Below are 56,180 nucleotides of genomic sequence, written 5' to 3'. Positions count from 1 at the left end.
GATTATAATATACTGAAAGACGGCGAGTTATTTCGCAGAGAAAAAAACCGTAAATCATCGTTTTTTCTCTAAATATCTTTGCACTACATCTGCTTGTATTGTAAGTTTCGCTCGCTGTTTTACTGGTGGAGGTTAATGAATGGAAAAACACGAAGAAGTCCTGGTCGCGCTGCGGCAAATCATCCGAGCGATTGACCTGCACTCACGCAAACTCAACAAAGTCTCTGGTATTACTGGCCCTCAGCTGGTTTTAATGCGTGCTATCAAAGAATTAGGTCAGGTGACCATTCGAAAACTATCCACGCACACCAACATGAGCCAAGCCACTGCAACTACGATCCTTGATCGCTTAGAAAAGCGCGGATTGATTGTACGCGTGCGCAGTGAACTGGATAAGCGTAAAGTCCACGCGCATTTAACCGAGCAAGGTGAAGCGGCACTCGAGCAAGCCCCGAAACCTTTGCAAGAAAGCTTTATTTCTCGCTTCCAAAACTTGGAAGAATGGGAACAGTCGTTATTGCTCTCATCGGTCCAGCGTGTGTCATCAATGATGAATGCTGACGATATTGACGCCGCCCCACTGCTTGAGGTATCTGCGCTCACGTCACACAACGCGCAACTTCAAGCTAAAAAATAGTCACGACCCGGCAGGTAACAGGACGTCTCCACCGGGCAACCTGCCAGTTATGGCGTTACGAAAGCAAAGGATCATCGCTCTCGTCGCCATTCATGCATTCCACACCATCGCTGGTTTCATTCATTACAGTGATAAAAAAAGATGGCATCATGGCCGCCTTATTTTACTGTTCTATTAGGTTATTGCCCGCTGCGCCTAAGGCACATTATGCCCTTTTGAGGCAACCCAAATGCGATACCATTGTTCACGACTCAGAGTTAATGAGCGCGCATTAATCGCTGACTTCACGCGTTCAATATTCCCCGAACCAATAATCGGCAACGGCTCTGATGGTAAACGCATAACCCACGCGTAAATCACTTGGTCGATGGTCGCATCCAGCTCATCCGCAATCGCTTGTAAGGTTTCTCTTACTCGCTTAGCCTGCGCACTGTCACCATTAAAAAGCTCCCCGCCCGCGAGACAAGACCACGCCATCGGCTTAATCCGCAAACGTTGCAACTGATCGAGCGTACCGTCATGAATCACGTCAAAACGCAGTGGGTTGATTTCGACTTGGTTGGTCACTAACGATTCATCGAGTCGCGATTGCAGCAAGTCAAATTGCGATGGGGAAAAGTTCGACACCCCTAAGTGCTTCACTTTGCCGTGATGACGCAGTGTGGTGAAGGCTTCTGCCACTTCATCTGCATCCATCAACGCATCCGGGCGATGCAGTAAGAGTACATCTAAACGCTCAACGCCTAAACGCGATAATGAGTTATCAACAGACTGAATAATATGACGATAGCTGGTGTCATAGTGGTTAATTTTGCGGGTTGGCGCCGCTTCACTGACCAGCTTAATATCACACTTCGAGACCACTTGAATTTTCTGACGAACGCTCGGTTCAAGCTTGATCGCCTGCCCAAACAAGGATTCACAGCGATAGTCACCGTAAATATCCGCGTGATCCACCGTAGTAATGCCAAGGTCAATATGCGCTTTAAGAAAGCTAAGGCGTTGTTGTGGCGTCATTTGCCAGTCATCAAGGCGCCAATAGCCCTGAACCAAAGGCGAAAAATATGGACCGACGGGAGAAATAGAAGTTGCAGTTAACTCAGACAAAACACGTCCTTAATGTCGAGGAGTGAGAATTTCATGCTAATCCGAACCGGACAAATCTACAATCTTTTCTCGTCTTAATCCCCGACGTAGTCACTTAAGTGGTCGAGAGTGTTCATTCCTCACCCCAAAATTGATCAAACTATCACCAACCCTTGGCAAGCGGAAAGAAGGTCGGTATCTTGTTTGACGCAAAAAAGCAAAAAGGAAGAGAAAATGCTTATTCGACGCCTGGAATTGCGGGATTGTGACGCGATCAACACCATTTATAACTATTACATTTCGCAAACCGCGATTACCTTTGATCTGGTGCCTTGGCAGACGGACGAGCGTGAGCGCTGGTTTGCTCAGTTTGACACGTCATCTCGCTATCAGGCATGGGTTGCGGAGCAAGACGACAAACTTGTCGGTTTTGCATACAACACCGCCTTTAATCCCAAACAAGCCTATCTTATTTCCTCAGAAATCACGATTTATGTCGCTCACGATGCAGGTGGCCAAGGCATTGGTTCGCAACTGATGCAAACGCTGCTTAATAGTATGCGTCAACAAGGCTTGCGCCGCGCCTACTCTCTGATCACTTTGCCTAACCCTGCCTCATTGGCACTACATCGCCGCTATGGCTTTCAACAAGTGGGTCAGCTCAGTGATGTGGGTGAAAAGTTTGGAAAACTGCACAGTGTCGCCATGCTGGAATGTGACCTCACGATGTAATTATACGCGTCATCAAAAAGCTGTTTGATAGCACTTGGGGCCGACAATAAAGTGGTACTACTGATCAAACGTTGTCTTTATTAATTTTCCTTTTGTCTATTTAACAAGACATCCTTTTTTATTTACTTATCGAAAACGATAATTTTTACGCAGAGTGGCTAACTAGAACCTATCTTTTTTTAGAGAAAGGTTGGGAGCGTCACCATGAAAGTCAGTAAGAAAATAACCCTCGCCATTGTAGGTGCCTCATTAAGTTGTGTCATTATTGTTGCTGCCATTCTTGCGACAAGAACTATGTCACTCTCTTCTCAGTCACTTAACCAGAAAGTCAGTGATCAACTCACTGCCATTACCCAAGCAAAGAAGTCGGAGATAAATAACTATTTCCAGTTTATTGGAAATCAAATAAAAACACTGGCCAACTCCACGATGACAGAAGATGCATTAGCAAAGTTTTCATCTGCATTTCAACGTATTAATGATGAGGTTTCAACATCCCCTCAAAAAGACGCCGCACTGAAGCGATATTATACAGAACAGTTTGCTAATCAATATCAGAGCATTAACGACGAAACAACCAGTGCATTAGACAAATACAATCAGTTGACTGAAACCGCAAAACGTCTTCAGCAAAGTTATATTAGTGAGAATACGCATCCACTGGGGAGTAAAGATACATTAGCTAATGCGAATGATGGTTCAGTATACAGCGAAATTCATGCCGAATTTCATCCTAACTTTCAGCACTATTTAAAAACCTTTGGTTATTACGATATATTTCTGATTGATAATCAGGGAAATATTGTTTACAGCGTTTATAAAGAACTTGATTACGCCACTAACTTGCTCAATGGCCCTTACGCATCGAGCGGCATCGCGCAAGCTTATAAAAAAGTCCGTCAAGCGCCAAAAGGTGAATTGGGATTTGTCGACTTTGCCGCTTACTACCCATCTTATGACAGCCCTGCTTCGTTTATCGCCAGCCCTGTGTACAAAAATGATAAACAAATCGGTGCCTTAATTTTCCAGATGCCGATTGAGCGCATCAGCCAAATTATCAGCAACAATGATAAATGGGCTGAATCAGGCATGGGTAGAACAGGCGAGCTATTTCTTGTCGGTCCAGATAAGCGTCTGCGCTCTGAACCACGTCTATTAACTGATGACAAAGACGCCTACCTTAGCCGGCTTCAAGCGATGGGCGTAAATGAAGCAACAATCCACAAAATCGCCTATCAGAATAGTGCGGCCGGTAAGCAACCCATCGACAGCGCTGCTGCATCAAAGGCATTGGCGGGTCAGCAAGGGCTCATGACCCAGATGGGCTATCGCGGCAATGAGGTTATCGCCATCTATTCACCACTCGAGGTGTACGGCATTACATGGGCCGTCGTGAGCCAGCAGGATACATCCGAAGCATTGAGCGCTATCGCGCAGATTAGCGATGATATCCTCTACTCGACATTACTGACCGCACTGGGTTTGGCTGTGGTTGCATCGATTGCTGCGTTCTATCTTGGCCGCAGTATCGGCGCCCCCATTCTTGCCCTTGCCGATAAAATTCAACACATTGCAGCAACCAAAGATTTGACTATCCAGCTTGAACATAAAGGTAAAAATGAACTTTCACAGCTTAGTGATAGCCTTAATGACATGTTTGCCAGCTTCAGAGACGTTATCCAGCAAACCCACAGTGCGTCTTCATTACTGCTGCAATCCTCAAAAGATATCAGCACCGATATCGTTGATATGCGCGGCCAAATAGATGAGCAGGCGCGTAACTCTAGCCAGGTTGCGACAGCCGCCACGCAAATGGCCGCATCGATTAGTGAAGTCTCTGAGCATGCTAGCAATGCCTCTGAAGCTTCAGATAACATCACCCAATCTGCGCAAGAAGGAAGCCAGATCGGTGATAATCTTGTCGCGCGTATGCAGCAACTCCAAAATGATATGTCCAGTGCCACGCAGTCAATGGAGCAGCTGTCGCAAGAAAGTGAGTCTATTGGCTCGGTGCTTGATGTCATCCAAGAAATTGCGGAACAAACTAACTTATTGGCACTGAATGCAGCGATTGAGGCTGCGCGTGCGGGCGAGCAAGGACGCGGATTTGCGGTGGTCGCGGATGAAGTGCGCTCACTGGCAACACGCACGCAAGACTCGACGGAAGAAATCCGTAAAAAAGTCGAAGCACTTCAACTCGAAACACGTAAAGCGACGTCAGGCATCGAACAGGCGAACAGTGCTGTGCTTGAAAGCGTTGAGAACTGTACAGAAAACAATAACAAGCTCAGCCAAATCACAGAGATGATTGAGCGTATCAACGAGATGAATATGCAGATCGCCACCGCCGCCAATCAACAGACTCAAGTGACCGATGAAATCAGTCAAAACGTTAATACCATGGCGCAATCGGCCGATCGCGTCTCAGAGCGCACCCGCAGTACTGAGGAAACAGTGACGCAGTTAAGTGAGCAGGCGACCACCTTGGAAAATACCATCAGTCACTTTAAAACCTAATCACAAGGCAAAAAAAAAGGGCCAGCATCCTGCTGGCCCTTTTTTCAGTCTCGCCTCTAGCCGAGGACGGGTTCTTGCGCTAACTCTCGGCGCTTTTCTTCACCGAAACCGCGCAATCCAACCACATGTACATGCTCGCGATCGTTGAAGATCTTACGCACTAGCTTGTACGTCGTGCCTTGCTCAGGACTGATGTTTTCCGGTGCCGCAATCAATAGCTGCATATCAAGGCGGTGACATAGCTCAAACAGCGTCGAAATGGATTTAGCATCTAAACGCGCTGCCTCGTCCAAAAACAGCAGACGACATGGGATCACATCTTTACCGCGCAAACGGCGTGATTCTTCTTCCCAGCTTTGCACCACCATCAGCAAGATAGCTTGGCCCGTACCGATTGCTTCACCGGTCGATAACGCGCCCGACTCGGCCTGCAACCAGCCATCCGTACCACGGTTAACCTCAATGCCTAATTCGAGGTAATTGCGATAATCAAGGAGCTCTTCTCCCAACACCTGTGGCGAACGTTGGCCCAACTCGATATGCGGGTTGAGGCGCTGGAACAGCTTCGCCATCGCCTCCGAGAAGGTGAGGTTGTGATTGCCAAACAAGTCTTGGTGTTGCTCAGCATTCTCAGCCAAGCCCGCCAAAAGTTGTGCATGCGTCTCGCGAATCGACACATTCAAACGCACCCCTTTTACCTGACCAAAGCCAATATTCTGTAGGCCTTGGTTAAGCATGCGGATACGGTTTTGCTCTCGCTGAATGGTTTTACGAATGATGTTCGCCACCGACTCTGAGCTAATCGCCAAACGGTTTTCCCGTTGCGTCAGCTCTTCGGTCAAGCGAGCGAGCTCAACTTCCATCTCTTCAATTGCTTCGACAGGATCATCGGTGCGAATAATATCGTGGCGAATACGCTCGCGTAAGTGCTGATAAACCGCGACATAAAAGAGTACCTTGCGTTCAGGACGACCAATGTCTTCCGATGCACGCAATGCGTCACGTAAGGTTTCATTGTCGGCGACCGCCAAACGCAACGCGCCCAATGATTTATCCGATAACGAACGCAATTCATCAGCCGACATATAGGCCATTTCGCGGCGATGCAGCTGTTTTTCCACACCGTTATCACGCGCAATACGCATCACCGTGCACCAGCCTGCTTTCGCATTCACCACAAATGTGCGCAAGTCTTGGTATTGCTTCAATGATTTACGCAGGCCTTTAGTCAGCGATTTCACTTCCATATCCAGCGAAGTAATACCACGTGAAAGCTGACTGTGGCGCTGACGCGCTTGGTGCACCTGTTCATGTAAGGTGTCCCGGCGAACGCGAGCACGTTCCATCGCATCATCGTCGGCCTGAACGCCCAACTCAGCTAACTCACGTTTAAATTCGGCGACGGTTTCTTGTTTCGCTTGGTGCGAGCTTTTCAGTGACGCCAATACCTGATGATATTGATTCGTCTGTTGCTGAATATTTTTTAGTGCCTCGCGCTCACGCTGTCGCACTTGCTCCGCGGTTTTCAGCTTGCTTTTTAGTTGCTCGTTCAACTCACTGCTTTGCGTGAGCATATCTGCCGCATCTTGATAGGCAAAGTGCGGACGACGCTCGGCTAAATCGGCGACCGCGAACACTTGCTGCTTAATCTGTTGCAGCTGCGCATCTGCATCTTGGTATGCCTGCTCAAGCTTATCAAACTGCTCAGGATCAGCATCCAACGTCGATAGGCGCGCTTCCAACTCGGTGAGGGTGTCACCGTGCTGCTTGATAAAGGCACTAGCCTGCTTTGCCGCTTCAACCCGCTGTTGAATCGCATCGATTTGACTGTCCAGATCGATCTCAGCCAGCGCGCCAGCGCAATAACGGAGTTTGTCGAGGATCTGCAGCGCGTGCTGAGTCCGTTTGATTGCCTCGTCCGTTTGTTGCTGTTGCGCTTTGGCGTCTGCCAATTGACGCTGAATAGCCGAGCGCTTATCACGGCGCTGCTTGATGGCTAATTCGGGATCCGCCTCAAAAGCAACCGTTAAATGCTCGGCAATAAAATGGCTAAATGCCTGAGACAAACGCTGTTGTTTTTGCACATCAAAAGATGCTTTGGCGTAGTCTTCGACCAAGGCTTCGCGTTGCTCGCGTAACGCCTCGAGACGGTACTCACGCGCTGCGCGACCAAACAAAGGCGTTTCAGGGAAGCGCGAATAACGCATTTGACGATCATTGAGGTGCACACACACCGCGCCAGAGAGTTCCTCGGCATCAAACACGCTGTCGTCAAACGCGTCGGCATCACCTTCGATGACATACAGATCGTCTGGGCAATCCTCTAAATCAGCCAGTTTTGCTTTCACACCTTTTAAGTCAGGGACCACTATCGCGTGACGAGCCGGACCATACAGCGCACTGAAATAAGGCGCATCATCAAGGGTGATGTCGTCATAAATCTCAGAGAGCAAAGTACCCCCTAAGGTGTCCGCCAGCGCTTGCAACTGAGCATCATCACTGCCACCTGGCTGGGCAAGATGCTCGATCGCCTGCTCGACCTTGGTTTTTTGCTCTGCTAATTGATCGCGCGCTTGGGTACGTTCGCGCACCTGCTCATGTGTTTCGTGCATCGCCGCCATCACCGCTTGGCGATCGTGCAATGCTTGACCACTCTGCTCAATGAGCTTGGTCAGTGCGTCGTTGGCGGCTATCCATGCAGGTGCTTGTTCCTCTAACACACGAATTTCGTTTGCTAGTGCATCATCTTGGCGTTGATGCTCGCGAACCTGCTCGGCCTGTTGCTCACGGGCTAACTGCAACTCATCACGCGTCGCTTGCTGCAATGCTACCGCCTGCTCGACCGCATCCGCGTTGGTCAGTGTTTCGTGGGTGACATCCTGATATTGACTCACCAGTGATTGTGCTTGCTCACGGTGCTGCTGACGTTGCAACAGCTCGCGCTGCTCGTACTGCAGTTGATTCAGGCTATCGGCCAAATAACGACGTTCGCGGCCTTGTTCCACCCAATATTTCGCTTGCTTTCCGGCTTTCTCACGTAGCGCATCCGGCTCAATGCGACGTAATAACGTAAACGCATGATCAAATTGGCTCGCCGTGGCAGAAGCAAGATCACGTTTGTGCTTCAGAGACAGCACGGTATCGGTTTGCTGCGCTTCTTCGGCTTTAAGTGTCTGCAACCGAGCACTGGCATCATCAGCCTGTAGCTCTTCATCGCCCGTCAGCGCGCGGGCTTTTTCTAGCGCATTCACCGCTTGCTGGTATTGCAAAGAACGCGTCTGTTGCGTGTTCAGTGCCTGTTGATAATCGGCCAACTGGCTTTTCAGGCTATCAACTTCTTCTTCGCTTTGCGCCGCTCGCAGTTCGCCCTCAGCTAATTGCTCGGCCGCCTCTTCCACCACCATGATCTGTTCTTCAAGGCGCTCACTCAATTCAAGTAAGTCTTCCTCATAGCGTTGGATTTTTTCTTGCTGACGTAACGCAGATTGCACTAACTGCAAATGGTCCGATGCCGCTTGGTGGTCTTGTTCCAAGTGATCTTGACCCGCTTCCAGCTCGTCCAGCTCTTCTTGCATCGCGTGTGCTTGCGCTTGCTTTTGCTGCAATTCCGCTTGTGCACTGCCCAACTCGGCACGCAACGACAAGGCTTGTTCTAATTTGCTGCGTCGTTCGTTGGCATGGCGCATGTAGTCTGAGGCGACATAGTGCGTCGCTTCGGTGATCAAGTGCTTAAATAAATCCCGATCACGCTGGGTCAGTTTAATCGCTTCCAGCGTCATCCGGTTTTCTTTTAAAGCGACTTCCATATCTTGGAACGCTTTTTTCACGCCACCGTTTTGCGGCAACAAATAATCGCGTAACGATTTGGTGATGGCACTTGAGATCCCACCGTATAAGGACGCTTCAATCAAACGATAGTATTTGCCGCGATCTTGCTGAGTGCGCAGCTTTTTCGGCAGTACGCCAAACTCAAACATCTGAGCGTGATAGTCGGTGACCGAGTTGAACGCTTTGAAATGCGCGGTCTCATAGCCTCCGGCTGCCTCTTTCACTTCATTTAATTGACGAACACGAGCTTGCCCATTGGCCAGTGTTTCTACCAATACCTCAGTCGGGGTCACGTGTGAAGGCAACCCTTGAATAACGAAAGGTTTGATATCAACTTTTTTGTCTCGTCCTGCGACTTGCTGCAAACGTACCGCAAATAACACTCGCTGCTGACGGGAATTCACCACGTCTAGCGCGGCATAACACGACCCCGGCTGCAATTTACCGTGCAGCCCTTTATCTCGCGAGGCACTCGAGCTGCCCGCTTCCGTGGTATTTCGGAAGTGAAGCAAGGTTTGGTCGGGGATCAAAGACGTGATAAACGCCGCCATCGTGGTTGATTTACCGGCACCGTTACCACCAGAAAGCGTGGTCACCAAGGTATCGATATCAAAGGTTCGAGCAAAAAAGCCGTTCCAGTTCACCATGGTGAGTGATTGATATTTACCGCGTTGGCTCATGCTGTCTGTTCCTCAGTTGGTTGGGATTGGGTAAACGAATCCTCTTCATGCAGATCGTCGTCCAAAAAGCTGGATTGGATATGCTCTTGGGTATGCACTACCGCTTCACCATCGCGGATCAGGCGCAATTGTGCATCCTGCATGTCTTCTCCAGTGCGCACATCGGCGCCAAAACGGAACGTAGCTTCGCTGACACGGAACTTGTGCCCTTCACCAATTGGAATGATCATGCCTAATCGGCGTAGACGGCGCAGTGAGGTTTTAACTTTGTCGAACAGTTTGTCACGATCTAAGTCAGAGCCGCTGGCGCGATGTGTAACCAGCTTCATCAGCTTTTTCTCATCGGCAAGCGCCATCAGTTCGTCGAAGAGCTCTTGGGTGGTGAAAATCCCTTCTTGCGCCAGTCGCTCTGGGCTGAGATAAAGAAAACACAAGACTTTGCCCACCAACATATCTAGCTCAGACAGAACACTGCGGCGTATCAGGCTGGTTGAGCGAGGGCGCAGGTAAAAGAACCCTTCTGGGGCACGCACTAATTCTGCATTGTACCTCTGGTAAAAAAGATTCAGCTCTTGCTCAAACTCAACCAACAACGCATGGTTATCCAAATCTTCACTGGCAATATGGCGGCCAGCACGCAAAGCGCTATCCAACGCCGGAAAGAGTGGATTAGCGATCGCTTTTGCTAACCCTTCAGGCATTGGCATTTCAGTATTTATCGATGACATTCGCTTGTACCTTGGCTCCAAAGTCATTAATGGCCTGCCAGTCAGGCTGGATCGCGTTAAAGTCGGACTGGGAATAGCCCATCCGAACCGCTTGGTTAATCACCAAACGCGCGAGATCAAAGTGGCGGGCTTGCGGGTGCTCGGCCAGATAAGATTTCAGGACGTCGCCTAAGTTGATGGCTTGGCCGGTTTGACGGTGACGCTGCAGCATCTCAGAGACTTGACGTGATAGCGCATCATCCACCACCGTCAGCTCTTCAAATTCAACCTGTGCAGGCATTTCTCCCGTTACTTCATCGTCACGTAGCACTAAGGCTTCATCACGGGTGTCGCGGAGTCGCTCTGCATCGGCATAGGTCAAAAACCAAGGCGCATCGAAAAAGTCACTCACCGATTGACGTAACCGCTGGCTGAATGCGCGGTTTTTATCCATGTCGATGGCGGTACGAATAAACTTGTGCACATGACGGTCGTAGCCGATCCACAAGTCAATTGCTTGCTGCCCCCAGTTGATGATCCGGTCGAGTTTCATTTGCAGGCTGTAAACCATCGCATCCACGAAGTCGAGGTCATCACGCGAGCGTACCACTTCTTGAATCTCGAGCAATTGGCTTTGTAAGTTATCTCCCGCGGCTTGCAAAGTGTCTTGCAACTCGCGCAGCGTGCTCGAGGTTTCATTGAGCAAGTATTCACAATTGGCGATCGCAGCCTGCCAATCTTGCGTCAGCAGCGCAGCAATATCATCTTTCACTTGCTGCTGCTGCTCGTCCATCACGCGCTGATTGAGGTCGATGCGATCAAAAATTTCGGCTACCGAGTATTTCAACACGCCATACACGTTGTGGCGCCAAAACTTCGCATCACCGTCTTGCATCGCTGCACTGCGGGCTTTTTCAATTTCATCCGCCACCATCGATAATTGCACCGACAACTTCAATGCTGAATACTCGCGGTGGCGCGCATAATAATCTGCAATGCCCATCGCCAACGGCGTTAAGCGATAAATGCTATCGCCCTCGGTCATTTCACTCGTAAACCGGCTCAACAAACGGGCTTGTACCATTTCATTGATGGCGTTGTTGGCGCGAAAGGCTAGATTCCCCGCAGGGCTATCACCCGACGCGGCAAACTGTTCGCTTACGATACGGAAGGCATCAATCAATTCACCTTCGCTTAGTTCATCTTCGAAACGTTCTTGGCTCATTACCGTAATGGCCAATAAAAACGCCAATCGCTCCGGCGGCAAGTTAAGTGAAAAGCCACCTTGCTTCACCCAGTTGACCAATTCGGGCACTGTCTGAGCGTCGTCTGCCCGCGTCAGGGTTGATTGGGCCTGATCACTCATCCGTTGTCCTTGTTGTTTTCATCATTTCTCATCTTATTCTGCCTTCTGTGCCCAGACGTGAATGTAACGTCCTAGCGACACAAAGGGTTCTTCGCGGCATAGCTGCTGTTCTAGCGCCACCACTTGTTCAAAGGTAAAGTCACCGGTGCGGGTATCTCGCATGTAATCATGAAACGTGCGCACTCCGGTTTTGCCCTTAATCTCGCATCCTGCTTGCGTGATCCATTGATACACGTCGTTAGGCATTAAGCCTTTCGTCGGCTGCAGTTTGAAGCGTTTTCGATGCGGCATCCCCGCCTGAACATGGCTTAAATTGCCGCACACTAAATTCTTAAAGAGTAAGCCGGTCTGGTTATAAAACATCACCGATGCGAAACCGCCGGGCTTTAGCAAGGTCAATAACGTCTTTAGCACCTGTTCTGGATGCTCTAGCCACTCCATCACCGCGTGAAACAAAATCACATCCGGTGCAGTGGTCAAATGTTCGCCGATCGCTTGCACAGGGGCGTGAACCAGCTGATACTGCGAGAGTAAGCCTTGTTGTTCAATCTCCTGTCGCGCTAAGTCGAGCATTTGCGAAGAGAGATCACATAAAGTGACCCTGTGACCAAGCGCCGCCAATGGCTGCGATAATGGCCCAACGCCGCCACCTGCATCTAGAATATGCAAAGGACGACTATCATCGTCAAAATGGCGCAAAATCTGTTCAATGTCTTGCCAAACTACTACTTGGCGGATTTCGCCTTTGCCCGATCCATAAATGTTTTTAACAAATTTGTGGGCAATGTCGTCGAAATTTCTGTCCTCAGTCACAATGGCATTCGTTATCATTGAATAGTAAGAAGGGCATATTTTGTCACAAGCCTTACGTTAATAAAGGTTTATGGCACTATTTGTGCCTCGTTTGACTATATTTCGGGCGACATTGCATGTTTGAATTAAAAAAACTGATCTCAACCTTGATAATGCCCTTGCCCGCGCTGTTGTTGTTGGGTCTTTTCGGGCTATGCCTGCTTTGGTTCTCTCAGCGTAAAAAGCTGGCATCGTTTGTTATCTTGGGGGCATTTTTAGGTATCTTTCTCGCGTCTTTCCAACCCGTCGCCTCTGGACTGCTTCGGCCACTGGAACGTCAATATCCCGCCTTTCTCCCCACGGATAAACCCGTGGATTTCGTCATGGTGTTGGGCAATAGTCATGTGGTTGATGACGCATTGCCACCCACCTCCGAGCTATCACGTACCGCGCTGATGCGCTTGGCTGAAGGTATACGCATCCATCGGATGTATCCAACCTCCAAACTGATTTTATCTGGTTATGATCACGGATATGAAGTGAGCCACGCCAGAATGTTGGCGAGAGTGGCCATGGCACTGGGCGTTAATAAGAACAGTATTCTGTTACTTGAAACCGCCAAAGATACATGGGAAGAAGCCTATCAAGCCGCATCTGTCGTGGGCAGCAGTAATCTCGTGTTAGTCACATCTGCCTCTCACATGGATCGTGCCATGTATGAATTTCGAAGCGCCGGGCTCGACCCTATCCCTGCCCCAACCAATTTTATGGCGCAAAAAGAAATCAAACAGCCGTGGATTAAGTACAGTCCTCGCGCACAATACTTGGAACAATTTGAGCGTTATTGGCATGAACGGTTAGGCCAAGCATGGCAAAGGCTACGCGATCTAATCGCCCAGCCTAGCGCATAAAAGGTAACAAAAAGCCGCGATAGCTATCGCGGCTTTTTTATTGGTGCTCAAACGCTCGCGTTTACGACGCTAAGTGCGCGCGTACCGCCTCTAAATCCGCTTGGGTATCTACACCGTGTGGCGGTGTTTCTCGGGCCACATCAACATGAATTTTCTCACCATGCCAGAGTACGCGTAACTGCTCCAGCGACTCGATTTTTTCTAAAGGACTCGGTGTCCAATGGATGTACTGGCTGATAAATCCGGCGCGATAGCCATAAATCCCAATATGGCGCAGTAGTGACTCAGGGACCTGCGGCGAGTCCTCACCAAAATGCTCCCGATCCCAAGGGATGGTGGCGCGACTAAAATACAGCGCAAAGCCTTGATGATCAGTGACAACTTTGACCACATTAGGATTGAAGACCTGCTCCGGTTGGTCAATCGCAACCGCAAGAGTCGCCATTGGCGCTTGTTGGTATGTGTTCAGGTTATCCGCGACTTGCCGGATCACTGCCGACGGGATCAACGGCTCATCACCTTGGACGTTGACGATAATGGCATCATCCGCAAACCCATAGGTTGTCACAACTTCAGCCAATCGTTCAGTGCCGGATTGGTGATCATCTCGGGTCAAGCAGACTTCACCACCGAAAGCCTCGACGGCAGAAACAATCCGTGCATCATCTGTCGCAACGATGACTTGTTTGGCACCAGCGGCTTGAGCTCGCTCGTAAACGTGTTGGATCATAGGCTTTCCGCCGATATCAGCGAGTGGTTTTCCCGGTAATCGGCTTGAGCCATAACGCGCGGGGATCACCACATAAAAGTCTGTCATCCCTGAACCTCTTCCAATGACATATCACGTGCTTCGGATTCAAGCAGCACTGGGATCCCATCCTCAATCGGATATGCAACACGGTCGAACTTACACACGAGTTCATTATTTTCTTTATTGAAGTAGAGCTTACCCTGACAAGAAGGACAAGCCACAATTTCAAGCAGACGGTGATCCATAAGTTTCCTTTAATTTTTATGCTTTTTCAGGTGGTGAAGCTTTTCTAGCACATAGTTTGCCGCTGTGTCAGGGAGTTTCGCTGCCACAGGCAAATACCACCAATTGTCTTGAGCAATGCCTTGATATTTCACAGCATCTTTTTCGGTCATCAATAGATGTTGCCCCTTTGCGGCTAAACTGTCTAGCGCTTCGGCACTCAATGATTGATGATCTTGCACCGCTTCACTGTGTACCGGGGTCACACCCATTTTTTGTAAGGTGGCAAAAAAACGTGGCGGATGACCTATGCCCGCCATCGCAACCACCTCAGGAAGAATCGAAACCTGACAACGTTGACCACTACGTAAATTCACCGCTTCGGTCGGTACCAATGTCATTGGCCACTCCCCTTGGTGCGGCTCACCTCCATTGTTGACCACCATATCTACGGTGGCGAGACGGGACGTGTGCTCGCGCAATGGTCCTAATGGAATATAGTGCCCGTTTCCGAATCGACGCTGACCATCCACAATCACAATTTCGAGGTCGCGATCGAGCCGGTAGTGCTGCATGCCATCATCCGTAACCACTACATTGACGCCCTCATCAAGGAGTCGTTTAACTGCTGCGCTCCGATCCGGGTCAACACAAACAGGCACTTGAGTACGGCGGGCAATCAAGACCGGCTCATCACCGGCCACGCGAGGAGAGGTTGTTTGTGACAGCAACAATGGATACTGTTCCGATTTCCCCCCATAGCCGCGTGATACCACCCCGGGACGGTAGCCTTGGGTCTTCAGTTGCTCCACCAGCCAAACCACAAACGGCGTTTTGCCATTGCCGCCGATCATGATGTTACCCACCACAATCACAGGCACGGGCGCGCGATAACTGGGGGCTTTACCACTCAGATAGCGTTGACGGCGATAGCGTGCCACCGCGCCAAATAGCTTGCTAATGGGCCACAAGGGAGCGGCCCAAACCGGAACATCTTCACGAAACCAAAGTTTTTCAACCATGGTCAGTCACCAAATTGAATACGGTGCAACTGGGCATACGCACCGTCTTGCTCTAACAGCGCCTGATGGTTGCCACGCTCAACAATTTCCCCTTCATCCACCACGAGAATTTGATCCGCATCTTCAATCGTGGATAAACGGTGCGCTATCACCAACACAGTGCGATCTTTTTGCAACTCGTCCAGTGCTGCTTGAATGGCGCGCTCAGATTCAGTATCCAATGCCGAGGTCGCTTCATCCAAAATCAGTACTGGTGCGTTGCGCAGCAGCGCACGAGCAATGGCAAGGCGTTGACGTTGCCCACCAGACAAGCTGACGCCATTCTCACCTATAATGGTGTCATAGCCTTCATCTAATTCACGAATAAAGTCATCTGCATACGCCAATTTTGCCGCCTCAATGATCTGCTCACGGGTGAACTGATCCTCGGCTGCGTAGGCGATGTTGTTGGCGACGGTGTCGTTAAACAGGTGAACATTTTGCGAGACTACCGCCACATGTTGGCGCAGATTGGCAAGCTTATACTCGTCAATGGGCACGCCATCTAATGTGATGGTGCCACTGTCGATGTCATAAAAGCGCGTTAACAGGTTGGCAATGGTACTTTTGCCTGAGCCGGAGCGTCCCACCAGTGCCAAAGTTTGCCCCGCGGGTAAATCAAAGCTGACATTGCGAAGTGCAGGCGCTTCTTTGGATGGATACGTAAAGACCACATTGTCCACCTGAATATCGCCCTTCACGCGATCTGCTTCATATTCACCAGTGTCTTTTTCAGTGTCGAGCTCCATCAGGTTGAACAGGCTGTGACACGCTGCCATACCTCGTTGGAACTGCGACGTGACGTTAGTGAGAGATTTTAGTGGACGCATCAAGCCAAACATCGCACCGAACACCACTGCAAACGTACCGGCGGTTAGCTCGGAGCGAATCGCTTCGGTATTTGCCAGTACCAAGACCACGACCAGCGCCATCGAGGCAATCAGCTGGATCACTGGGTTGGCAATAGCTTGAGCAGAGACCAGTTTCATCGTTTGTTGGCGCATACGATTACTGACTTTATCAAAGCGCGCTTTTTCAACGTCTTGGCCACCGTAGCTCAGGACGACTTTGTGCCCTTTCAGCATTTGTTCTGCCGAGCTAGTGACGGACCCCATGGCATCTTGCATATTCGATGAGATGCGACGAAACCGTTTCGACACCACGCGAATCGAAAACGCCACCACAGGCGCGATAACCAACAAAATCGCCGATAGCTGCCAGCTCGACCAAAACATCAATACCATCAAGCCGAGAATTGACGCTCCCTCACGGACTAGGCTCACCAAGGCGCTGCTTGTCGCCGACGCCACCTGTTCGGAGTCATACGTGATGCGAGAGAGCAAGGCGCCGGAGGATTCTTGATCGAAAAAACTGACGGGCATTTTCATAAAGTGGTTAAACATGCGTCGGCGCATGGTCATCACCACATTCCCCGACACCCATGACAGGCAGTAAGCAGAGACAAAACTAGAAAGTCCGCGCACTACCATCAACACCACGAGATAAACGGGCATCCATTTGAGGAAATCCCCCGCCACATCATCATAGGTAAAGCCTTGATCGAGCAGTGGCTTGAGCATGGAGAGCATGAGGGTATCACTGGCTGCATTGATAACCAGTGCGACAATGGCAACGATCAAGCCAAGCTTATAGTTGGCGATGTATGGCCAGAGTTGCTTGAACGTCTGCCAGGTCGTTTTATCTTGATATTCGCTCATTAAAATCGTTTAGCTGTGTAAAACAGACCGGCATTCTACTCTTTTACCCGCCGTCGTCCAAATTTACCGGTCGCCGTTCAAACAGCGTCCGATACCATTGCCCTTGGTGATCATATCGCCACCGGGTCATTTTCCATCGGCCATGGCGGCGCTGAAAACGCACTTGGCCATCTTTCGCGGTATCCAACCAAGTGATCCCCGCTTGCTGATAACGCTCACGAACAACTGGCGCTGGCAACCCCCACGGATTAAACAACCCAGTTGACGCCACCACCCAATGCGGTGATACCGCGGTTATCCAAGGTGACGACGAAGACGATGCACTGCCATGATGTGGCACCAGCATAATATCGCTCTGCACGGCTTCGCGATTTTCCAGGCGCGCCAGTAATGCCGACTCCCCCTGTGATTCAATATCGCCGGTCAGCAAGACACTGCTACGTCCATCACTGACCCGAACCACACAAGAATCATTGTTACCCGCACGATCCGCCTGTATTGGCGGCCAAAGCACATGAAACCTTAACCCTTGCCAATTCCACCTAGCGCCTCGCTGACAGGGTAAATAACCACGTCTTTTCTCACTGGCGCGCTGCCAAATTGGTTGAAAGCGTTCGGTGATAAACGCGGCTCCACCATCGTGGTCACTATCACCATGGCTTAAGAGTAGGCCATCGAGTTGTTCGATGCCTCGTTGCTCAAGAATCGGCGTAATCACCGCTTGCGCGATCCCGCCCACTTGCCATCGGTTTCCGGTGTCATAAAGCACCGCTCTGCCGTTTTTAGTAATTAACACCGCTAAGCCATGCCCCACATCGAGCACATCCAACTGCCAGTCAGGCAATGGTGGCGCACGCCATGCAAAAGAGGTCGTCACCAGTAGCAGTAAAAGCAACGTTTGCCGGTGCCAGCGCCAACTCACCATTAACCAGCATCCTCCCGCAACCAGCAAAGGCCACAACCACGATAACGGTGGAGGCCGCAGCCAAGCTTGGCGGGCAACGTCGGCAAGCCATATCACTGGCGCTAGGCTCCAATCTGCCGCTTGCCAAATAAATGCCGCGACGGTACTGCCCGCTATGAACTGAGCAACCAGGGCGACAAAGACCAAGGGCACTGTGAATATTCCCACCCAAGGAACGGCAAGGAGATTTAACGGCGTGGCGGCGGCACTCAAACCAGAAAAAAAGCCCAGCTGCAAAGGCAACATACCTATCAAGAGAACGAGTTGAATAAATACCAGTTGCTTGCCCCGCCAAACCATACGGGCATACATTGTTGCTGGGAACTCTCGCCGACGAGACAGCAAGTAATGCGCGAGGCACAGCGCTGACACCGCCGTAAACGACAGCCAAAAACTCAATGAAAAGCCTGCGAAGGGATCGCGCAATAGCACAGCCAGTAAGGTGATTTGCAACAAGGTGCTGGGAGACACCTGCGCCCCCATGCGCTTTGCACTGGCATAGATAAATAGGGCAATCAAGGCGCGCTGGGTGGGTAACGCAAACCCTGCCAACGCGGCATACCCTAACGCAACCAGCATAGCGCTGTAGAGCGGCCACCAAAGGGTGAGTCGCCATTCAGGCAGCAGCAAACGGATCCCCCACCCGACTTGCCATCCCAACGCAAACGCCAGCCCAATGTGAAGCCCAGAAATAGCCATCAGGTGAGCTAGACCGCTGTGCGTTAAGATCTGCCAATCTTCGTGGGTCAACCATTGCCGCTCTCCCAAGCTTAGCGCCAGTAAATAGCGGCCATAACGCAAAGGCTCAAGCACAGGGGTCAGTGCATTTAAGACTGATTGCCGCCATGATGGTGTGTGTGTGAGCCGCTCGGCGTTTTTGAGGCTGGCTTTGCTATGAATCCGTCGGGCCACAAAGTAACGCTCCGCATCAAAGCCAGCTTCGTTTAAACGTCCATACGGCGGCTTCAGTCTAACCGTGAGCCTCCAACGCTCACCTTGTTGAGGAAAAGGTGGCGATTGCCAATAAAGGCGAACACAAACTGAGCGAAAAAACGGCAGTGGTTTATCATTAATTTCATCAACATCAAAAATAATCGATTGTGGGCCGGCTTTGGGGCTAAWAAGGCTGCCCACAGAGCCAGATATTGTAGTATCCTCTGTGCTAGAAATGATGTGGATCACGTCTGCTTGGTACAAGGTTGCGGATAATACAGCCCAAGTGAGCCCTAACGCGCTCCCCGCGAGCCACCAAAGGCGCTTTTTCCACCCAAAATGAAACACAATACACGCAATGAAACACGTCCAAACTGGTGGCAAACTGGGCCACCATGGCAGCGATAAAATCGACGCAGCCAAGCCGAGCGTGAATGTCAGCTTCATCGCGTAACATCCAGGTAAGTTAAGCAGGTATGCCCAAGAAGTTTTTTCAACGCTACATGCCAAAACGCGAGGCATTGCGCGATAACAAAGCACTGCGCGTGTTTGGAAGCCTGTTGCACGACCCAAACCTGTGGTGCTTGAATCGTCGCTCCGCATCGGGGGCCTTTGCGGTCGGTTTGTTCATGGCATTTGTTCCCTTGCCCAGCCAGATGATCATGGCCGCGGGACTGGCGATCTTGTTTGGTGTCAACCTGCCTTTGTCGGTCGCGTTGGTTTGGATCAGTAATCCCATTACCATGCCTGTGCTGTTCTATCTCGCCTATAAACTCGGCGCGTGGATGATGAACACACCGCCCTATCCCTTCCATTTTGAGCTCTCTTGGCACTATTTGGTTGAACAAATGGGTCACATTGGACCGCCTTTCTTTCTCGGCTGTATGACCAGTGGTTTGGTGCTCGCCGTGATTGGCTATTTTGCCGTCAGAGGCATTTGGCGCTATTCCGTGGTAAGAAGCTGGCGTAAACGTAAACTTCGTATTCCGAACAAGTTAAAAGAAGTGCTGCCGAAGCCGAATAAACCCTCTTGATTCACGTTGATATCAGGCAACGCTAAAACGGTAGGAAAGGAAAACAAGCCGCTTGAGGGCGCATTGCGACACAGTCATCATCCGGCATTATCAATACGTAAAACCAACCCAAAATTATCGAGACAGATCGAAAAAGGGCCAGCACTCATGCTGGCCCTTTTGATGATGGGTTGTTGTAGCTAGCGCTCTCGCTCACCGCTATTTTGCACTCAATACAGCCGCTGGCTGCAACTGACACGCGCGACGCGCTGGATACCAAGCGGCCAATAAGCTGAGGAGCATCGCGGTTAAACTCACCACCACCACATCGGACACGCGTAACTCACTGGGTAGGAAGTTAATAAAATACACATCACCAGAGAGAAAACGGTGACCCACAACCTGCTCTACCCATTGGATTAATTGGGTTAAATTGCTTGCCAGCAATACCCCCAGCACACTGCCAATCAGGCTCCCCAACGCACCGGCGAATAGTCCATACCAAACAAAAATCCGTCGGATCAAGGTATCGCCTGCTCCCATCGTACGCAAAATCGCAATATCAGCCGCACGGTCTTTCACCGACATCATCAGCGTTGATACCACGTTAAAGCAGGCCACACCAATCACCAAAACCATGACCAGATACATAATCGAACGCACCAAATGGATATCGCGATACAAATAGCCAAATTCACTGGTCCAGTCTTTCATGTACACATAGGCGGAAAGGGTTTGACCGACCTCTCGGACGATACGTCGCGCCTCCAACACCGGCTGAACTTTGAGTGAGACCCCGGTAACCGAATCATCTAGCGCCATCAACTGCTGCGCATCAGATAGACGCATCAAGGCTAACGCATGATCAATCTGTCCGCCCAGCCGTAACAATCCACCCACTTGCATTCTCACTCGCTGAGGTGAACGCAACTTTAAGCTCGCATCCGCCGCGGGGATCATCACGGTTAACCAATCGCCTACCTTCACGCCTAAGCTATCGGCGACACCTTGCCCGAGCACGATATTTGATTGCCCCGCTGGCAAACTGTCCCAACCGCCATCAATAAACGCACCAATGCGACTCACTGCCGATTCGTCGCTCGGTGAAACGGCGCGGATCTGGGCAGGTTTAAGTGCACTGCCATGTTCCATCAACACGGTCATTTCCACGTACGGCGCCGCAGCCACCACTTGAGGATGCTGCAAGGCTTGGTGCTTTACTTGCTGCCAGTCTTCGAGCGTACCATTAACACCAAACACTTGCGCATGCGGCACCACAGAGAGTACACGCTGATTAAGCTCGCGCTCAAAGCCATTCATGGCCGATAGACCGACAATAATGACCATCACACCGATGGCAATGCCAATCACCGATGACAACGAGATAAATGAGACCAGCCGATTACGCTGGCGGGCACGACTAAAGCGGCGTCCAATGGCTAACGACAGTGGTTTCATTGCCCCTCCTCAGTGGCACTCACAGCAAGCAGTTGGCCATCTTGCATTCGCACTTGGCGGTCCAATTTGGCTGCCAGCTCACTGTCATGCGTCACCACTAGAAACGCCGTCCCATGTCGTGCATTCAACGAACGCATCAAATCATAGATCTCCAAAGCTGTCGCATGGTCAAGATTCCCCGTCGGTTCGTCAGCGAGAACCAGCTTAGGATCGTTGACTAACGCACGTGCGATCGCGACACGCTGACGCTCGCCCCCCGATAACTCAGCAGGACGATGGGATAAACGATGGCCCACGCCGACCGCATTCAACATCTCCGTTGCTCTTGCTGTGGCCGTCTTACGTGCAACTTTATTAATTAGCAGTGGCATCATCACATTTTCGAGTGCCGTAAAGTCGGCCAGTAGGTGATGAAACTGATAAACAAATCCAAGCGCTTGGTTTCTTAGCTGCGCTTGTTGGTTCGCAGACATTTGGCTAATTGCTTTGCCCTCAAAATACACCTCACCCTCGCTCGGTGTATCAAGCGTACCCAAGGTGTGCAACAAGGTACTTTTGCCTGAGCCAGACGAGCCGACAATCGCCACAAGCTCTCCCGATGCAATGCTCAGAGACACCTGATTCAATACATGAATCGCCTGACCACCCTCTTGATAGGTTTTGCTGATTTGGTGACAGGACAACAAAGACTCATTCATAACGCAGTGCCTCAGCAGGTTGAACAGATGCCGCTTTAAAAGCAGGGAAAAGGGTCGCTAACGTGCTCAGCAAAATAGCCAACACCATAACCATAACGACGTGAGTTGGATTGACGACCACGGGAAGCGCAAGGCCATTGCCTAGCAAACTCACTCCAAACAGGGCCATGATTTCATTGATATAGAGGGACGCAAGCACCCCCAATACGCCCCCGACCAATGCACCCAATAACCCACTGAGTGAGCCTTGAGCCATAAAGACAGCAACAATATCGCGATTTTGCATGCCTAAGGTTTTCAAAATGGCAACCTCGGCTTGTTTCTCCATCACCACCATAATTAAGGCAGCAATAATGTTGAATGCAGCGACAATAATGATAAGGCTGAGCATTAAGCTCATCATGTTCTTTTCCATCTTCACCGCTTGAAAAAGCTCGCCCCGCCAGACGCGCCAATCTTGCCACGCTGCACTCTCTGCCATCGGTTTGAGATCGGTAATCGCAAAGGGATCGTCAAGGAAAAGGCGTAAATCTTGCGCTTGCTGCGGCGGAATACGCATTAAACGCGCTACATCATGGATGTTAGCCAGCATCAATTGATTGTCGACATCAGTCCCAGTGTGAAAAATGCCAGCCACGGTGAATAAACGCTGCGCAGGGATCCGCCCAATCGGGGTAAACTGGCTCGCACTGGTGACCATCACGCGCACCTGATCGCCAACACGTAAACGTAAATTGCTCGCCATCGCCCGGCCAATGATGATTTGATAACGACCCTCGGCTAACGCTTGAATATCCCCTTGTAACAGATGGTCTGCCAACGGCTCATAAGCGGTTGGGTCAACCCCTTCTAATAACCCTGCAGTCAGCCCTGTTCGGCTTTGTAACACCGCCTCTGTGGTTTGAATGGGAGCGGTCGCCACCACATGTGGCCATTGTTCAACGCGGTTTTTTACCGATGCCGTTTGTCCGTCCGCGATGACCGCATGCGGCAGTACGCCTAAAATGCGGCCTTTTAACTGGGCTTCAAAGCCATTCATCACTGATGACACGGTGATCAAAGCGAGCACACCTATGGCAATTCCTGCAGTAGACATAGACGACACAAATCGCCCAAAACGATCGGCCGATCGGCCGCGCAAATACCGCAAGCCAATAAACACCGATAAGGGTTGATACATAGTGCACCTAGCTTATTGTTTTGATTCGCTGCAAAGCATACCTGCCTGAGCGAATGTCGCCAAGTTTACACACCGATTTGACTGAATATTGACGGATACTGCCCAGAAGCGCACGTTGACGCCCGATAAGGCGGTCTTGAAACTTTACCTAACGCGACGGGTGCGTGATAATCATCAAATGACTGTAAGATAAGGCACAGTGATGAGCCAAGACGAGTACTTTTCTGTAAGAGCCGCAATACGCATTAATGTTGAGCCGCTTCAAGATAGCCAAGCCCAACCCGATGCGGATGCATTTATGGCGGAAATCCCCGCGCCCTTTCGGGTAGCAAGCCAATGTGGCCAAGTCGATAACGCGGTTGAAAAAGAGTTACAATCTCTTGAGCCGGACGATGCCTCAGCACTGTACCGTATCTTGCAAGCGCAAAACGAAAAGCTCACCTTAATGATGGGCTATATGCTCAGTCAAGAAGACGATCCCGCTCAGCGCTTCACCACCCATGCATTCGGCGCAAGCAGCTTTGCCTATCTAAGCCCCACACCACTAAAACAGAGCGACCATGTGCGTGTGAAGCTGTTTCTTGATTTTCCGCCCACAGCGATTTATTGCTATGGCGTGGTCACCCACTGTGAAAAAAAAGCGCCTGACGATGACCATCCACCCCAGTATTTGATCCAAATCCAATATACACGCTTATTGGAAGACGACCGAGACACTCTGATCCGCGCCGCCTTACATCATCAGCAAAAGCTTTTGCGAAAGCGCGCACTCAACCGAAACAAATCAAGCAGTTAAATTCATGACTCAACAACCGCTATACACGTTTACCCTTCCCCGTGGTGCGGGTGACGTCAAACACCTAGGCAACTTAACGGGTGCGGCGTTACCGATTGCCGTCGCCAACATTCGTCAGCAACATCAGGGACCCATTTTTTTGTTGGTGCCCGATAACCAAACTGCAGTTCGCTTGCAGCCCGCGATCAGCCAATTTACCGAGGGGCAATGCGATATTTTTCCCGACTGGGAAACCTTGCCTTATGACAGCTTCTCGCCCCATCAAGATATTATCTCTGCACGACTGGCGTGCCTGTATCAATTGCCGACCCAACGCGACGGCGTACTGATCGCGCCGGCGAGTACCGCCTTACAACGTGTGACGCCAAAGCAGTTTCTCCATCAGCATGCATTGATGGTGAAAAAAGGTGACATTCTGTCGCTCGAGAAGCTGCGCGACCAACTGACGGATGCTGGCTATCGCCATGTTGACCAAGTCATGGAGCACGGTGAATTTGCCAGCCGCGGTTCGATCCTTGATTTATTTCCGATGGGCAGTGATGAGCCTTATCGCATCGACTTTTTCGATGATGAAGTGGACACGATTCGTCAATTCGATCCAGAGAATCAGCGTTCGACGGGTGAGTTAGCGCAAATTCAATTGCTGCCTGCGCACGAATTTCCCACCGATGATGCCGCCGTTGAGTTTTTCCGTGGCCGCTTCCGCGAGCACTTTGAAGCCCGCCGAGAACCGGAATCTGTCTACCAACAAGTCAGCAAAAAAACATGGCCGGCAGGGATTGAATACTGGCTACCGCTGTTTTTCGACCAAACCGAAACCCTGTTCGACTACTTGCCCGATAACACCCTGATTTTAACCGTGGGTGATATCGAAGCGGCGATGACACACTTTCTCGATGACGTGGCACACCGCTACAACCAGCGCCGTGTGGACCCCTTACGTCCGCTATTACCGCCGCACGCTATTTGGCTTAATAAAGACCAGCTGTTTAGCCACTTGAAAGATTATCCGCAACTGCGCCTATTAAGTGACAACGTCACAGAAAAAGCAGGCCGTGAGAATGTCGATATCTCTCCACTGCCGACGTTAACGGTCAATCATCAAGCCAAAGAACCGCTAGCCGCACTGCGTCAATTCAGTGAACAATTTGGCGGTCACTTGGTATTCTCGGTCGAATCGGAAGGTCGCCGCGAGGCACTGCTTGATCTGTTGACCCAAGCCAAAATCCGCCCCATGGTCGCGTCGTCGCTCTCAGACGCGCTGGCGCAACCGGGCCGATTCAGTCTTATCATTGGGCCGGTTGACCAAGGCTTTATTGATAACACTCGTCAATTTGCCCTGATTTGTGAAAGCGACATGTTTGGCGAGCGTGCTGTACAGCAACGTCGTCGTGATAAGCGGAAGCAAAGCGTCAACAACGATGCCGTGATACGCAGTTTGGCCGAGCTCAAACCGGGACAACCCGTGGTTCATCTTGAGCATGGCATCGGTCGCTATCAAGGACTGCAAACACTTGAAGCCGGTGGACTCAAAACCGAGTACATGACCCTTGAATACCAGCAAGGCGCCAAGCTTTATGTGCCGGTCAGTGCGTTACACTTGATTAGCCGCTACTCCGGTGGCGCGGAAGATGCAGCGCCTATCCATAAACTCGGGGGCGAAGCATGGGAGAAAGCGCGTCGTCGCGCGGCAGAAAAAGTGCGCGATGTCGCTGCAGAGCTGTTGGATGTCTATGCCAAGCGTGAAACCAAGCCTGGCTTTGCCTTCAAACATGACAAAGAAGCCTATCAAGTATTTCGATCCAGCTTCCCGTTCGAAGAAACGCCGGACCAATCCCAAGCCATTAACGCGGTCCTCTCGGATATGTGCCGCCCCATTGCCATGGATCGCTTAGTGTGTGGTGATGTCGGTTTCGGTAAAACCGAAGTGGCCATGCGGGCTGCGTTTCTTGCCGTCAATAACAGCAAACAAGTCGCCGTGCTGGTGCCGACCACCTTGCTTGCCCAGCAACATTTCGAAAACTTCCGTGACCGCTTTGCCAACTTACCGGTCCGCGTCGAGGTGCTCTCTCGCTTTAAATCAGCGAAAGAACAAAAAGCCATTTTGGCCGACTGTGCCGAGGGAAAAATCGATATTTTGATTGGCACCCATAAACTGCTGCAAGCGGATGTGAAGCTACGTGATCTGGGCTTGCTCATCGTGGATGAGGAACACCGTTTTGGCGTCCGCCAAAAAGAGAAAATCAAAGCCATGCGCGCCAACATTGATATTCTCACCCTCACGGCGACCCCGATCCCGCGGACGCTCAACATGGCCATGAGTGGCATGCGCGATCTCTCGATCATCGCCACGCCCCCATCCCGCCGCTTGGCGGTAAAAACCTTTGTCCGAGAGCGCGAAGACACCTTGGTCAAAGAAGCGTTGTTGCGCGAAATTATGCGCGGTGGTCAAGTGTATTTCTTGCACAATGACATCGAAACAATTGAAAAAACCGCGAATGAAATCAGTGAAATGATCCCCGAAGCGCGCGTAACCGTGGCCCATGGTCAAATGCGTGAGCGCGAACTCGAGCGGATCATGAGCGATTTTTATCATCAAAAGTACAACGTCTTGGTGTGTACCACCATCATTGAGACCGGTATCGATGTGCCGTCCGCGAACACCATCATTATTGACCGTGCCGACCACTTTGGTTTAGCTCAGCTCCACCAACTGCGTGGACGTGTCGGTCGCTCGCACCATCAGGCCTATGCCTACCTACTAACCCCACATCCCAAGCGGATGACCAAGGATGCTGCCAAGCGATTAGAAGCCATTGCCTCACTCGAAGATCTGGGCGCTGGTTTTACCCTTGCCACCCATGATTTAGAAATTCGCGGGGCCGGAGAGCTGTTGGGGGATGAGCAAAGCGGCCAAATTCAATCGATTGGCTTTACCCTCTACATGGACATGCTTGAGCAAGCCGTCGAGGCGCTAAAAGAAGGCAAAGAGCCGAGCTTGGATGCGCTGTTAAAAGAGCAAACCGACGTCGAGCTTCGACTCCCCGCTCTGCTGCCGGATGACTATATCCCTGACATCAACACCCGTTTGTCGATGTATAAACGCATCGCCAGCGCGAAATCGAATGATGATATTCAAGAGCTTCAAGTTGAGTTAATTGATCGCTTTGGGCTGCTCCCTGATGCCACCAAAAACTTGTTACATATCCAACAAATCAAGTTACGGGCGGCACACCTAGGAGTGAAGAAAATCGAAGCCAGTGACCGCGGAGGGGTGGTTGAATTTCATGAAGATGCGCAAATTGATCCCGGATTCTTAGTGGGACTGTTACAATCGCGTCCAGACAAGTATAGATTTGATGGGCCAACCAAAATAAAGTTTGTCGAGAGCCTCACTGACCGACGTGAGCGGATGAACTTTATTGATGAGCTGTTGACTCAATTTGCAAGTCACCAACTGGTCGCCTAATCGGCGATCAGACTGGCTTGCCAAAGAGAACGGAGTAACCTGTGAAAAACCATCAACGTCAACCACAAGGCTGGCTAACGCGCATTGCCAAGCAAAGCATTTGGGCATTACTGCTTATTGCCATCAGTCAGCCGGCTTTGGCTAAACGACTTTATGATGTCGAGCTGATTGTGTTTAAACGCAATCAAGATCCCGCGAGCGTCCAAGAAAGCTGGCCCGCTCAAGCCGATATCCAGTCGGTCAATCGAGCGGTTCCAGTCACTAATACAACTGCATTACAAAACGCTGGCCTAACCCCGCTACCACGTAGCCAATGGCAATTAACAGACGCGTACAACAAACTGGCCAACCACGCAGGCTTCACCCCGATGGTGCACGTGGCTTGGCGGCAAGATGATAGCGGGCGCGCAGCACTTCCCCTACTGCGGGTTAGCGCGGGCCGAGATTATAGCGACCGGTTTAACGCAGATGGCACCCCGATCACGGCCCAACCTGCTGCACCAACAAACGCAACCGCTTCTACAACCGAATCGCAGTGGGAAGAGCAATCATTGGATACTCTCCCTCCTCGCCAGCCGCTCTATGAGCTTGATGGGACACTACGCGTCTATGTACAGCATTACTTGTTTGTCGAGGCCGATATGGTGCTACGCGAGCCCAGCGAGCGACGGGCGCTGGTTGAAGACATTATCGATATGCCGTTGCAAACCTCAGACGCACAACAAGGTGCGGCAACGAGTACCAACAATGTACAGGTAGCAGGCTTGGAAAAGGTGAAAAAGCAGTATCACATCCAACGTTTCTTGCAGCCCTATGCTTTCACGCACAAACGACGGATGCGCAGTGGCGAGACCCACTATTTAGATAACCCCATGATGGGAATGATTATTCAAGTAAGAAAGGCAAACTAACCCTGTCCACTAATGGGCTATTGATCTAATCGTTTGAAGGATACTGAAATTAGATCATAAAAAACCGGCAAATGGCCGGTTTTTTATTCTTGTTCAGTACACAGCGTCTCGGTTATGCGCTGTTTTTTACCGCAGCGGGTCGCGCTCGGCGTGGCTTGTTCGCGCCGTTGCTATCGCTGCGCGTGCGTGGTGGGCGATTGCCGGTACCACGTGACTTACCGTCGCCTGCGCTATCGGTATGACGTCGATTTTTGCCTACCGGTTTGTGTCCGCGCGCGTTATCGCCAGAGCGCTGTCCATCTTGACGCGGTTTATTCTTTTTCGGTTTCTTTGGCTTTACCGGACGCGTATCCAATTTCGACTCTGGCAACGGATTCGTGACGGGAAAGTCCGCTAGAGTATGACGTGGCAATACCTGTTTAATAAGGCGTTCAATGGCGAACAAATCTTTCGCTTCGTCCGCACAAACCAAAGATACTGCATTGCCCACGGCACCTGCACGACCAGTACGACCAATGCGGTGAACATAGTCTTCTGCCACATGGGGTAAATCAAAATTTACCACTTGCGGTAAATGGGCAATATCGATCCCTCGTGCGGCAATATCCGTGGCAACCAATACCCGTACTTCACCGGTTTTAAACTTCTCTAACGCTTTCGTTCGCGCGCCTTGACTCTTATTGCCATGAATCGCCGCCGCGCTGACACCGTACTCTTCCAAATAGCGCGACAAACGGTTAGCGCCATGTTTGGTTTTGCTAAACACTAACACCTGCTGCCAATTATTATCGGCAATCAGTGATAGTAGCATCGGCGCTTTTTTCTTCTTATCCGCAGGATAAATGCATTGCTCTACCCCTGTTGCGGTTTGGTTAGCAGGATTGACTGAGATCTCAACCGGATTGTTAACTAGCTCTTTCGCCAGTTGGCGAATTTCATCCGAGAATGTGGCAGAGAACAGCAAATTCTGGCGCTTAGCTGGCAGCAAGCCCAAGATCTTACGAATGTCACGAATAAAGCCCATATCGAGCATACGGTCGGCTTCGTCCAAGACCAGCACTTCAAGCTGAGAAAAGCGCACGGCATTTTGCTGGTACAGATCCAGCAAGCGTCCCGGTGTGGCCACCAGCACATCAGCGCCTTTACGAAGTTTCATCATCTGCGGATTGATCTTCACACCACCAAATACCACGGTTGAGCTGAGCGACGTGTATTGGCTGTATTGCTCCACGTTTTTGTGCACTTGCGCAGCAAGCTCGCGCGTTGGCGTCAGGATCAAGGTACGTACATGGTTGGGGCGAGCACGTTTACCTGCCTGCAAACGCTCCAAAATCGGTAAGGTAAAGCCCGCGGTCTTACCGGTACCGGTTTGCGCGGCCGCCATGACATCGTGGCCTTCAATCACCGCAGGGATCGCTTTTTCCTGAATTGGTGAAGGTGTGGTGTAGCCTTGCTCTTGCACGGCTTTCAATAGTGGTGCAGATAGTCCTAAAGAGGAGAAACTCATTAATTGATCTCAATAAATAAAAAATGTCGTCACAGGCCGCATGGCCCATCACTTAGGGTCATGAATATCAATATCGTGGTATGAGAAAAACTCGGCGTCAGGAGGGTTGCTCTAGAAGTGATATCAATAATCTTGATTACGGCGCTATTGTGACGACTTTCACGTCAAGCGGCAACTACTATCTTTTAGGCAACACGCCAGCTAATGATCCTATTCAGGATAAAAAGCTGGCGAGGTTGACTAGTCTTCAAATGGCTTAGGTACTGGCGTATCGTCGTTCGACGGTGGCAGTATTGGTAAGTCGAAGCTTGGCTGATCGCCCGTCAGCGTATGTAAGAAAGCAACAATCTTCGCGTTTTTTTCATCTGTGAATTTACGACCCAATTGCAAACGACCCATGATATCTACCGCTTCAGTGAGTGTTTGTGCTTCTCCATCATGAAAATAGGGATAAGTTAATGTCACATTACGCAGAGTCGGTACTTTAAACATAAAGCGATCAGCGTCTTTCCCTGTCACTGCGATACGTCCCTCGACGGGGTTATCCGTCTGATACGGCTCGAGTAAGCCCATTTTCTGAAACGAGGTGCCACCAAGCGCACTACCGTTATGACAAGCGACACATCCTGATTCAACAAATAGGCGATAACCAGCCAACTCATAATCACTGATCGCGTTATCATCGCCCATGAGCCATTGATCAAATGGCGAGTTCGGTGTCACTAATGTACGCTCAAACTCAGCAATGGCATCGGTGACATGATCAATCGTGATCTCAGTAACACCAAATACTTGATTAAACTCACGTACGTACTGAGGGATCGATTGTAGAACATCAATCGCCAGAACATGGCTAGATGCCATCTCTCCGGGATTAGCAATCGGTCCTCCGGCCTGCTCTTTCAAATCAGCCGCTCGTCCATCCCAAAATTGCGCAATAGAAAGGCTTGAGTTTAATACCGTCGGTGAGTTGATTGGACCTTGTTGCCAATTATGCCCAATGGACGTTTTTAAGTTATCGCTGCCGCCCATACTGAGGTTGTGGCACGAGTTACAAGAAATGAATCCCGATTTGGATAGCCTAGGGTCAAAAAACAACTTTTTACCCAGTTCCGCTTTCCCGATATGAATTTCTTCTGGTGGGGTAATAGGTGTCACCGGTTCGTTACGAGGTAACGCCGAGGCGAATTGACTGGACATTAATCCAATCGCAATCGCGACCGTAGTAATAATTGAACGCATTGCTCCTCCTGATTGTTATTATTTAGTCACCACTAATATGAAAATAGTGACTGATCAGGACGCACGCGAAAAAATTGTCTAATTTAATTGACACAAATCAAAAAGACCGAGGCAAGCCTCGGTCTTGGGGTTTATAGGCTGTTTTAGCAAAGCTTCACACGTGTTTAGTGCAGCTTCAAACTTGGGCGTAGAACGCGGTTGATCCGCCCTACCAGCATCATCAGGCCAGTTTTCACGTAACCGTGCAATGCAATTTGGTGCATCCGATACAAAGAGATGTATACCACACGAGCAATCCGCCCTTCGATCATCATCGAGCCTTTGGTCAGATTACCCATCAAGCTGCCTACCGTAGAGAAGCGGCTGAGCGAAACCAGTGAACCATGATCTTTAAACACATAAGGCTTTAGCTCACGACCATTTAATTTAGCAACAATGTTGCTAAAGCAGCGGCTTGCCATCTGGTGCGCCGACTGTGCACGTGGCGGTACCATGCTGCCATCGGCTTGCGTACACGCTGCACAGTCACCAATCACAAAGATGTCGTCATCACGCGACGTCTGAAGTGTGTTTTTCACGACCAACTGATTAATGCGATTGGTTTCCAAACCAGCGATATCTTTCAAGAAATCCGGTGCCTTGATCCCAGCAGCCCATACCATAATATCGGCGTGAATACGCTCACCCTCTTTGGTTTCCAAGCCTTGGTCGTCTGCTTTAGTGACAAAGGTATTGGTTTTCACCGTGACACCCAGCTTCAGCAGCTCTTGGTGCGCAGCACTCGAGATACGAGTAGGCAGCGCTGGCAAAATGCGCTCACCGGCTTCCACCAAGGTCACGTTCAGTTTCGAGCTATCTAAATCACGGAAACCGTAGTTACGCAGCTCTTTGATGGCATTGTGCAGCTCTGCTGATAACTCAACACCCGTCGCTCCTGCGCCCACAATCGCAATATCTACACTGCCTTGGCCGTGTTTAGCATGCAAACGCAAGAATTCGTTGTTCATTTCCGCGCGGAAGCGGTGAGCCTGTTTAGGATTATCGAGGAAGATACAATGGTCACGAACGCCCGGTGTGTTGAAATCGTTGGAGGTCGAGCCAATCGCCATCACTAAGATGTCGTACTCGAGCTCACGCTCAGGCATCAGTAGTTCGTTATTTTCATCGTACATGGGCGCCAAGGTGATCACTTTCTGGTCGCGATCAATGTCCCACAAGGTCCCCATTTGGAAATCGAACCCATGATTTTTGGCATGAGCACGATAGCTCAAAGCATCAACGCCCTCATCCATTGAGCCGGTTGCCACTTCGTGAAGCAATGGCTTCCATAGATGGCTACTGTTTTTATCTACCAAGGTGATTTCTGCACGACGCTTGCGGCCTAACGTTCGGCCCAGTTTGGTTGCAAGCTCTAGCCCGCCTGCACCGCCACCGACAACGATAATTTTGGTCACTTCTACATCCTTACCTAATTAAAAACTTATACATCAGCCACTTATATAGTCACTGACAAAAATGGGATTGGGCCAGTAATCAAATTACAGTTTGTTTCTCGCACGCTACGTATTGTTCATTGTTCTTTATGGCCGGAGCGCTATGCGTATTCTGCCGGAAAACGTCGCCTACTTCGAGCATAGATTCGGATTCGGCCGCCTTTTGCATGATGAAATAAAACACCAAATTCTGTGGCTAAGACAAGTAAAATTTCGCCCTTTTCTTACACTTTTCTTCGAAATGAAGGTAGCTGACGATAAGCAGTTGAATTTTAAATTCCGATGGTTAGAGTGACTGCAAGACATAAATGCAGGCTTGCGCAAGCGTTACGGACCAAAACTGACCAGCAAGAGTAAGTTGTAATTTATTTTCACATAATGTTACCAATCCACGCTGCTGCCAGACCGCGAATAACGGCGAGAGATACTGAAACACGCTCATCCCTTGCCAAGGCGGTAATGTATCCGCGTGAAGCACACCCATATCTAATCCTGCTTTGATAGCATCATACACTCGACGATGCTCCACAGCGGCTACAACGCGCGCAATCGGCATGGTATTGGTTTGCATTGCATCGAGATAGGTTGCCAAGTCGCGATGTTGCATGATCCCGATACCGTCAATACTGCCACCGGCACCACACCCTAGCGGTAAAATATCGGCACCGTGCTTGGCGAGCCGGTTGTAACGACTTTGCTCACGTTGATCACGTGCCCAGTGATTGACACTGAGTCGTCGACAATCGTGTTGGTCCATCAAACTAACGCCCTGCGCAAACAAGCTGGCTTTTTCTGCCGTCGTTGCCGGCGGGGGCATTTTTCCTTGCTCGACCATGCGCAGCATCGGCGTATTTGGCGCCACCACCAACTGGTAGAGATCAATGCCATTGGCGCCGGTTTGCAGATAGTCGGCCACATCTTGCCTAAAGATCTCAGCCGTTTGATAAGGCAAGCCATACAACAAATCCACCACAATCGTCGCTTCCTGACGGGCACTCAATGCGTGAATACGCTCACGCACAGTGTCACCATCATCTAAACGTTTTGCCGCGCGGCGGACTTGGGTATTAAAGCTCTGTACCCCAAACGAGAAGCGGTTAAATCCCCCATCAAGCGCATGCTCGAACGCATTATCATCAAAGCCATTGATTCGCCCCTCAAGGGTGATTTCGCAGTCGGGCGTGAGCCAAAATTGGCGACGAATTTCCTGACCCAATTGCTGTAATTGCGCTGCCGACAACGCAGTGGGTGTCCCCCCACCGACATACACCGCCTCAAAAGGCTGCGCTTGGGTCCATGGCATCGCTGCTTTCATACCAAGCTCTTTCAGTAAAGCCGCGAAGTAGCTGTCAATCAGTGTGCGGCTCGCCGCATGTTGGAAAAAGTGACAGTAAGTACACCTCACTCGACAAAACGGCACATGGATATATAAACACCGCGGTCCAGATTGCGCTGGCAGTGATAAAAGCTGTTGTGTAACAGCTGCCACTCCTTGTTCGAGCGGTAAAGGCATTTGATGGGTCGCCGCGTGGGCGTGTTTTTTCGGCGGGAAGGCAAAACGCAATGGATCTGGGGTATGCGTGCCCAAAATCGTCTCATCGAACGGTGTAAGATCAACCAACATAACGGCTCCAAGTATTTATACGCCGAATCCGGCTCTGTAATATAAATACAAGTGATACGTGATCTCATTTGTTGTTTTATTGATCTCACATCGCTCTGAGGCGCTGTTGATGTTTATTCGGTCAATTCGACGCGCCCCAGTGCACAAAGACCCGCTTTGCGACTGGGGAACCGATTAAGTGTGGAGTGCGGGCTGCTTTTTAAAATCCGCAATGGCGTTGAGATGTGCCGATAGATTTTTAAACTTGTGGGTTTGCGTTTCATCCCAACGGACAGGATAGAAAGGTGACAACACTTGATAACTGCGGCGACTGTCGAGGACTTCATCCTCTCGCGATAACACCACCAATGCTCGTTGTTGATTGCGTTGACGAAAGTCCGTAACACACTTGGTGGCAATATCCTCATACTCTTCCGGCCGATCAATTTTGCCGGTCATATTCTCGTGTGGATATAAGTTCGGATTAAACAGAACCTGCTTGATCCCACACAAAAAGCCTAACCTTTCTGACCAATACGCGCCTAAGCCAACGCCGCAGATCAGTGGATTGGGATCCTGACTCGCGTCTAGCTGCGTCTGTACTTGTTTGAGCAAATGCTGCATGTCGTGTTTTGGATGCATGGTGCTGTAATTGATGGTACGCACGTCGTCATCAACGAATTGGAGCTGCAACACTTTCTCATGGTTGCCTGGGCTGGTTGAATCAAAACCGTGGAGATATAAGATCATGGAAAGCCATCCTTGGTTATCGCAAAGCTGTGACCCCTATCAATAGCATAGCCACCCTGACAGAAAAATGAGCAAGATCACCCTAAAAATAATCAGGGTATTTGGCGTAACCATGAGGTAGGTGCTTTGATGCATACAGCAACGCCCACGCCCTACCCAATCCAAGGGAAGAGGAACAGGACTAGCGGCTCATCTCGTTCAGACGCGTTTGCCACTCAATGAGGTTATCGACCAGTTGAGAACGCTGATCCTCATCAAGGCTACGGTCAAGGCGCAACAACCAATCTAACCGGCGTGAACGGTAGATGGCCATTTCGGTTTCCGTCTCCGGTCCTGCTCGCCATGCCACCACATCGTCCACCCACTCTGACAACGCGGCCTCAGTGTCGATCGACTGTCGATTTTTGATAATCGCAAAAAGGCGGCTGACTAAGCGCTCTCGTACCTGACGGAACGTTGGCATCGCCGCTTGCTGATACTCTGCCATTTCGGCAAACAAGGGCTGTTGATGACGCGCAGCACTGCCAATCCACTCTTCCGTATCTTCCTCGAGATCATCACGTTGATAGGCAAATTGCTCATCTTTAGAACGCTTTGCACGTCGTTCGGTTGCCTCTTGAATCTCGTCTTCCATCCACTGGGTGAGCGCCTGCGCTTGCTGGTCATCAAAGCTATCAAGTAAACGCGCCGTCGCGGGCACAAACGCCTGTAGCGTCGCGTGGATCCGCGCTTTTACCGCCTCTTGATGGTCACGTAATTGCGCCATTGTATGTCGCTCGGTACTGTGGGTGGCAATCAGCCCTAAGCGTTCAGCTATCGCGGGTAACTCATGGGTTCGATGCCATTGCTGAATCTTGTCAAGGTCTGCTTTCACTTGGCGAGATTGCTCGGGGCGCAAGTTAACAATGTCATCGATGTAGTAATGAATCCAAAACGGCAAGGTGTTATACGCAAGCTCGGTGGTGCATCCGGTCAGGACGAGTAATAAGCCCCCTATCAAGCCATAGCGAAAACGCGACCTAGCCATTGCAACTCTCCTTATGATTCATCCATTCCCGCCAGTTGGCGATATAACCGCTGCGCTTGCTCTTGGTAAGTGCTGAGCCCATATAACGATGCGCCCACTTCATACCAGCATAGCGCGAGATAGTCGGCAAAGGGCAGCCATGCCTCTACCGCTTGGCGAACCGGTACCGAGCCCTCGATGCATCGCAACGCACAATAATCGGACACGACCAGTGCTGGTGTATAGCCGTTTGCCCGACAAAAAAGTGCAATGTCCAAACACGCACTGCCTAATCGCGCATATTCCCAATCAAGCACACAGGGCTCGCCATTTGGCTGAATAACCACGTTGTAACTACCCAAATCCATATGACACACCACAGGGGCGAGCGGATCTGTGGGTAATTGCCATTGCCGCCTGTCACGCAGCTGTTTGAGTGTTTGCTGCTTTGCCGAGGTCAACTGCTGCTCATAATGCTGGCATTGGGTGCGAACATCTTGCGCATCCAAACGGCCTTCCATGGAATGAATACGTACCAACAGGTCGATCAGGATCGCTCGGCTCTCAACCGAATGCGGATCAAGGGATTCACCTTCCACCCAAGGGACCAAAAGCCCTTCTGACAACTGACAAACAGGTGCGGAGGAAAGTCGATAGGTAGCGGCCAGCGATTGCGCAGCCGCCTCGCGCGACCGAGAAATCGCAAAAGCGTCACTCACCTGACTTCGGGGCCGCCACACAAAGCGTCCCCCTTGTGAGTCATCAATCCGCAAACAGCGGTTGGTCAGGCCACCTTCGAGGGGGGTAACACGCTGAATCGAAACGGGCGCTGAATAGTGCTCACACAACGCCGCTTCCAGTAAGCTTTTTAACGCGGGGGAAAGATTAACGACTGACAAAACGCTGAGTGTCCTGCCATTCAATCACACCTGTGGTCAAATCCATCAGCTGCAGTGATAAGGTTTTCTCTTCTTGCCCCGTGACCTTACCACCGAGCTGATACTGTGCCCCCAGTAAGCGCCCGTATTGCATCACCGTGGTCGGATCAATGAGAACCTGTCCTTCACCCAAACCTAACGACTGACGAACTACGTCGACTTGCGCCTGTGAGACCGTTCCTATCAGCCCTTGTGCGGCAAGGCCTTGCTCTAGCTGTTTTGACACACCCACAGTGTCAATATAACCGTCAGTCAGATTTTGTAGCGGTTGCACCAAAGTAACAGGGGCGCCTTGCAGGCTTTCACTACCCATTAAGGACTGCACCGCGGCGCGCATGGCTTGATTAAAACTGCCATGCACCACCCCTTGCTGCACGATGGTTTCTTTTGGCGCCGACGGCTGATAAATCGGCTGCGTGCGAGGTGCACAGCCTGCAACTGTGACAACAAATAGCCCCATCGATAATGCTTTTACCAATGCATTTGGCTTACGTAAAGCGGCCGTCAATGCGCAGCATGCGGACATAGAGATGACTCCGTAAATAAAAAATGAATAGACCAGAAAAGCGTGAAAAAGTGCCAACAAACAAGGGGATTATTCTGGTTGCATGACGGCTAAACGAAACTGCGAAACCTTGACATCAGGTATCGGCGCATGAATATCGCGCTGTGTATGGGGAGGAATGGTCACAGATTGCCAAGACGCCGAAGAGGTCGATAATTGGAGCCCTTGGCTATCGTACCAACTAAAGCGATACTGCATGGTTTGCGGGTGACTAGACGTATTTTCTAACCACACACATGCTTGATTTCCGTTTGGGGTGCGACGAACCATCGTCTCTTTAACCCATAGCGACGTCGCCAGCTCTGGATCGGCAAAAACCACGGTTTGGTGTGGCGCAATGCGCAGGTCCGTCGACTGACTCCCTGCACAGCCCGCCAACACCAAGGCAAGTGCAATCATCAAAATTTGGATTTGATTTTTACACATCATTCACACCATCGTCGGCTTTGCCGTGGTTAACTCACCACCATGGGGCCCAGCGCGCGTCCGCCTACTAGGTGCATGTGAATATGGTACACCTCTTGGCCACCGTGTTGGTTGCAATTCATGATCAAACGATAGCCGTCTTCAGCGATCCCTTCGTCAGCCGCCAGTTTTTTCGCCACCGTTACCATACGGCCTAGCGCTAACTCGTCTTCGATATTGACATCATTGGTGGTGGGGATCAGTTTGTTTGGTACCACCAAAATATGCACAGGCGCACGCGGGTTAATATCACGGAAAGCAGTGACTAAATCGTCCTGATACAAAACATCTGCGGGGATTTCTTTGCGAATAATTTTGCTGAAGATGGTTTCTTCCGCCATGGTGTGCTCCCTTTTATAAATATAAACCCTGCCAAGTATGCGGTACCCCTTTGCCAAGGGCAATATGTACAGCGCAGTTGCATGCGACAATTTGGTCAAACTTGTGTTAATTGATGTTTATATCACCTTGTAAAATCAAGGGCTGAATCAGGTAATCGTTTGCGCTACTATAGCGCCGACGCCTTTACATGTAAGGATGACAACATGACCACCCTGCTATTTAAAAACGCTTCTGTCGTCAACGAAGGACAAGTTGTTGAGACCGATGTGCTGGTCGAAAACGGCCGAATCTCTCAGATTGCCCGCGATATTAGTGCCCCTGCCGCGGCGGACTGCCGTGTGATTGATGCATCAGGCAAACATTTGTTGCCCGGTATGATTGACGACCAAGTGCATTTCCGTGAGCCGGGATTCCCCAAAAAGGGAACCATCGCGACCGAGTCCAAAGCGGCCGTCGCAGGCGGTATCACCACGTATATGGAGATGCCCAACGTTAACCCCCCTACCACCACACTCGACGCCTTAGAAGAAAAGTATCAACGTGCGTCTCAATCCAGCCACGCTAACTATGCCTTCTATTTGGGCGCGACCAATGACAACATTGATGAAATTCGTCGCCTCGATCCGAACAGTGCCTGTGGTGTTAAAGTCTTTATGGGAGCTTCCACCGGCAATATGCTGGTCAATGATCCTGACACCCTTGACGCTATCTTCGCCGATTGCCCAACCTTGATCGCAACCCATTGCGAAGATACTCCAATGATCACCGAACTCGAGAACATTTATCGCGAGAAATACGGTGAGGACGTGCCGATTGATGCCCACGCGCACATTCGCTCCAAAGAAGCGTGTCTTAAATCCTCCCAGCTGGCGGTCAACCTCGCTAAAAAACACGGTACACGCCTACATGTGCTGCACTTGACCACTGAAGATGAACTGTATCAGTTTGAGCCTGCGAAAACGCTCGAAGCGCTTCAGCAAAAGCAGATCACCGCGGAAGCCTGTGTGCATCACTTATTCTTTAACCGTGATGACTACGCGACCAAGGGCACCTTGATCAAATGTAATCCAGCCGTCAAAGAAGCCCACCACCAACAAGCACTGATCAAAGCGGTGAAAGACGGTGTAATCGACGTGATTGCCACCGACCACGCCCCTCACACCTTTGAAGAAAAACAAAACAGTTACTTTAAAGCGCCGGCAGGCTTACCGCTTGTCCAACACGCGCTTCAAGTGGCGCTTGAGTTTTATCATCGTGGTATTTTCGATTTGCCTTTGGTGGTGCAAAAAGTCTCACACGCGCCAGCGGTGCGTTATCAGGTGAAAGAGCGTGGCTTTATCCGTGAAGGATATTGGGCCGACTTGGTGCTGGTAGACCTCAACCAGACGCAAACAGTCGGTAAAGACAACCTCTTCTACCAATGCCAGTGGTCACCGTTCGAAGGCCATACCTTTGGCTCAAGCATCGATATGACGATTGTGAACGGTCAAGTGGCATTCGAGCACGGCCAGCATAGTGACGAGCGCTACGCGACACGTTTAGAGTTCGATCGCAGCTAACCTAACAGGGCGTGCGAATTGCACGATTCGCACGCCTTTTATACGCTCGATGTCTGAGCCTCCCTGCCAAATGTTGCCCGCAAAATAAACACCCCAAACCTTGCTTATCCTCCTGATTATTGACTATCGCGAACGCTAAAAGCCGTGATTTTGTCTGCGAGGTCAAAGTCTGACATGGCAAATCTTGCAGTTAATAACAGTTTGCTTTTATATCCGAATCGTATATTGTGTGGGTGATATATGGATATTCACGCTGCTTGGTATCAACATCTGATTATGTTGAAAAGCCGTGTTCGCAAGGAGAGGTAACCTAAAGCGCATTTCGGTTATCGCGGCACTCGTATCCTACCTCTTCCACTGGCGCAAGCTGTTCATTTCCCTGAATGGGTAATGAGTCGCTCCAGCTGGCTGATATCCGCATCTAGGGGATATATTGTTGAGCTTGGCTCACAAATATCAACCCAACATGATTGACCCCGAGCAAGTGGGCATGCCACTCGCTCAGTCTCTAACAATCGAGCGCTAGCCCTGTATCGAGCATGCACGTGTAATGCCTTGATACCTTGTACGACAATCTTGGGCTGGCGAGTGACGTCGAATAATCAACCAGTGAGGTGATGATGTCTTCATCTGCTTCTAAGCCACTGCTTAGTGTCAATAATCTAAGCGTGTCATTTACCACGAACGATGGCATCGTTGATGCTGTAAAAAACGTCAGCTTTGACATCATGCCCGGCGAAACACTCGCCATTGTCGGTGAGTCAGGCTCGGGGAAATCCGTATCCAGCAGTGCCGTAATGGGCTTGCTCCCCAACAACGCCATCGTCAAACCAGACTCGAAAATCTCGTTTAACGACACCGATGTGTTGCGCCTTTCCACCAAGCAGATGCAAGCGATGCGCGGCAACCGTGTTGCCATGATCTTCCAAGAGCCGATGACCTCACTGAACCCCTACATGCGTGTCGGTGAACAGCTGACCGAGGCGATTCAGTGCCACCACCGCACCACACCTGCGAAAGCCAAAGAGCGCATTATCGAGTTGCTGAAATTAGTGCAGCTGCCTAACCCAACTGGCGCACTTGAAAAGTATCCGCACGAATTCTCAGGCGGCCAGTTACAGCGGATCATGATCGCAATGGCGCTGGTCAACGAGCCCGATTTGCTGATCGCCGACGAACCGACCACCGCATTGGACGTCACCGTACAAGCCGAGGTATTGAACCTGATCGGCGATCTGCAAAAGAAAATGGGCATGGCGATCATGTTCATCTCACACGATTTAGGCGTGGTGAAACACTTGGCTGACCGTGTTGTGGTGATGTGTAAAGGTGAAGTGGTAGAGACTAACGAAACCCAAGCACTGTTTGCAGACCCGCAAGAAGACTACACCAAGATGCTGATTGATGCAGTGCCTCGCGGGCGCAAAGAAGCGCCCCAAGAGGACGCAGAAAATCTCTTGTCGGTGGATAACGTCACCATCAAGTATTTCTTGGGCGCTGACTTCTTTGGCGGCAATAAGCGCTATTTTGAAGCGGTGAGCAACATCAGTTTGTCACTACGCCGCGGCGAAACACTAGGCATTGTGGGTGAATCTGGCTCCGGTAAATCCACGCTCGGCCGTGCCATTATGCGTCTGCTCCCCGTCGCGGAAGGCAGTGTGCGTTTTAAAGGCCAAGACATTCACGACATTAAAAACAGCGAAAACAAAGCGCTGTGCCGTGATATGCAGATGGTGTTCCAAGACCCATTTGGGTCGCTATCGCCACGCATGACGGTGGGTGAAATTGTCGCCGAAGGCCTTCGTACTCACTTCCCTGAACTGAGTAAAAAAGAGCGCCTCGATCGCGTTAAAGATGCGCTTTATGAAGTACGCCTTGATAGCTCTGCAATTAACCGTTATCCGCATGAGTTTTCAGGCGGCCAGCGTCAACGTATCGCGATTGCGCGAGCCCTGATCCTCAACCCAGCATTCATCCTGCTTGATGAACCAACGTCAGCATTGGACCGCTCCGTCCAGTTGACCGTCATCGACTTGCTGAAAGATATTCAGAAACGCCACAACATCGGCTATCTGTTTATCAGCCACGATTTGAGTGTGGTTCGAGCCCTGTCTGATCGCGTGATGGTGATGCAAAAAGGGAAAGTAATGGAAGCAGGTACGCCAGAAGAAATCTTCCATAACCCGCAACACGAATACACACGTAACCTAATTGCCGCCTCATTCGATCTCGACGAAGAGGAAGTCGCCTAACGCAGACGCGTGGTGATACGGTAAAAAAAATGCGCCAAACTTGGCGCATTTTTTATTGCTGCTTATGACAGACTAGCTGTCCATTTCCGCAATTTTCACTTTCCAAGTATCCGGACCAATTTGGTGCGCGTTCTGCCCTTGCGAGTCAACCGCGACGGTCACCGGCATGTCTTCGACTTCAAACTCATAAATCGCTTCCATACCCAGATCTTCAAACGCCACCACGCGCGCTTTCTTAATCGCCTTCGATACCAGATAAGCAGCACCGCCAACAGCCATCAAGTAAACGGCTTTGTGGTTTTTGATCGATTCTACCGCCGCTGGACCGCGCTCGGCTTTACCAATCATGCCCATCAAGCCGGTTTCGGCGAGCATCATATCGGTAAATTTATCCATACGTGTTGAGGTGGTTGGCCCAGCCGGACCGACAACTTCATCACGAACCGCATCCACAGGGCCGACGTAATAGATAAAGCGGCCGTTAAAATCGACCCCGTCGGGCAACCCTTCGCCATTGCGTAGCATTTCTTGAATACGTTTATGCGCCGCATCACGCCCGGTCAGAATTTTACCCGAGAGCAAGACAGTCTCACCGGTTTTCCAGCTCTGCACATCTTCTTTGGTGACCGTATCAAGATTTACACGGCGGACGTTGTCGCCCACTTCCCACGTCACTTGCGGCCACTCTTCCAATTTCGGTGGAGTCAGGTCCGCCGGTCCAGTCCCATCAAGCGTAAAGTGCACATGGCGAGTCGCGGCACAGTTGGGGATCAAACACACAGGTTTTGAAGCAGCATGCGTGGGAGCCGTTTTCACTTTTACGTCAACCACAGTCGTTAAACCGCCAAGCCCTTGTGCACCGATACCCAACTTGTTTACACGATTGAAAATATCGAGACGTAGCGCTTCTTCGGCATTGCTTGGACCACGGTCGATAAGCTCTTGAATATCAATGTGCTCCATCAGCGACTCTTTCGCCAACACGGCCGCTTTTTCCGCCGTGCCGCCGATACCAATGCCTAACATCCCCGGAGGACACCAGCCCGCGCCCATTGCAGGTAAGGTTTTCTCCACCCACTCGGCCACATCGTCCGACGGATTGAGCATCACCATCTTGGTTTTGTTCTCTGACCCGCCCCCTTTGGCAGCAATTTGAATATCGACCGTATTGCCCGGCACCATATCAATGTGAACCACTGCTGGGCTGTTATCGCGGGTATTTTGGCGCTTACCGGCAGGATCAGCGACCACAGAGGCACGCAGTGGATTATCTGGGTTGGTGTATGCGCGTCGCACGCCTTCATCGACCATCTGCTGAACGGTCATATCATGGCGATCCCACTGTACCGCCATACCCACTTTGACAAAGCAGGTCACAATGCCGGTATCTTGGCAAATCGGACGTTGCCCTTCTGCCGACATGCGGGAGTTAATCAAAATTTGTGCAATGGCGTCTTTCGCCGCTTGGCTTTGCTCCTTGTGGTAGGCTTTTTCTAGGGCTTGAACAAAATCAAGGGGATGGTAGTAAGAGATATATTGCAGGGCATCTGCAACACTTTCGATCACGTCTTGCTGTTTAATTGTGGTCATCATTGCCTCTGGTGTCATTTGCAGGACCCAAAGCGGGTATCCAGTGTGGGGGAGCCTTCCCCTCGTTATTATCGTTACGTCTGTTGAGCACGCACACCCTGTGATTATAGAAGCCGCGGGTTTACATGACCTCGGCGGGTTTATTCAGTGTGCGTCTGCCGGAAAAGGCCTTGCTATGATACGCTTAGCGCTATTCTCGCGCCATACAGCGCATCAATCGTGATCACAAAAAAGAAGAATGCAGCCACAAAACGCCACTATGCTGACCACTACACCGATTCCTTACGCAACAGACTTGGCCCTCACCCTGTTTAATAACATTGCCCACCAGCCTTGGGCCATGCTGTTGCACTCGGCAACCCGTACCCATCCGGACAGTCGTTTTGATATTGTGGTCGCCGATCCTCTTGCCACCGTGACGGCGCGAAACGGTCAGGTTACCACCCATTACACCGCCAGTGGCGACACCCAAACACACATCGACGATCCATTTACATGGGTAAGTTCGCTTCAAGCGCAGCTACTCCCTGATATCGACGCTATCGAGCCTTGGCCTTTTATTGGCGGGGCGCTGGGCTATTTCGGCTATGATTTAGGCCGATGTGTGGAAACCTTGCCAGTCATTGCCCGTGATGAGCTCGATGTGCCCGACATGGCCGTGGGGATTTATGATTGGGCGCTGATTGTGGACCATCAACAGCAAACGGCAGTGGTGATTGCACCGGATAGTGACACACGTTGGGCATGGCTTAGCCGCCAGCAGGCGCCGCAAACCACGCCATTCGAGCTCACCGAAACCTGGCAAGCCAACATGAGCGAAGCGGAGTACACCGCCAAGTTCGCCAAGGTCAAAGACTACCTGCATGCTGGCGATTGCTATCAAATCAACTTGGCCCAACGCTTTAGCGCACGCTATCAAGGCGACGAGTGGCAGGCCTACCGCAAACTCGCCACCAGCAATGGCGCGCCGTTTTCTGGATTTATCCGCTTAGCAGACAGCGCTGTCCTCTCGGTCTCGCCGGAGCGCTTTTTATCCGTGCACGACAAACACATCGAAACCAAACCCATTAAAGGCACACGGCCACGCTTTAGTGACCCTGAACAGGATGCTGACAGCGCCCACGCGTTGAAATCAGCCAGCAAAGATCGGGCGGAAAACTTGATGATTGTTGACTTGTTACGTAACGATATCGGTCGTGTCGCCTCGCCAGGTAGCGTTTCTGTGCCTAAACTCTTTGATATAGAGAGTTTTCCTGCGGTACACCATTTGGTCAGCACGGTCACCGGCACCCTGCCCGAGGACAAAAGTGCGCTTGAACTGCTACGCGCCGCCTTTCCGGGTGGATCGATAACCGGCGCCCCCAAAGTGCGTGCCATGGAAATTATCGAAGAGCTTGAGCCGCACCGACGTCATGTGTATTGCGGAAGTTTCGCCTACCTCAGTCGTTGTGGCCGAATGGACTCTAGCATCACCATCCGCACCTTGGTGGGGCATCAAGGCAAACTCCATGTATGGGCAGGCGGTGGGCTGGTTGCCGACAGTGAAGCCGACGCGGAATACCAAGAAACACTCGATAAAGTCAGTCGTATCCTGCCCGTTCTAGCACAGTCTGATGGATAAGCGGCAGGAATAAAGAGAGGTTGTTATGACAGAGATTGCTCCCCCACGAATGTGGACATCACACCGCTTCGCGGCATCCATGCGTGCCTCAAGCCAAGGTGAGGGAGCGCCCACCGCAGAGCCACAATATGGGCTCGATCATAACCCACTCTTTATCGACCACCCTTTGCAGCACGTAGCGGCAACTCCTGCTTATTTCAGCGATCATACAATAAACAGCCGCCATCTTGCCGCCAGCCAAGAGAGCTTGTCGCCTACGGTACCCCCACATTGGGAGCGAGGGGAGAAAAAAGCCCGTACACCACTGCAACCAAATGACATTCTCCAACGCTTTAGCCTCAGCCCACTGGCACGTCACGACAATCGTATTCTTAACCGCGTTCGACTCGCTCCCCGCATTCTGCGCGGATTAGACTTTCAACCAGCAGCGGTACTGATCGGTTTAGTCGAGCGCCCCAACGGCATTCAGCTGATTTTGACCCGCCGCGCCGATCATTTAAAACATCATCCGGGCCAAGTGAGCTTTCCCGGCGGTAAGCGCGAAACGATCGATTGCGACAACATCGCGACTGCAACCCGCGAGATGTGGGAAGAAACCGGTATTCAGGTTGGCCGCGAACACATTATTGGCGAGCTTTGTCCTCTGCCCACCGTCACCGGTTACTACATTCATCCGGTGCTGGCATGGGTGGATCCCCAGTACCAACTCATACTGGATGACAACGAAGTAGCCGAATGTTTTGAAGTACCTCTTGATACCCTTTGCCAACCCGGCCATATCCGCGAGCAATCCTTCTATCTCTACGGACAATGGCATCCAGTTGCCGCGTTTTATCATCAAAACCGGTTAATATGGGGGGCAACAGCACAACTTTTGCGCGCGCTGGTCACGCAATTATCATTACATGTCTCTTGCTCAAGATAACCGCAAAAACCATGCAATAAGTACTGTTTTTAGTGCACATTGGTGCTTATTCAACCAACAAAAAACTTGACACTTTTGCCGATAATCTTGGCGGATCCCGTCATGTTAGGTGATTATCATCACACTTTGGTGCAATAGTTTCGCCTCTCTTTTTCATATAGCGATCCAGCTCTTGGTTTTCTGCGTGGAAATCGCCAGAATTCGCCATCCCTGATTTCTGTTCCCCTACACAATGTGAGTAGTATTGTTATGCAAACGACCTCGACCACAGGTACCAGTGCGACATCGCGCCTGCGCTGGACCAAACAAGATACAACTTGGGCGCTCTCTCTTTTTGGCACCGCGGTAGGCGCAGGTATCCTGTTCTTGCCAATTAACGCCGGCATGCACGGATTCTGGCCGCTCGTAGTGATGACGCTGCTTGTTGGCCCTATGACCTTTTTTGCCCACCGTGGCCTATCTCGCTTTGTCCTATCTTCAAAGAAGCCCGGCAGCGATATCACCGAAGTGGTTGAAGAACACTTTGGCGCGACCGCAGGTAAGATCATCACCCTGCTCTACTTTTTTGCCATTTACCCTATCGTGTTGATCTACGGCGTCGGTATCACCAACACCGTTGATTCTTTCTTAGTCAACCAGCTAGGTATGGCCTCACCGCCACGCGTGATCCTGTCACTGGTTCTGATCCTCGGTATGATGGCTATCATGCTGCTGGGTGAGAAAATCATGCTACGCGTGACCCAGTTCTTGGTTTACCCACTGGTCGGTATCTTGCTGTTTATGTCGCTGTACCTGATCCCAGAGTGGAACACGGCGGCGCTATCACAAGTCCCTTCCGTTGGTGACTTTACCATCACTCTTTGGATTTCTATCCCAGTGTTGGTCTTCGCGTTTAACCATAGCCCTGCGATTTCAGCGTTCTCAATGGCACAAAGCCGTGACCACGGTAAAGATGCCGAGCAGAAATCTGCGCAAATCTTGCTGCGTGCGGCAGGTATGCTACTTGGCTTCGTGATGCTGTTCGTGTTCTCTTGCGTGCTGTCACTGACGCCTGCCGATCTGGCAGCGGCGAAATCAGAAAACATCGCGATTCTTTCTTACCTCGCTAACAAGCACGAAAGCCCATTCATTTCGTACCTAGGTCCTATCGTCGCGTTCGTGGCTATCGTGTCTTCGTTCTTCGGTCACTACTTAGGTGCTCGTGAAGGTCTGAACGGTTTGATCGTCAAAGTGATGCGTGGCGCCGATAACAAACCAGTCAACCGTAAGAAAATCGACGTGTTCACTGTGGTCTTCATGATCCTGACCATTTGGCTGGTTGCGACCCTAAACCCAAGCATTCTGGGTATGATTGAATCACTTGGCGGCCCAATCATTGCCACCATCCTATTCATTATGCCAATGTACGCCGTGAAAAATGTGCCAGCAATGAAGAAGTATTCAGGTACAATTAGCAACGCCTTTGTATTGGTCATGGGTTTGATTGCAATCTCAGCCATTCTTTACGGTTTGTTCTTCTAAATCGCAATAAAATGCGTGATAGTCATAGAGGTGACTATCGGGATGACTCAGTCAACCGCATCCATCGATGTTTGCGGTGATTCCCAAAAAATCAGGAGTGGGGTTTGCCCTGCTCCTGATTCTCATTACGAGCGCGGTATCGCTCGTTATCACAGTCAATACCACGGACGGATTGCGTAAACACTAAATCCATTGCCCTTAGGGCATTGACTGAGGTAAGACACATGATCAGTGTTTTTGACATTTTTAAGATTGGTGTAGGTCCTTCCAGCTCTCACACCGTTGGCCCAATGAAAGCCGGTAAATGCTTTATTGATGAGCTCGTCGCGAATCAACGTTTAACCGACGTCGATCGGATTAGCGTTGATGTCTACGGCTCTTTGTCTCTCACCGGTAAAGGCCACCATACCGATATCGCCATCATCATGGGCCTTGCAGGCAACAGCCCTGAAACCGTTGATATTGACTCTATTCCTGGCTTCGTCAAACGCGTCGAAGACACCGAGCAATTGCCGCTGGGCGAACAGCAGCATGTGGTCGCTTTTCCGCGTGAAGGTGGAATGAACTTCCATACCTCTAACCTCTCCTTGCACGAAAACGGCATGCAAATCCATGCGTGGCAAGGTGATGAGTGTGTGCTGAGCAAAACCTACTACTCGATCGGCGGCGGTTTTATTGTCGAAGAAGCCGAGTTCGGTCAGCCTGCTATGCAAACGGTGGAAGTCCCTTACGACTTCAATACCGCAGACGGCTTGTTGGCGCTCACGCAAGAAACCGGTTTTTCCATCAGCGGTTTGGTCATGGCCAACATGCGTGCCATGCACAGCCAAGAAGAAATCGATACCTACTTTGCTGACATTTGGAAAACCATGCAGGCGTGTATGAACCGCGGCATGGAAAACGAAGGGGTACTTCCGGGACCTCTGCGTGTGCCACGCCGTGCCGCTGCACTGCGTAACCAATTAAAAACCAGCGAAAAATACAACATTGATCCGATGGCCGTGGTGGATTGGGTGAACATGTTCGCCTTTGCCGTCAACGAAGAAAACGCCGCCGGTGGCCGTGTCGTAACCGCACCAACCAATGGCGCGTGTGGCATTATCCCCGCCGTACTGGCCTACTACGATAAGTTTATCGAAACGGTCGACAAGCAAACCTACACCCGCTATTTCGCCGCATCCGGTGCAATTGGTGGCTTGTATAAGCAAAACGCCTCGATTTCTGGTGCAGAAGTCGGCTGCCAAGGCGAAGTAGGTGTTGCCTGCTCGATGGCCGCAGCTGGCTTGGCCGAGCTAATGGGTGGTAGCCCTCATCAAGTGTGCATGGCGGCAGAAATCGCTATGGAGCACAACCTCGGTTTGACCTGTGACCCAGTTGCGGGCCAAGTGCAAGTACCTTGTATCGAGCGCAATGGTATTGCCGCGGTGAAAGCGATTAACGCCTCTCGTATGGCGCTTCAACGCTCTTCCGAGCCACGTGTTTCTTTGGATAAAGTCATCGAAACCATGATGGAAACCGGTAAAGACATGAATGCAAAATACCGTGAAACATCGCAAGGCGGTCTTGCGGTTAAGGTGATGTGCTAACCGTCTTTGACGCGATAAGTACCGTTCACATGGTATAAAAAAGCCCGAGTTCGTCATGAACTCGGGCTTTTTATTTGGGCTTAGCGCTAACCTATTACACCTCAGCGAAGCCACGATAACCGCGTAAGCCTATACGCCCACACGGTATAGCCATTAAGCGGGGTGTTGCGCCACCGCTGCCTGTGGCTGTTTGTCGCCCACTGGCAAGATAGTGCGACCATATTCTTCGTTTAGCACTTGCGCCATCGCGAAATAGATCGCGCTCAAACCACACACAATCCCTTCAAAGCCTGCAATGGTGCCAATAAAGGCACTGCCGGTGAAATCACGCGCGGCAAGCAGGAAGAACAGTACCGTCAAACTACCGAAAACAAACTGCTTGGCGAAGCAATAGCGCAGTGAGCCGATAAACATAAAGCCGGTAAACAGACCCCACATGACCAAATACCATCCCATAAATGCGGCTGGGCTGGCCTCAGCAATGCCAAGCTTTGGCATCACAATCAAACCAACCAGCGTCAACCAAAACAGGCCGTATGAGGTAAACGCTGTGGTGCCAAAGGTGTTGCCCTTTTTAAATTCCATGATGCCCACGATCACTTGCGCGAGGCCTCCGTAGAACAGGCCCATCGCCAAAATCATGCTATCAATCGGAAAGAACCCGGCGTTATGAATGTTTAACAGCACGGTTGTCATACCGAAACCCATCAACCCCAAAGGCGCTGAATTAGCCAATTTGTTTTCCATAGTTACCCTACTTCGAAAAAATATGATTCAAAAGTCAAAAACTGTGCTCACAACCCTAAGGAAAAAGGATCGTAGAGCACAAAAACGCGGCAATATTACGGGTTATACCAAGGATGTAAATAGGTTTTAGCGCATTAAGGAAAAATCCAACTTTAAGCCAACAAAACAGTGAGAAAACTTAGGCATATTGCGCCCAAAAACATAAAAAAAGCAGCGCAATGCTGCTTTTTTACACGGTGAACACTAAAGGGAAACTTGATGCGTTTAGCGGGTGCTAAAGCCCTGCTTATTCACGAAATCCTTCATAAATGGTCGCGACTCTTTTTCCAATGTTGCCGAGATTTGCTCGCTCCACGACATATCTTTGTTGCCCCCCGTGCGGGTTTGATAATACTCGCGCACTTGCTGATCGTATTCACCAAGCGCTGTTTCATCCATCGCTTGGTAGCTGTTCTCATGCACTAACAAAGATGCAGGCAACTTAGGCTTGCGCTCCGGATCTTGAGCGGGCACACCCAAACACATTCCGAATAAAGGCAACACATGTTTAGGTAATGCTAACAACTCAGCCACTTTGCTCGGCTGGTTACGTAAGCCACCAATATATACGCCCCCGAGCCCCATGGATTCAGCCGCGACCATGGCATTTTGCGCCATCAGCGCGCTATCAATCGCTCCGATGAGGGTTTGCTCGGTAAAACCTAGTTGGGCATTTGGATTGATTTGCTCATGGCGATGGAAATCGGCACACCACACTAAAAATTCCGCACAGTCGGCCACATACGCTTGGTTGCCCGCGTATTCCGCCAATAAGCGTCGTTTTTCTTTGTCCGTCACACGAATAATGCTGGTGCACTGCAAGAAACTTGAGCTGGATACCGCGCGCGCCGCATCAATAATCTGGGTCAATTGCTCGGAAGAAATCGCGTCTTGAGTAAATTTACGAATAGAGCGGTGAGAAAGCAGTGTCTCAATCGTTGGATTCATGATGGGTCCTTTCAATCGGTATAACATCAGGTGATACGGGTATACACTTTTCTATACGGTGTCGCAAACCACTGCTCTGCCTAATATTCCGCCATATTGTTAGCCATCCGCGTCACACAAGGCCTTACGTGCGGTGAAAAAGAACAATCGATTTTTTCTATCAATGCAAAAGGTAATTTCGTCTTTTTTCTTACCCAGGGATCGGGCATAGTAAACTCATTGACGCTAAAGGAGATGACTATGTTCGTCGTAATTTTTGGCCGCCCTGGCTGCCCATTCTGTGTTCGCGCAAAAGATTTGGCTGAAGAATTGAAAACAAGCCGCGAAGATTTCAACTACCGCTATGTGGATATCCACGCAGAGGGTATTAGCAAAGCCGATCTGGAAAAAACCGTCGGTAAACCGGTTGAAACCGTGCCACAAATCTTTGTTGACCAGGAGCACGTTGGCGGCTTTACCGAATTTGAAGCCTACGCCAAAGAAAACCTCGGCCTGTATCAAGAATAAGGCGCCGATAATCTTGCTAAAAAGCCAGCATCTCGCTGGCTTTTTTATACTCAACACTATCAACGCATTTACGCGTCTGGACGCTCTTTCACCTCTTTGAGGCTTTGAAGATTTTCGTTGATTTTAAAAATCACAATCATCAACTCACACCAAATTCTTGCTCCTACTGCACCGGCAACAATGGTAAATAGGCCAATGGCAATGTTTTCCAGCCGCACCCCACCGTAGCTACCAAACATAGTGCCCAGTCCAGAGAACAACGCAATCAGCAATAGCAGCCAATAAAGTCCAGTGACCAGTTTTGGCGTCAACATTGAATTAAAAAAGAAGATAGATTTCACAGTTTGTTCCTTAAAAAATGAGAAAAAGGGATTCGAATCAGCCACTATTCATAATAGCTCCAGAGCCTGAGCACTTTCACCACCGGTTCATCCTCGGGGACTTGATAGACCAAGCGATGTTGAATATTAATACGGCGTGAATAGGCACCAGTGAGATCACCGATAAGCTTTTCAAACGGAGGAGGTTTATGGTAGGGATCGTCTTCAATCAGTGCTAATCAACCCTCATCGCATTCATCCGTCGCGAACATCCGCTCACTCAAGCCGCCGCGTTGGCCGTCACCTTTGCAAATGCGGTTTCCAACACCGCTTTGGGTGGTTGCAATAAAAACACCTCATGAACCAGCTGAGTTAATGCCTCGACGCTATCGATGCTTTTATCGGTGACAAGTTGCCCTGCCGCATCCCAGACCAAAAACTGCTGATTACGAATCAAATAGCGGTGTGAAGCGGTGATCAACGACACCACGAGGTTATTGACGAAAATGGCTTCGGGGTGTTGATGAGAATAGAAATGTGCCACTTCAAAGTCGGCTTCTACCACATCATAAAGCTCAACCTCGTACAGTGTTAATGGCGGTTGGTCGGGCTCGTGTAATACCACCGTCACCACATCGCCATTACACGTGATTTGATAGGTATCGTGCCCGATGACACAGGTGCGCTGGTTGATATTGAGTAACCCGCGCGGGGTTTTATTGCCAAAACCCACATCAACTAAATAGGTTTCACCATTGAGCTCAACCACATTCATTCGGTGAGTACGGGGATTGGTGGGCTTACCATTAAGCATCACCCGCGCTAGCACACTGCGCACATCAAACCCCAAATATTTCAGGGCAAGATAGGCAATTTTATTGTGCTCAAAGCAATAGCCACCTTGTTGGTTCACCACCAACCGTTCAAACAAAGCATCCGTCTGTAAAGAAAGCGGCTGCCCTGCCAAGGCATTCAGGCTAGAAAACGCATACCGCGCCAAGTGCTTTTCAATAAGCTCAGTAACCAGTGCCACGCCCTTCGCCTCACTCAACACGAGGCGATGTAAATACTGTTCAATCATGGGTGCTGATGTCATCGTCGACTCCTTATGTGAATGGCACCAGATTAACCCCTCAAGTTGGGTTGAGGTAAAGCCTCACGCAGGATTGCGACTAAAAGCAGAGCGCAGCAATCCTAATCCTGCCAGTGCAAAGATCCCAGCCACTACTCGCTCAACCCAATGCGCCACTTTTTGGTAGACGTTCATCACGCCGTTGATTGAAAACAACAGGGAGTACATCCCATTCACCAAAAAGCCAACCAGCATACAAGTCAGCACCGCCGCGACAAGAAACAACCCATCACTGCTTGAACCCATCCCAACCGACAAAGCCGCCATCCAAGCCACCACGGTTTTAGGATTAGAGGAATTTAAAACCACGCCACGAACAAACCATTTTCGGTATCCCACTGCTTGGCTATCGTTTGTGGAGACAGTCGCGGCGGCGTTAAAGGATGATTTAAAAGAAAGATAAGCCAGCCATAGAAGATAAACGCCACCCGCGATTTTTAGCAGCATGAGTAAATACACCGACCCTTGCAGCACCACACCCAAGCCACTGGCGGCGACAATGCCCCAAAAAAGCAGCCCAATAGATAACCCTGCGCCGTAAACAAGGCTGACTTTTCGCCCCTTACTCATGGCGATAGTTGCATTGGAGATATTCGCCGGCCCCGGGGAGACCGCAACAACAAAAAATGCGAACCCGATTGAAACCAGTGATAAAACGTCAGTCATCCTTGCTCCTTGTTATCGATGTTGTGTTTAAAGTGGTTTTTCCATCGGCACGCAGTCTAAACGGATCCCTTTTGGGGCGTGATACGTTGATACCTCATCGCCCACAAAGCCGCATGCGCGATAAAAAGGCGCTGCATTGAGCGTGGATTCGAGCGTTAGCAATCGCAAGCCCTGTTCTTTCGCTAGGTGCTCTAAAAACTGGAGCATCTTTTTCGCCGCGCCCCTGCCACTGTAATCTGGCTCAACAAAGATGGCATCCACCACACCGGTTTGTGTGTTGAGCTTACCGCTACCGATAACCTGCCCGCCCATTTCAGAGACGTAAAACGTATCAACCACGTCGGTAATAAAGCGCTCAGACACGCTACCCTGCGTCCAAAGTGAGAGCTGCTCTACCGTATAGTGTGCCGAACACTTAGCTAAAATAGCTCGGTTTCTTAAATCAAAAATAGCCTGTGCGTCGTTTGGGTTAGCTTTTCTAATGGTGATCAAAACGCTTCCTTGGTTGTGTAAGCTGAGTGACTGTGTGTTATGTTGAGAAGGTAAAGAGTTTGTATTCTTGTCTGGTTAAGCGGAGCAAGTCCAGTACCACCTTAATGCCTTTGCTATGTTTTTAGCTAATTGAGGCTCCTGACCGTTTAAAAACTACGTCTACTAGATGAGACAAACTTCCTCAACTTAGATGATGTAACACTTCAATTTGAATGCTTCGTAACAAGCTTTGAGTATGTTCTGACTGTAAATCGAGTTCGCACCAACCGTCAGTTCCCATGTATTCGGCAGAAATATATCTAATACTTTTAAGATCAATTTCATCGTTGATGACTCCAGTTAGCCTGAAAATACCTGACTTTGTATGGATTCTGCTAATTTTGAAATTTTCCATAAACCTCCGAGAACATAACGAATGACATGGACTCCCCCTCATGAAGATCTGCCACACACTTAGGTGCGGTCTTTAGTACCGGAGGTAACCATGTCTACTCAATTCTTTTGTGGCGTTGATCTCTCCAAGTACCACTTTTCTCTTCACGCGGTGAATGACCACGGAAAAGTCATTCTTCATAACTCGTTCCCACGCTCCTGCGTGGCAATGTATATGAATTTGAATCATAGTCAGAGTTGGCCACAAGATCACCGAACTGTACTTGACCTCTGTTCTTACACTAGCGGACAGCGTCAATATCTGTAGCGAACAGCCAGTTCAATGCCCTAGGCAGCATAATGTTATACTGGGTATGGTGCTGTTTGCGTTTGAATGATAGCAAGAGCTAGATATGCATTCCCACGCAGGAGCGTGGGAACGAGAAATCAAAGCTGTTACTGTTTTAATTCCTGCGCAAAGCTATAAATGCTAGCTTCGAACGGTAGACTGACATGCTATGGTCTGTTCCAAACTTTTTCCAGGTAAACTGCTTCCTCATCCATCCTTTAAGCCGATACCAAATATCAACATGAGTGAGTAACCTAGCCTTATCGTATTCACCAGTTTTGACATTTGTGAGAAAACGCATATCACCACCGTGAATATAACCTCCGAACTTGTCTCGAAGAAAAGATTTTAATTTATCTCCTACTCCAGGTATAAAACCTAAAATCCAAGAAAGAGGCTCTATGAACATATTGGGTGGTGGTACCATAGTTACGCCATCAGACGAATTCACTACTCGGTAAATTGGTGTTTTCATTGTCATAAGCCAATGATCGTCTGACACTCTAGGTGCGCCAAATGTATAACATGCTGCATTACCGCCGCTATGAGTTATCCTCTTCGCAGCTATTGTTGCCAGCGCTCCTCCAAGAGAGTGCCCTGTGATAAATAATGGTAGTTCTCGATACTGTTCTAGTGCCTGATTGACTTCTATCTCTATTGAGTTGTATGCATCATGAAATCCAGAGTGAACTCTCCCCTCAGTCACACATTTAGTTAGAGTGGCACGAGCGTCTGACTTTATATCTTTTAACTCGAGTGGCTCAGTACCACGAAATGATAAGACGACAAAACCATTAGTTTTAATCAGTATTGCCTGGCTGCCATTTGCGTTGAAAGTAGCGACTAACTCTGCATTGAGAATTTCAATTTGCTTTTCAAGAAGCCGCTTTTCCTCTTCATGATCATAAGAAAATTTTTCTATAGCTAATAGAATTGCCTCCTTTAGTATATGGCTGTTTTCTTTCCCCACCAAGAGCATATTCTCAATTCTTTTACCAACATCTTCTGTAATAACAGGCGGATTGAATTTAAAGTAAGCAAGTTCAGCAAAGCATGCCATTAACCAAGCCGTTCTATCACTATATGCCTCTCGATACATTGGGATGCTTTTTCCCAACAGTTCTTTGGCTTGTTTAATATCATCACTTGTTTCTATAACTAATTTCGACATAACTAATCCTTGTCAGTACTGAAAATTAGGAAAATATATCCC

The 56,180-nt window shown here is 50.2% G+C and carries 47 protein-coding genes and 1 pseudogene; 16 read left to right on the top strand and 32 right to left on the bottom strand.

Going from position 1 to position 56,180, the window contains the following annotated elements:
- Window positions 1–139 precede the first annotated feature (139 nt).
- Complete coding sequence (locus BZG82_RS08785) at window positions 140–637, top strand: MarR family winged helix-turn-helix transcriptional regulator (RefSeq protein WP_069587048.1); 498 nt, start codon at window positions 140–142, stop codon at window positions 635–637.
- A 195-nt stretch (window positions 638–832) separates the two neighbouring features.
- Here BZG82_RS08785 and BZG82_RS08780 read toward each other — a convergent pair whose 3' ends face one another.
- A complete protein-coding gene (locus BZG82_RS08780) occupies window positions 833–1,744 on the bottom strand; it encodes an aldo/keto reductase (RefSeq protein WP_077765639.1) in 912 nt (303 codons plus the stop codon).
- Window positions 1,745–1,957: 213 nt separating this feature from the next.
- Between BZG82_RS08780 and BZG82_RS08775 the strand changes: the two genes are divergently transcribed.
- Window positions 1,958–2,455 (top strand): GNAT family N-acetyltransferase, encoded by a 498-nt coding sequence (locus BZG82_RS08775; protein WP_077765638.1) that lies wholly within the window; start codon window positions 1,958–1,960, stop codon window positions 2,453–2,455.
- Window positions 2,456–2,659: 204 nt separating this feature from the next.
- Window positions 2,660–4,972, top strand: a complete 2,313-nt coding sequence (locus tag BZG82_RS08770; RefSeq protein WP_077765637.1) for a methyl-accepting chemotaxis protein — start codon at window positions 2,660–2,662, stop codon at window positions 4,970–4,972.
- Window positions 4,973–5,028: 56 nt separating this feature from the next.
- On the opposite strand, the gene mukB is transcribed toward BZG82_RS08770, so the two are convergent.
- Genes mukB through cmoM form a run of 4 tightly spaced genes read right to left on the bottom strand, consistent with a single transcriptional unit; the run spans window position 5,029 to window position 12,366 of the window.
- Window positions 5,029–9,480, bottom strand: a complete 4,452-nt coding sequence (gene mukB / locus BZG82_RS08765; protein WP_077765636.1) for a chromosome partition protein MukB — start codon at window positions 9,478–9,480, stop codon at window positions 5,029–5,031.
- Complete coding sequence (gene mukE / locus BZG82_RS08760) at window positions 9,477–10,208, bottom strand: chromosome partition protein MukE (protein ID WP_077765635.1); 732 nt, start codon at window positions 10,206–10,208, stop codon at window positions 9,477–9,479. The genes mukB and mukE overlap by 4 nt, the downstream gene beginning before the upstream one ends.
- Window positions 10,189–11,553 carry a chromosome partition protein MukF gene (gene mukF, locus BZG82_RS08755; RefSeq protein WP_077661993.1) on the bottom strand — a complete coding sequence of 455 codons (1,365 nt, stop codon included), beginning with the start codon at window positions 11,551–11,553 and terminating at the stop codon, window positions 10,189–10,191. The genes mukE and mukF overlap by 20 nt, the downstream gene beginning before the upstream one ends.
- A 33-nt stretch (window positions 11,554–11,586) precedes the next feature.
- On the bottom strand, window positions 11,587–12,366 hold the full coding sequence (gene cmoM, locus BZG82_RS08750; RefSeq protein WP_077662094.1) for a tRNA uridine 5-oxyacetic acid(34) methyltransferase CmoM: 780 nt from the start codon (window positions 12,364–12,366) through the stop codon (window positions 11,587–11,589).
- A 116-nt stretch (window positions 12,367–12,482) separates the two neighbouring features.
- On the opposite strand from cmoM, the gene elyC reads away from it, so the two are divergent.
- Window positions 12,483–13,256, top strand: coding sequence for an envelope biogenesis factor ElyC (gene elyC / locus BZG82_RS08745; RefSeq protein WP_077480659.1), 774 nt, complete (start codon window positions 12,483–12,485; stop codon window positions 13,254–13,256).
- Between the two features lie 61 nt (window positions 13,257–13,317).
- On the opposite strand, the gene kdsB is transcribed toward elyC, so the two are convergent.
- From kdsB to BZG82_RS08720, 5 genes are read right to left on the bottom strand one after another with little or no spacing between them, the layout of a single operon-like run.
- The gene (kdsB, locus tag BZG82_RS08740) at window positions 13,318–14,073 is read right to left on the bottom strand and encodes a 3-deoxy-manno-octulosonate cytidylyltransferase (protein WP_069587309.1); all 756 of its coding nucleotides are present in this window, start codon (window positions 14,071–14,073) and stop codon (window positions 13,318–13,320) included.
- Complete coding sequence (locus BZG82_RS08735) at window positions 14,070–14,252, bottom strand: Trm112 family protein (RefSeq protein ID WP_069587307.1); 183 nt, start codon at window positions 14,250–14,252, stop codon at window positions 14,070–14,072. The genes kdsB and BZG82_RS08735 overlap by 4 nt, the downstream gene beginning before the upstream one ends.
- Before the next feature lie 9 nt (window positions 14,253–14,261).
- The gene (gene lpxK, locus BZG82_RS08730; protein ID WP_077765634.1) at window positions 14,262–15,251 is read right to left on the bottom strand and encodes a tetraacyldisaccharide 4'-kinase; all 990 of its coding nucleotides are present in this window, start codon (window positions 15,249–15,251) and stop codon (window positions 14,262–14,264) included.
- Window positions 15,252–15,253: 2 nt separating this feature from the next.
- Window positions 15,254–17,008 (bottom strand): lipid A ABC transporter ATP-binding protein/permease MsbA, encoded by a 1,755-nt coding sequence (gene msbA / locus BZG82_RS08725; protein ID WP_077661996.1) that lies wholly within the window; start codon window positions 17,006–17,008, stop codon window positions 15,254–15,256.
- 43 nt (window positions 17,009–17,051) lie between these two features.
- Window positions 17,052–19,352: a DNA internalization-related competence protein ComEC/Rec2 gene (locus BZG82_RS08720; RefSeq protein WP_158075991.1), complete on the bottom strand. Its 2,301-nt coding sequence runs from the start codon at window positions 19,350–19,352 to the stop codon at window positions 17,052–17,054.
- Between the two features lie 29 nt (window positions 19,353–19,381).
- Here BZG82_RS08720 and BZG82_RS08715 point away from each other — a divergent pair, with 29 nt between their 5' ends.
- Entirely contained in the window at window positions 19,382–19,939 is a 558-nt protein-coding gene (locus tag BZG82_RS08715; protein ID WP_069587302.1) for a DUF2062 domain-containing protein, read from the top strand.
- 198 nt (window positions 19,940–20,137) lie between these two features.
- Here BZG82_RS08715 and lolE read toward each other — a convergent pair whose 3' ends face one another.
- The 3 genes from lolE to lolC are packed head-to-tail and all read right to left on the bottom strand — an operon-like array spanning window position 20,138 to window position 23,254.
- Window positions 20,138–21,376 (bottom strand): lipoprotein-releasing ABC transporter permease subunit LolE, encoded by a 1,239-nt coding sequence (lolE, locus tag BZG82_RS08710; protein ID WP_077765632.1) that lies wholly within the window; start codon window positions 21,374–21,376, stop codon window positions 20,138–20,140.
- Entirely contained in the window at window positions 21,373–22,074 is a 702-nt protein-coding gene (lolD, locus tag BZG82_RS08705) for a lipoprotein-releasing ABC transporter ATP-binding protein LolD (protein WP_069587298.1), read from the bottom strand. The genes lolE and lolD overlap by 4 nt, the downstream gene beginning before the upstream one ends.
- Entirely contained in the window at window positions 22,067–23,254 is a 1,188-nt protein-coding gene (lolC, locus tag BZG82_RS08700; protein ID WP_077765631.1) for a lipoprotein-releasing ABC transporter permease subunit LolC, read from the bottom strand. The genes lolD and lolC overlap by 8 nt, the downstream gene beginning before the upstream one ends.
- A gap of 202 nt (window positions 23,255–23,456) precedes the next feature.
- Here lolC and BZG82_RS08695 point away from each other — a divergent pair, with 202 nt between their 5' ends.
- From BZG82_RS08695 to BZG82_RS08685, 3 genes are read left to right on the top strand one after another with little or no spacing between them, the layout of a single operon-like run.
- On the top strand, window positions 23,457–24,050 hold the full coding sequence (locus tag BZG82_RS08695) for a PilZ domain-containing protein (RefSeq protein ID WP_077662000.1): 594 nt from the start codon (window positions 23,457–23,459) through the stop codon (window positions 24,048–24,050).
- 4 nt (window positions 24,051–24,054) lie between these two features.
- Window positions 24,055–27,519, top strand: a complete 3,465-nt coding sequence (gene mfd, locus BZG82_RS08690; protein WP_077765630.1) for a transcription-repair coupling factor — start codon at window positions 24,055–24,057, stop codon at window positions 27,517–27,519.
- A gap of 41 nt (window positions 27,520–27,560) precedes the next feature.
- Complete coding sequence (locus tag BZG82_RS08685; RefSeq protein WP_232111999.1) at window positions 27,561–28,430, top strand: peptidoglycan binding protein CsiV; 870 nt, start codon at window positions 27,561–27,563, stop codon at window positions 28,428–28,430.
- Between the two features lie 112 nt (window positions 28,431–28,542).
- Here the strand turns inward: BZG82_RS08685 and BZG82_RS08680 are convergent, their stop codons facing one another.
- The 10 genes from BZG82_RS08680 to hinT all read right to left on the bottom strand — a co-directional run bounded on the left by BZG82_RS08680 (window position 28,543) and on the right by hinT (window position 38,340).
- Window positions 28,543–29,937 (bottom strand): DEAD/DEAH box helicase, encoded by a 1,395-nt coding sequence (locus BZG82_RS08680; protein ID WP_077765629.1) that lies wholly within the window; start codon window positions 29,935–29,937, stop codon window positions 28,543–28,545.
- Window positions 29,938–30,177: 240 nt separating this feature from the next.
- Window positions 30,178–31,137 carry a cytochrome-c peroxidase gene (locus BZG82_RS08675; RefSeq protein WP_443216482.1) on the bottom strand — a complete coding sequence of 320 codons (960 nt, stop codon included), beginning with the start codon at window positions 31,135–31,137 and terminating at the stop codon, window positions 30,178–30,180.
- A gap of 206 nt (window positions 31,138–31,343) precedes the next feature.
- Window positions 31,344–32,633, bottom strand: coding sequence for an NAD(P)/FAD-dependent oxidoreductase (locus tag BZG82_RS08670; protein ID WP_069587283.1), 1,290 nt, complete (start codon window positions 32,631–32,633; stop codon window positions 31,344–31,346).
- A gap of 325 nt (window positions 32,634–32,958) precedes the next feature.
- Complete coding sequence (gene hutW / locus BZG82_RS08660; protein WP_443216481.1) at window positions 32,959–34,293, bottom strand: heme anaerobic degradation radical SAM methyltransferase ChuW/HutW; 1,335 nt, start codon at window positions 34,291–34,293, stop codon at window positions 32,959–32,961.
- A gap of 177 nt (window positions 34,294–34,470) precedes the next feature.
- Window positions 34,471–35,025, bottom strand: a complete 555-nt coding sequence (gene ycfP / locus BZG82_RS08655) for an alpha/beta hydrolase YcfP (protein WP_077480378.1) — start codon at window positions 35,023–35,025, stop codon at window positions 34,471–34,473.
- A gap of 181 nt (window positions 35,026–35,206) precedes the next feature.
- Window positions 35,207–36,052 carry a DUF6279 family lipoprotein gene (locus BZG82_RS08650; protein WP_077678189.1) on the bottom strand — a complete coding sequence of 282 codons (846 nt, stop codon included), beginning with the start codon at window positions 36,050–36,052 and terminating at the stop codon, window positions 35,207–35,209.
- Between the two features lie 11 nt (window positions 36,053–36,063).
- The gene (locus BZG82_RS08645; RefSeq protein ID WP_158075990.1) at window positions 36,064–36,930 is read right to left on the bottom strand and encodes a phosphotransferase; all 867 of its coding nucleotides are present in this window, start codon (window positions 36,928–36,930) and stop codon (window positions 36,064–36,066) included.
- Window positions 36,917–37,495, bottom strand: coding sequence for a hypothetical protein (locus BZG82_RS08640; RefSeq protein WP_077765625.1), 579 nt, complete (start codon window positions 37,493–37,495; stop codon window positions 36,917–36,919). The genes BZG82_RS08645 and BZG82_RS08640 overlap by 14 nt, the downstream gene beginning before the upstream one ends.
- 69 nt (window positions 37,496–37,564) lie before the next feature.
- Window positions 37,565–37,963, bottom strand: a complete 399-nt coding sequence (locus tag BZG82_RS08635) for a YcfL family protein (protein WP_077765624.1) — start codon at window positions 37,961–37,963, stop codon at window positions 37,565–37,567.
- Between the two features lie 26 nt (window positions 37,964–37,989).
- The gene (gene hinT / locus BZG82_RS08630; protein WP_069587271.1) at window positions 37,990–38,340 is read right to left on the bottom strand and encodes a purine nucleoside phosphoramidase; all 351 of its coding nucleotides are present in this window, start codon (window positions 38,338–38,340) and stop codon (window positions 37,990–37,992) included.
- 204 nt (window positions 38,341–38,544) lie between these two features.
- Here hinT and BZG82_RS08625 point away from each other — a divergent pair, with 204 nt between their 5' ends.
- Together BZG82_RS08625 and BZG82_RS08620 are read left to right on the top strand one after the other, a co-directional pair.
- The gene (locus BZG82_RS08625) at window positions 38,545–39,900 is read left to right on the top strand and encodes a dihydroorotase (RefSeq protein ID WP_077765623.1); all 1,356 of its coding nucleotides are present in this window, start codon (window positions 38,545–38,547) and stop codon (window positions 39,898–39,900) included.
- Between the two features lie 620 nt (window positions 39,901–40,520).
- Entirely contained in the window at window positions 40,521–42,152 is a 1,632-nt protein-coding gene (locus BZG82_RS08620) for an ABC transporter ATP-binding protein (RefSeq protein WP_077765622.1), read from the top strand.
- Window positions 42,153–42,224: 72 nt separating this feature from the next.
- Here the strand turns inward: BZG82_RS08620 and BZG82_RS08615 are convergent, their stop codons facing one another.
- The gene (locus BZG82_RS08615) at window positions 42,225–43,742 is read right to left on the bottom strand and encodes a fumarate hydratase (protein WP_069587318.1); all 1,518 of its coding nucleotides are present in this window, start codon (window positions 43,740–43,742) and stop codon (window positions 42,225–42,227) included.
- 238 nt (window positions 43,743–43,980) lie between these two features.
- On the opposite strand from BZG82_RS08615, the gene pabB reads away from it, so the two are divergent.
- From pabB to BZG82_RS08595, 4 genes are all read left to right on the top strand, one after another.
- Window positions 43,981–45,363: an aminodeoxychorismate synthase component 1 gene (gene pabB, locus BZG82_RS08610; RefSeq protein ID WP_077662011.1), complete on the top strand. Its 1,383-nt coding sequence runs from the start codon at window positions 43,981–43,983 to the stop codon at window positions 45,361–45,363.
- Between the two features lie 25 nt (window positions 45,364–45,388).
- Window positions 45,389–46,288 carry an NUDIX hydrolase gene (locus BZG82_RS08605; RefSeq protein ID WP_077765621.1) on the top strand — a complete coding sequence of 300 codons (900 nt, stop codon included), beginning with the start codon at window positions 45,389–45,391 and terminating at the stop codon, window positions 46,286–46,288.
- A gap of 249 nt (window positions 46,289–46,537) precedes the next feature.
- Window positions 46,538–47,809 (top strand): serine/threonine transporter, encoded by a 1,272-nt coding sequence (locus BZG82_RS08600; RefSeq protein ID WP_069587267.1) that lies wholly within the window; start codon window positions 46,538–46,540, stop codon window positions 47,807–47,809.
- Between the two features lie 224 nt (window positions 47,810–48,033).
- Window positions 48,034–49,395 carry an L-serine ammonia-lyase gene (locus BZG82_RS08595; protein ID WP_077481776.1) on the top strand — a complete coding sequence of 454 codons (1,362 nt, stop codon included), beginning with the start codon at window positions 48,034–48,036 and terminating at the stop codon, window positions 49,393–49,395.
- A gap of 153 nt (window positions 49,396–49,548) precedes the next feature.
- On the opposite strand, the gene BZG82_RS08590 is transcribed toward BZG82_RS08595, so the two are convergent.
- Both BZG82_RS08590 and nfsA read right to left on the bottom strand, forming a co-directional pair.
- Window positions 49,549–50,142 carry an acetate uptake transporter gene (locus BZG82_RS08590; RefSeq protein WP_077765620.1) on the bottom strand — a complete coding sequence of 198 codons (594 nt, stop codon included), beginning with the start codon at window positions 50,140–50,142 and terminating at the stop codon, window positions 49,549–49,551.
- A gap of 264 nt (window positions 50,143–50,406) precedes the next feature.
- Window positions 50,407–51,129: an oxygen-insensitive NADPH nitroreductase gene (gene nfsA / locus BZG82_RS08585; protein WP_077765619.1), complete on the bottom strand. Its 723-nt coding sequence runs from the start codon at window positions 51,127–51,129 to the stop codon at window positions 50,407–50,409.
- Window positions 51,130–51,369: 240 nt separating this feature from the next.
- Between nfsA and BZG82_RS08580 the strand changes: the two genes are divergently transcribed.
- A complete protein-coding gene (locus BZG82_RS08580) occupies window positions 51,370–51,636 on the top strand; it encodes a GrxA family glutaredoxin (RefSeq protein ID WP_069587260.1) in 267 nt (88 codons plus the stop codon).
- A gap of 68 nt (window positions 51,637–51,704) precedes the next feature.
- On the opposite strand, the gene BZG82_RS08575 is transcribed toward BZG82_RS08580, so the two are convergent.
- Genes BZG82_RS08575 through BZG82_RS08555 form a run of 5 tightly spaced genes read right to left on the bottom strand, consistent with a single transcriptional unit; the run spans window position 51,705 to window position 54,246 of the window.
- Entirely contained in the window at window positions 51,705–51,977 is a 273-nt protein-coding gene (locus BZG82_RS08575) for a DUF4282 domain-containing protein (RefSeq protein WP_077765618.1), read from the bottom strand.
- A gap of 44 nt (window positions 51,978–52,021) precedes the next feature.
- Window positions 52,022–52,186: a Txe/YoeB family addiction module toxin gene (locus tag BZG82_RS16740; protein ID WP_443216480.1), complete on the bottom strand. Its 165-nt coding sequence runs from the start codon at window positions 52,184–52,186 to the stop codon at window positions 52,022–52,024.
- Between the two features lie 50 nt (window positions 52,187–52,236).
- Window positions 52,237–53,052, bottom strand: a complete 816-nt coding sequence (locus BZG82_RS08565; protein WP_077765617.1) for an arylamine N-acetyltransferase family protein — start codon at window positions 53,050–53,052, stop codon at window positions 52,237–52,239.
- A 60-nt stretch (window positions 53,053–53,112) separates the two neighbouring features.
- Window positions 53,113–53,754, bottom strand: a complete 642-nt coding sequence (locus BZG82_RS08560; protein WP_077765616.1) for a LysE family translocator — start codon at window positions 53,752–53,754, stop codon at window positions 53,113–53,115.
- Window positions 53,755–53,781: 27 nt separating this feature from the next.
- Entirely contained in the window at window positions 53,782–54,246 is a 465-nt protein-coding gene (locus BZG82_RS08555; RefSeq protein WP_077765615.1) for a GNAT family N-acetyltransferase, read from the bottom strand.
- 484 nt (window positions 54,247–54,730) lie between these two features.
- On the opposite strand from BZG82_RS08555, the pseudogene BZG82_RS16610 reads away from it, so the two are divergent.
- Window positions 54,731–54,838 (top strand): annotated as a pseudogene (locus tag BZG82_RS16610) (IS110 family transposase); the annotation flags it as partial.
- A 244-nt stretch (window positions 54,839–55,082) separates the two neighbouring features.
- On the opposite strand, the gene BZG82_RS08545 reads toward BZG82_RS16610, so the two are convergent.
- Complete coding sequence (locus BZG82_RS08545) at window positions 55,083–56,138, bottom strand: lipase family protein (protein WP_077765613.1); 1,056 nt, start codon at window positions 56,136–56,138, stop codon at window positions 55,083–55,085.
- Between the last annotated feature and the right edge of the window lie 42 nt (window positions 56,139–56,180).

The organism is Salinivibrio sp. PR5 (assembly GCF_001996085.1).
Lineage (GTDB): Bacteria > Pseudomonadota > Gammaproteobacteria > Enterobacterales > Vibrionaceae > Salinivibrio > Salinivibrio proteolyticus.
Note: the sequence above shows the minus strand (reverse complement) of the source record. Positions and strands in the feature narration are given on the sequence as shown.

Bases quoted from the DNA above. Each gene is read 5' to 3' on its own strand.
- BZG82_RS08785 (WP_069587048.1), top strand. From the start codon at position 140: ATGGAAAAACACGAAGAAGTCCTGGTCGCGCTGCGGCAAATCATCCGA.
- BZG82_RS08775 (WP_077765638.1), top strand. From the start codon at position 1,958: ATGCTTATTCGACGCCTGGAATTGCGGGATTGTGACGCGATCAACACC.
- BZG82_RS08770 (WP_077765637.1), top strand. From the start codon at position 2,660: ATGAAAGTCAGTAAGAAAATAACCCTCGCCATTGTAGGTGCCTCATTA.
- mukB (WP_077765636.1), bottom strand. From the start codon at position 9,480: ATGAGCCAACGCGGTAAATATCAATCACTCACCATGGTGAACTGGAAC.
- mukE (WP_077765635.1), bottom strand. From the start codon at position 10,208: ATGTCATCGATAAATACTGAAATGCCAATGCCTGAAGGGTTAGCAAAA.
- mukF (WP_077661993.1), bottom strand. From the start codon at position 11,553: ATGAGTGATCAGGCCCAATCAACCCTGACGCGGGCAGACGACGCTCAG.
- elyC (WP_077480659.1), top strand. From the start codon at position 12,483: ATGTTTGAATTAAAAAAACTGATCTCAACCTTGATAATGCCCTTGCCC.
- kdsB (WP_069587309.1), bottom strand. From the start codon at position 14,073: ATGACAGACTTTTATGTGGTGATCCCCGCGCGTTATGGCTCAAGCCGA.
- BZG82_RS08735 (WP_069587307.1), bottom strand. From the start codon at position 14,252: ATGGATCACCGTCTGCTTGAAATTGTGGCTTGTCCTTCTTGTCAGGGT.
- lpxK (WP_077765634.1), bottom strand. From the start codon at position 15,251: ATGGTTGAAAAACTTTGGTTTCGTGAAGATGTTCCGGTTTGGGCCGCT.
- msbA (WP_077661996.1), bottom strand. From the start codon at position 17,008: ATGAGCGAATATCAAGATAAAACGACCTGGCAGACGTTCAAGCAACTC.
- BZG82_RS08715 (WP_069587302.1), top strand. From the start codon at position 19,382: ATGCCCAAGAAGTTTTTTCAACGCTACATGCCAAAACGCGAGGCATTG.
- lolE (WP_077765632.1), bottom strand. From the start codon at position 21,376: ATGAAACCACTGTCGTTAGCCATTGGACGCCGCTTTAGTCGTGCCCGC.
- lolD (WP_069587298.1), bottom strand. From the start codon at position 22,074: ATGAATGAGTCTTTGTTGTCCTGTCACCAAATCAGCAAAACCTATCAA.
- lolC (WP_077765631.1), bottom strand. From the start codon at position 23,254: ATGTATCAACCCTTATCGGTGTTTATTGGCTTGCGGTATTTGCGCGGC.
- BZG82_RS08695 (WP_077662000.1), top strand. From the start codon at position 23,457: ATGAGCCAAGACGAGTACTTTTCTGTAAGAGCCGCAATACGCATTAAT.
- mfd (WP_077765630.1), top strand. From the start codon at position 24,055: ATGACTCAACAACCGCTATACACGTTTACCCTTCCCCGTGGTGCGGGT.
- BZG82_RS08680 (WP_077765629.1), bottom strand. From the start codon at position 29,937: ATGAGTTTCTCCTCTTTAGGACTATCTGCACCACTATTGAAAGCCGTG.
- BZG82_RS08675 (WP_443216482.1), bottom strand. From the start codon at position 31,137: ATGTCCAGTCAATTCGCCTCGGCGTTACCTCGTAACGAACCGGTGACA.
- ycfP (WP_077480378.1), bottom strand. From the start codon at position 35,025: ATGATCTTATATCTCCACGGTTTTGATTCAACCAGCCCAGGCAACCAT.
- BZG82_RS08650 (WP_077678189.1), bottom strand. From the start codon at position 36,052: ATGGCTAGGTCGCGTTTTCGCTATGGCTTGATAGGGGGCTTATTACTC.
- BZG82_RS08640 (WP_077765625.1), bottom strand. From the start codon at position 37,495: ATGTCCGCATGCTGCGCATTGACGGCCGCTTTACGTAAGCCAAATGCA.
- BZG82_RS08635 (WP_077765624.1), bottom strand. From the start codon at position 37,963: ATGATGTGTAAAAATCAAATCCAAATTTTGATGATTGCACTTGCCTTG.
- hinT (WP_069587271.1), bottom strand. From the start codon at position 38,340: ATGGCGGAAGAAACCATCTTCAGCAAAATTATTCGCAAAGAAATCCCC.
- BZG82_RS08625 (WP_077765623.1), top strand. From the start codon at position 38,545: ATGACCACCCTGCTATTTAAAAACGCTTCTGTCGTCAACGAAGGACAA.
- BZG82_RS08620 (WP_077765622.1), top strand. From the start codon at position 40,521: ATGTCTTCATCTGCTTCTAAGCCACTGCTTAGTGTCAATAATCTAAGC.
- BZG82_RS08615 (WP_069587318.1), bottom strand. From the start codon at position 43,742: ATGACCACAATTAAACAGCAAGACGTGATCGAAAGTGTTGCAGATGCC.
- pabB (WP_077662011.1), top strand. From the start codon at position 43,981: ATGCAGCCACAAAACGCCACTATGCTGACCACTACACCGATTCCTTAC.
- BZG82_RS08605 (WP_077765621.1), top strand. From the start codon at position 45,389: ATGACAGAGATTGCTCCCCCACGAATGTGGACATCACACCGCTTCGCG.
- BZG82_RS08600 (WP_069587267.1), top strand. From the start codon at position 46,538: ATGCAAACGACCTCGACCACAGGTACCAGTGCGACATCGCGCCTGCGC.
- BZG82_RS08595 (WP_077481776.1), top strand. From the start codon at position 48,034: ATGATCAGTGTTTTTGACATTTTTAAGATTGGTGTAGGTCCTTCCAGC.
- BZG82_RS08590 (WP_077765620.1), bottom strand. From the start codon at position 50,142: ATGGAAAACAAATTGGCTAATTCAGCGCCTTTGGGGTTGATGGGTTTC.
- nfsA (WP_077765619.1), bottom strand. From the start codon at position 51,129: ATGAATCCAACGATTGAGACACTGCTTTCTCACCGCTCTATTCGTAAA.
- BZG82_RS08580 (WP_069587260.1), top strand. From the start codon at position 51,370: ATGTTCGTCGTAATTTTTGGCCGCCCTGGCTGCCCATTCTGTGTTCGC.
- BZG82_RS08565 (WP_077765617.1), bottom strand. From the start codon at position 53,052: ATGACATCAGCACCCATGATTGAACAGTATTTACATCGCCTCGTGTTG.
- BZG82_RS08560 (WP_077765616.1), bottom strand. From the start codon at position 53,754: ATGACTGACGTTTTATCACTGGTTTCAATCGGGTTCGCATTTTTTGTT.
- BZG82_RS08545 (WP_077765613.1), bottom strand. From the start codon at position 56,138: ATGTCGAAATTAGTTATAGAAACAAGTGATGATATTAAACAAGCCAAA.